We start from the raw sequence: 56,285 nt of genomic DNA, 5'->3' as shown, positions 1-56,285 counted from the left end.
AGCGATTCCCGCAGCGTCTTGACGATCGGGATGCCGCCCGCCACCGACGCCTCGAAGGCAAGCGCGGCGCCGCGCGCCTCCGCCAGCGCGGCCAGCGCCGCGCCGTGGCGCGCCAGCATGGCCTTGTTGGCCGTGACGACCGGCTTGCCAGCCTCCAGCGCGGCTTCCACCGCCGCCTTAGCGCGGCCTTCCGTCCCGCCGATCAGTTCGATGACGCAGTCCACCCGCCCCGAGCGCGCCAGCGCCACCGGATCGTCGTGCCACTCGGCGGCGGAGATGTCGACGCCGCGGTCGCGCGCGCGGTCGCGGGCGCTCACCGCCGTCAGGCGGATCTCGCGGCCGGCGCGCATCGCGATGGCGGCGGCGTGACGCTGCAGGAGGCCGACGACGGCCGCGCCGACCGTTCCCAGCCCGGCGATGCCGACGCGAAGCGGCTCAGCCATGGAATTCGCCTTTCATGATGACACGCCGGAGGGAGCCTCAGCCCCGCGCCACCAGCGGGACGACGTTGTGCAGCGTGCGGTCCGCCGTCTCGAAGAACTTGCGGATGTTGCGGGCCGCCTGGCGGATGCGCTGCTCGTTCTCGACGATGGCGATGCGCACGTAATCGTCGCCGTGCTCGCCGAAGCCGATGCCGGGAGCCACCGCCACCGACGCCTTCTCGACCAGCAGCTTCGAGAATTCCAGGCTGCCGAGCTGGCGATAGGGCTCGGGAATCTTGACCCACGCGAACATCGAGGCCGTCGGGGCCGGGAAGTCCCAGCCCGCCTTGCCGAAGCTCTCCACCAGCGCGTCGCGGCGCTTGCGGTAGATGTCGCGCATCTCGCGGATGCAGTCCTCCGGCCCGTTGAGGGCGGCAGCCGCCGCCACCTGGATGGGCGTGTACGCGCCGTAGTCGAGATAGGACTTCACGCGGGTCAGGGCGGCCAGCAGCCGCTCGTTGCCCACGGCGAATCCCATGCGCCAGCCGGCCATGGAGAACGTCTTGGACATCGAGGTGAACTCCACCGCGACGTCCATCGCGCCGGGAACCTGCAGCATGGAGGGCGGCGGGTTGGCGTCGTCGAAATAGACCTCGGCGTAGGCGAGGTCGGAGAGCAGGATCAGCTCGTGCTTCTTCGCGAAGGCGACCAGCTCGCGATAGAAGTCGAGCGACGCGACATAGGCCGTCGGGTTGGCCGGGTAGCAGGTGACGAGCGCGATCGGCTTCGGAATCGAGTGGATGACGGCGCGCTCCAGGGCGCGGAACATCTCGTCGTTCGGCTCGGCCGGCACGGAGCGGATGACGCCGCCGGCCATCAGGAAGCCGAAGGCGTGGATCGGGTAGCTGGGGTTCGGCACCAGCACGACGTCGCCGGGGGCGGTGATGGCCTGCGCCATGTTGGCGAAGCCTTCCTTCGAGCCCAGCGTGGCGACGACCTGCGTGTCCGGATTGAGCTTCACGCCGAAGCGGCGCTCGTAGTAGTTCGCCTGGGCGCGGCGCAGCCCGGCGATGCCCTTGGATGCCGAATAACGGTCGGTGCGCGGCTTGCCGGCCGTCTCGACCAGCTTCTCGATGACGTGCTTGGGCGCGGGCAGGTCCGGATTGCCCATGCCGAGGTCGATGATGTCGGCCCCGGCGTTGCGGGCGGCGGCCTTGGCGCGGTTCACTTGTTCGAAGACGTAGGGCGGCAGCCGCTTGATGCGATGGAAATCCGTCATGAACCGTACCTCGAGCGTCAACCCGCAGCCTCAGCGCCGCTTGGTCGCGGCCTCTTTATCATCATCGGCCGAGGATGGGCAAAGCCGGAATGGCTTATCCCTTGGCGGGAGGAAAGGCGGGATCAGCCGCCCCCGTCACTTTGCCTTGGCGTTGTTGCTGGCGCGGGTGGCGCTGAGCTCCTGTTCCAGCTTTTTCACCTGGTCGGGTGTCCTGGCCTTCACCGCGCGCGGCGGCGGGGTGACGCCGACGGCCATGTACTCGAGGTTTTCGGGCCGCGTCTTCTTTACGAAACCGGCGGGTTCGGGCGGGGTCGTCGCGAATCCCAGCGTTTCCGCCAGCGACTTGGCGGGCGGCGTCTTCGCGCTCTCCTGCGCCGAGGGCGCGGTGCTCGCGCAGGCGGCCAGGGTGAGCGCGGCGGCGGCGACACCGACGCGGCGGAGGGCGGGTCGGATCGTGGGCGAAAGGGACGGCGAACGCAAAAGCGGAGCTCCAGAACCGAGGTCGGGACGGACGGGCCCTGGATCGGGCATATTTGCCCAATGGTGGATTCCGCCGACCCGAACTTCTCTATAATGCATTTATAGAAGAGAGCGGGCGAAGGTCGATAGGGCCCCGCCCGGGGGAGATGACATGGCGAGCGGCAAGCAACAGTCCCCGAACCCCGCGCCTCCGGCGCCGGACCTGGAACGGCTCGCGTCGAACACCGCGAAGCTGGTCGAGGAAATGGGGAAGGCCACGGCCGCGGCGCTGAAGCCGGTTGAGGAAGGCCGCCCGCCCGCCTCGTCGGAGGAGCTGAGCGATCTGGTCAAGACGCTGGGCCAGGTGGTCGAGCGCTGGGCCATGGACCCACACCGCGTCGTGCTCGCGCAGGCCAGCCTGACCAAGGGCTTCATGGAGCTGTGGACGAACTCCATGAAGCGCATGCAGGGCGAGGAGGCCCAGGCCGTGGCGGAGCCGGACGCCGGCGACCGCCGGTTCCGCGACCCCGAATGGTCCGAGAACCCGATCTTCGACTTCATCAAGCAGGCCTATCTCATCACCTCGCGATGGGCCGAAGACGTGGTGAAGAGCGCCGATGGAGTCGATGCTCATACGAAGCACAAGGCGGAGTTCTACGTCCGCCAGATCCTGAGCGCGCTGGCGCCCACGAACTTCGTGGCGACCAATCCCGAGTTGCTGCGCGAGACGGTGAGCCAGAACGGCGAGAACCTCGTGCGCGGGATGAAGATGCTGGCCGAGGACATCGAGGCCGGCAAAGGCAAGCTGAAGCTGCGCCAGACGACATCCGGCAACTTCGCCGTCGGCGTCAACATGGCGACGACGCCCGGCAAGGTCGTGTTCCGCAACGACCTGATCGAGCTGATCCAGTACGCGCCGACGACCGACACCGTGTTCAAGCGGCCGCTGCTGATCGTGCCGCCGTGGATCAACAAGTTCTACATTCTCGACCTCAACCCCGAGAAATCCTTCATCCGCTGGGCCGTGGCCCAGGGCCTCACGGTGTTCACCATCTCATGGGTGAACCCGGACGAGCGGCAGGCGAAGAAGAGCTTCGAGGACTATATGCGCGAGGGCATCTTCGCGGCCCTCGACGCGGTGGAGAAGGCGACGGGCGAGAAGCACGTCACGGCCATCGGCTATTGCGTCGGCGGCACGCTGCTCTCGGTGGCGCTGGCCTACATGGCGGCGACCGGCGACGACCGCATCGACAGCGCCACGCTGTTCACCACGCAGGTCGACTTCACCCACGCCGGCGACCTCGCCGTCTTCGTCGACGAGGGGCAGATCAAGTCCCTCGAGGACCGCATGTACGCCCAGGGCTATCTGGAAGGCTCCAGCATGGCGTCCGCGTTCAACATGCTGCGGCCGAACGACCTGATCTGGCCCTACATGATCAACGTCTATCTGAAGGGGCAGGAGCCGTTCCCCTTCGACCTGCTCTACTGGAACTCCGATTCCACGCGGATGCCGGCCGCCAACCACTCCTTCTACCTGCGCAACTGCTATCTCGAGAACAACCTCGCCAAGGGCAAGATCGACATCGGCGGCGTGCGGCTCGACCTCGGCAAGGTGACGATCCCGATCTACAACCTCGCGGCGCGGGAGGACCACATCGCCCCCGCCCGCTCGGTGTTCAAGGGCTCCAAGGAGTTCGGCGGCGACGTCACCTTCGTGGTCGCCGGCTCCGGCCACATCGCCGGCGTGGTCAATCCCGCCGACAAGCCGAAGTACCAGTACTGGACCAACGGCAAGGTGGAAGGCACGCTGGAGCACTGGCTCGCCCACGCCACCGAGAACCCGGGAACGTGGTGGCCGCACTGGCTCAGCTGGATCGAGGCGCAGGCGCCGGAGCGCGTCAAGGCGCGCAAGCCGGGCGGCCGCCGGTTGAAGCCCCTCTGCGACGCGCCCGGCGAATACGTCAAGGTTCGCGCCTGAACGCGTGGCGCGGATGACACACCGCGCCGGGTGCAACCCATGCTCGCGTCTGCGTGCTTGCGGAGCCCGTCTTGCGAGGCCAGAGTCGCCGCCCAAGTTCGCGCTCGAAGACTCCATAGAAAAGGCAGGAAACACCCGATGAAACTGGTCCGTTTCGGAAAGGCCGGCTCCGAGAAGCCCGGCATCGTCGACGCTGACGGCGTGATCCGCGACGTCTCGTCGCTGGTGACGGACTTCGCTGGCGACGCGCTGAACCCGCGCAATCTCGCCAAGCTGAAGAAGGTCGACCTGAAGAGCCTGCCGGCCGTCCGCAAGGGCACGCGGCTCGGCTCGCCGGTCGCCCGCCCGGGCAATTTCATCGCGGTCGGCCTCAACTTCGCGGACCATGCGGCCGAAACCGGCGCGACGCCCCCGAAGGAGCCCATCCTGTTCAACAAGGCTCCGAACTGCGTCCAGGGGCCGAACGACGACATCGTCATCCCGAAGGGCTCGAAGAAGACCGACTGGGAAGTCGAGCTCGCCATCGTCATCGGCAAGAAGGCGCTGTATGTCGAGGAGAAGGACGCGCTGAGCTATGTCGCGGGCTTCTGCATCTGCAACGACATCTCCGAGCGCGAATTCCAGGCGGAGCGCGGCGGCCAGTGGATGAAGGGCAAGGGTTCGCCCACCTTCGGACCGCTCGGCCCCTGGCTGGTCACGCCGGACGAGATCAAGGACGTCCAGAACCTCAAGATGTGGCTCGAGCTGAACGGCAAGAAGGTGCAGAACGGCTCGTCGAACACGATGATCTTCGGCTGCGCCCACCTCGTGTCCTACATCTCGCAGTTCCTGCAGCTCGATCCGGGCGACGTCATCACCACCGGCACGCCTCCGGGGGTCGGCCTGGGCATGAAGCCGCCGAAGTTCCTCAAGGCCGGCGACACGATGCGCGTCGGCATCGACGGCCTCGGCGAGCAGAACCAGAAGGTCGTGGCCTGGAAGGCGTAATAACTCAGCTGATTCATAGCTTGTCCTCACGTTCTGCGTGAGGGTGCGCCCCCGCCGCTTCGCCGCGCGGGGGCGTTTCGCTATTTGCCTTGGCGCTTTATCCAAACCTCGGCGGCGAGCCCGCAATCGCCGCCGTACCAGGGGTAGTTCAGAGTGCCCTCGAGCGGATCCGGCCAGCGCGCCGGAAACCGCGCGGCGTAGAACGCCCGCCAGGCGAACACGCCTCCGGTCGGCGCCTCGACCGTCGGCACCCCCGCCTTGCGGGCGAAGCCGGCGGGATCGTGGACGCCGCCACGAACGGCGGCGGCCAGACGGTGAATGGCCCCGCCGTGGCGGGCATACCAGTCTTCACCGCGCAGCGCGGCGAGTTCCGCCATCAGCACCAGCGGCGCGAGCGCGTAGGCGTTGTAGTGCAACGCCCTGACCTTTCTCGCCATTTCTCCCGGCAGCGTCCCGTCCGCCGCGATGGCGGACAGGCCGTCGTTGAACGCCTCGCTTGCATAGCCGAGGTGGCGCGCCGACCCGGTCGCCGTTCCGACGGCGGCGGCGGCGAAGCCCGCCCAGTAATAGTGATTGTTGCGGCTCTTGGGTCGCCCGTAATCGGCCTCAACGGCATCGGCCAGCCGGTCGAGCCATTGCTCGATCACGGCGCGGTCCGCCGCCTCGACATGCTCGCGCGCCTTGAGATAGGCCACGGCGATCCCCGCTGTTCGCCATTTTCGCTCGTAGCCCGCCTGCCGGCTCGACATCGTCCCCAGCATGGCCCCGCCGCGAGCCCATGCGGCGAGCCAATGGCCCGCGCAGACGGCGTTGCTCGCGTCGCCCGCGAGCCCCTTGTCGGCCATGGAGATGATGCGGCGCAGTCCCGCGTCGAGCTCCGCGAGCGACTGCTTGTTGCGCGCGATGATCGCTTCGTCGGCAATGGAACTCGCCGCGTCGATGTAGAAGGTCTCGGCCGCGATGTCGCGCACGGGCGGCGGCGGCTCGGCGCAGCCGGCCGCCAGCGACGCGGAGGCGCTGGCAAGCAGGAAGAGGCTTGCGAGAAGCTTCCGCACGTTCACCAACCTACACGAGGCCGAGCATCAGCTTCAGGTTCTGCACTGCCGCGCCCGACGCGCCCTTGCCGAGATTGTCGAGCCGGGCGACCAGCAGGGCGTGATCGCGCTTGTCGTTGCCATAGACGCGCAGCTCCAGCCGATCGGTGTCGTTCAGGGCTTCGGGCTCCAGCCGGCCCGCCTTCACGGTGGCGTCGTCCGAAGGCACGACGGACACCAGCCCGTCACCGGCGTAGCGAGAGGCGAGCACGTCCTCGAGGTCCCTGGCGCGCGGCTTGCCCGGCAGCGTATCGAGGTGCAGCGGCACGCTGACCAGCATGCCCTGCCGGAAATTGCCGACCGAGGGCACGAAGATGGGCCGCCGCGTCAGCACTCCGTAACGCTGAAGCTCCGGGACGTGCTTGTGCTCCAGGGACAGGCCGTAGAGTTCGAAAACCGGAGCGACGCCGGCTTCGTAGGCCTCGATCATCGAGCGGCCGCCGCCCGAGTAGCCGCTGACCGCGTTGACCGTCACGGGGTAGTCGGTCGGCAGCAGGCCGGCATCGACCAGCGGCCGGATCAGCGCGATGGCCCCGGTCGGATAGCAGCCGGGATTGGCGACGCGCCGCGCCGCGCGGATGGCGTCGGCCTGGCCCGGCTCGAGCTCCGCGAACCCGTACACCCACCCCTCGGCGACACGATGCGCCGTCGAGGCGTCGAGCACCCGCGGGCCCTTGTCGCCGAGCGAATCCGCGATGGCGGCGGATTCCTTGGCGGCGTCGTCGGGCAGGCAGAGGATCACCGCGTCGACCTCGGCCATCAGCGCCTTGCGCGCCTCGGGGTCCTTGCGCCGGGCCGGGTCGATGCTGCGCAGTTCGACGCCGGGCACATGCGCCAACCGGTCGCGAATCCCGAGTCCCGTGGTTCCGGCCTCGCCGTCGATGAACACGCGGGCGGTCCGGGCGGCGGCCTTGGCGGGAGAAGATGCGGACATGGCTGACCTCGTCGGTGCGAAAGCGTCGGAGCGTTCGGATACGAAAAAGCCGCGCGGAGCGCGGCTTGGGACACGGCGTCAGGCGCGCGTCATCGCGACGCGCGGGACAACGCCGCTGCGCCGCGTCGCAGGCCGAAAGGGGCGAACGCGCTGGTCATACGCGTCACATGGCGCAGACCGCCGCGCGTGTCAAGAACGCGCCCGGCGAGCGGCAAGCATCTGCAAGTAGTGCTGCGCGACGGTGGCGGCGGCGATGGCGGTGATGTCGGCATGGTCATAGGCGGGCGCGACCTCGACCACGTCCATGCCGCGCCAGTCAAGCCCGGCCAGGGCATCAAGCGTCATCAGCGCCTGCGCCGAGCTCAGCCCGCCGGCGACCGGCGTCCCGGTGCCCGGCGCGAAGGCGGGGTCGAGGGCGTCGATGTCGAAGCTGAGATAGGCGGGCCCCTCCCCCACGCGCTCCCGCACCGCGCGCGCCGTCTCCGCCGGACCCATCGCGTGGACGCGATAGGCGTCCAGAATGGCGATACCGAAATCGTCCGGCGCGCAGCTCCGGATGCCGATCTGGATCGAGCGCGCCGGGTCGATCAGCCCCTCGCGCACCGCGCGGCCGACGAATGTGCCGTGCGAGACGCGCGAGCCGTCGTCCGGCCACGTGTCCTGGTGCGCATCGAACTGCACCAGCGCCAGCGGTCCGTGCCGCCGCGCATGCGCGCGCAGCAGCGGGAGCGTGACGAAGTGGTCGCCGCCCAGGGCCAGAAGGTGCGCGCCGGCGTCGACGATCGTCCGCGCGGCCGCCTCGATGGAGGCCGGCGCGAGGTCCGCGCGCCCATGGTCGATGAAGCAGTCGCCCCAGTCGACGACGGCGAGCGTCGCGAAGGGGTCGCGCCCCGACGGGTATTGCGGATCGCCCTCGAAGATGGCGGACGCGCGGCGGATCGCCTGCGGGCCGAAACGCGCCCCCGGCCGGTTGGAGGTCGCCACGTCGAACGGGATTCCCATGACGGCGACGTCGACGCCCGCAAGGTCCCGGCTGTACCGCCGCCGCATGAAGGACAAGGCGCCCGCGAAAGCGGGGTCGGCCGCTCCGCCCATCAGCGGACCGAAAACGGCGTTGTCGACGGGCGGACGGTCGGCGGGGTCGGGCATGGCGGCGGCTCGGGACGGGCGGACGGGCGATCAGGCGACCGCCAGCGTACAGGCAGCGCGATGGCTCGCGCAAAAAGCAAAACGGCTGGCGTCGCCGCCAGCCGTTCGAAGTCGCGACAGGTCGCGAAGCTTTAGCGCTTCGAGAACTGGAAGCTGCGGCGGGCCTTCTTGCGGCCGTACTTCTTGCGCTCGACCACGCGGGAGTCGCGGGTGAGGAAGCCGGCCTTCTTGAGCGGGCCGCGCAGCTCGGGCTCGTAGTAGGTGAGCGCCTTGGACAGGCCGTGGCGCACCGCGCCGGCCTGGCCGGACAGGCCGCCGCCGGACACGGTGACGACGATGTCGTACTGGTCCTTGCGGTTGGCGATCTGCAGCGGCTGCTGAAGGATCATGCGCAGCACCGGGCGCGCGAAGTACACGCCGAGCTCGCGCTCGTTCACCACGATCTTGCCGGAGCCGGGCTTGATCCAGACGCGGGCGACCGCGTCCTTGCGCTTGCCGGTGGCATAGGCGCGGCCCTGGGCGTCGAGCTTCTGCACGTGCTTGGGAGCCTCGGGAGCGACGGTCTCGACCGCGCCCTTGAGGTCCTGGAGGGACTGGAGCGTCTCGGCCATATCAGGCTCCCACGTTCTTGCGGTTCATGGCCGCGATATCGAGCGGCTGCGGCTGCTGGGCCTCATGCGGATGGTCCGCGCCCTTGTAGACACGCAGGTTGCTGAGCTGCTGGCGGCCGAGCGGGCCGCGCGGGAGCATGCGCTCGACGGCCTTCTCGACGATGCGCTCCGGGAAGCGCCCTTCGAGGATGGCCTTGGCGGACCGCTCCTTGATGCCGCCCGGGTAACCGGTGTGGTGGTAGTACACCTTCTGGTCGCGCTTGCGGCCGGTGAGCACCACCTTGTCGGCGTTGATGACGATGACGTTGTCGCCGCAATCGACATGAGGCGTGAAGGTCGGCTTGTGCTTGCCACGAAGGCGCATAGCCACCAGCGACGCGAGACGGCCGACGACCAGCCCCTTCGCGTCGATGATCACCCACTTCTTGTCGACCTCGGCAGGCTTGGCCGAATAGGTCTTCATGGATCGATTTCCAGATAAGGCCGGCGGGCGGAAGGCCGCGCCGGCGCGTGGAGGCGGGCGACGCTCACGCCTCCCCCGCTCGATGACGGCTGAATATACGAGCGACCGGCCGCCGTCAACAACCTCCAATCAGGCGTTAGGCGATAAAAACCATGTAATTTCAATGATATACTGGATGTGGTATTATGAAACCGCAACAAAGGTGCGATATTACCGCCTAACGGGGCGGGATCGAGTAGGTTGCGGTAACATGGGCGACGAGGTCGTCTTCTCCCTCGGAGCGCAGGTCGACCTCCCCCACCGCCAGCCGTTTGCCGAGCTTGAGCAGCCGGCAGTCGGCGATCAGCGCGCGCTTTTCGGGCTTGCGCAGGAAGTTGATGTTGAGGTTGGTCGTCACCGCCAGGCCCACCGGACCGATGGCCCCGAGCACCGCGACATAAAGGGCGAGGTCCGCCAGCGCCATCATGGCGGGCCCGGAAATGGTGCCGCCCGGCCGCAACTGGCTGGGGTGATACTGCATCCGCATGCGCGCCGAGAGCGGCCCGACCCGCTCGACCTCATAGATGCGCCCGTGCGTGCGGATCTCCGGGAACTCGCGGTCGAGGAACCCTTCGATCTCCTCCACCGTCATCACCGGCGCGCCGGTCGCGTCCATGCGTCGTCTCCTTCCCAGCTCCGCCGTCGGGCGGGTTTCACCACGTCGCGCGCCTCGCTTATCATGGCGGGCGAAACGTTCGCCACATCGCGATCTGGAGAACTCCGATGTCCGCCGAGGCCGCGCCCCCCCAGGATCGCCCCGTGCTGCTGCGCGAGGACCACGGCGGCATCGCCACGCTGACCCTGGACCGGCCGCAGGCCCGCAACGCGCTGTCGGAAGCGCTGATCGACGCGCTCGCCGCCGAATTGGCCTCCATCGCCGCGGACCGCGCGGTGCGCGCGGTGATCGTCGCCGCCGCGCCCGGCCCGGTGTTCTGCGCCGGTCACGACCTCAAGGAAATGACGGCGCGCCGCGCCGACCCCGACCGCGGCCGCGCCTATTACGCGGACGTGCTGGCGCGGTGCTCGGCCATGATGCAGGCCGTCGTGCGCCTGCCGCAGCCGGTGATCGCCGCCGTGGAAGGGCTCGCCAGCGCCGCCGGATGCCAGCTCGTGGCCGCCTGCGACCTCGCCGTCGCCGGCGACAAGGCGTCGTTCTGCACGCCGGGCGTTCATATCGGCCTGTTCTGCTCCACGCCCATGGTGGCGCTGTCGCGCAATGTCGCCCCGAAGCACGCCATGGAGATGCTGCTGACCGGCGAGACCGTGCCGGCCGAGCACGCGCTGCGCATGGGGCTGGTCAACCGCGTCGTCCCGCGCGGGCAGGCGATGCGCGAGGCGCGCCGCCTCGCCACCCTCGTCGCGTCCAAATCCGCCGCGACGCTGAAGATCGGCAAGGAGGCGTTCTACCGCCAGCGCGAGATGGGGCTCGCGGAGGCCTACGACTACGCGGCGTCGGTGATGGTGGAGAACATGCTGGCGCGCGACGCGGAAGAGGGCATCGGCGCCTTCATCGAGAAGCGCCCGCCGCGCTGGCGCGACTGACATTGCGCACGTTGCGGCGTCCGGCCGGCCGCCGCGCTCTTGACCCGGCCGCCGGCCCGGCCTCTATCGTGCCTCTGACACCGGCGGCATTGTCCCCGGTCCCACTGCAAAGGCGTGCGAGGCGGAGCTTCCGCCGCGCCCGGAAGACCGGAATGAACCACGAGTCCTATCCCGACGACCTGATCCGCTCGATCCTCAACGGCGTGAAGACCATCGCCTTGGTCGGCGCGTCCAACAACCCGGCGCGGCCGAGCTACATCGTGCTGAAATATCTGAGCGAGCGCGGCTTTACGCTCGTGCCCGTCAACCCAGGACTGGCCAGGCAAGAGATCCTGGGCATGAAGGTCTACGCCAGCCTGAAGGACATCCCGTTCCCGCTCGACATGGTGGAGATCTTCCGCAATTCGACCGCCGCCGGCCCGATCACCGACGAGGCGCTGGCCCTCGACCCGCTGCCGCGCGTCATCTGGATGCAGCTCTCGGTGCGCAACGACGAGGCCGCCGCGCGCGCCGAGGCGAAAGGTGTCACCGTCATCATGAACCGCTGCCCGAAGATCGAATATGGCCGCCTCTCCGGCGAGATCGGCTGGCAGGGCATCAACTCGCGCATCCTGTCGTCGAAAAAGCCGGTGATGGCCGAGAAGGGCGTCCAGAAGCGCAGCCTGAGCCTGACGCCCGGCGTCAATCCGTTCGGCGCGCGGAGGTAGCGGACCGCGCGTTGACCGCCTCGCTGACGTTCGATAAAAAGAACGCAGCATTCCATATCCAGAACAGCAGAGGATCGCCATGTCCGACACGAGAGCCCCCGGCTTCGCCACCCTGGCTATTCACGCCGGCGCCCAGCCGGACCCCGCGACCGGCGCGCGGGCGACGCCGATCTACCAGACGACCAGCTTCGTGTTCGACGATGTCGACCACGCCGCGTCGCTGTTCGGCCTCCAGGCCTTCGGCAACATCTATTCCCGCCTCGGCAATCCGACCAACGCGGTGCTTGAGGAGCGCGTCGCGGCGCTCGAGGGCGGCACGGCGGCTCTGGCAGTGGCCTCAGGTCACGCGGCCGAGTTCCTGTGCTTCCACACGCTGCTGCAGCCGGGCGACGAATTCATCGCCTCCAAGAAGCTCTACGGCGGCTCGATCAACCAGTTCAACCACAGCTACAAGAACTTCGACTGGCGGGTGAAGTGGGCCGACCCGGACGACCTCTCCACCTTCGAGGCGGCCGTCTCCGACAAGACCAAGGCGATCTTCATCGAGTCGATCGCCAATCCCGGCGGCGTCATCGTCGACATCCGCGCCATCGCCGACATCGCCCACAAGGCCGGCGTGCCGCTGATCGTCGACAACACCATGGCGACGCCCTACCTGATCAAGCCCTTCGAGCACGGCGCCGACATCATCGTCCACTCGGCCACCAAGTTCCTCGGCGGGCACGGCAACTCCATCGGCGGCCTGATCGTCGACGGCGGCAGCTTCGACTTCATGAAGTCCGGCCGCTACCCGATGCTGTCGCAGCCCCGCCCGGAGTATGGCGGCATGGTGCTGGGCGAGACGTTCGGCAATTTCGGCTTCGCCATCGCCTGCCGCGTGCTCGGCCTGCGCGACCTCGGCCCGGCCCTCTCGCCGTTCAACGCCTTCATGCTGCTGACCGGAATCGAGACGCTGCCGCTGCGCATGCAGCGCCATTCCGACTCCACGCTCGCGGTGGCGCGCCACCTCGCCAAGCACCCGAAGGTGGCGTGGGTCAGCTATCCCGGCCTGGAGGGCGATAAGTACTACGCGCTCGCCCAACGCTACACGCCCAAGGGCGCGGGCGCGGTGTTCACCTTCGGCCTCAAGGGCGGCTACGAGGCCGGCGTCAAGCTGGTGTCCAACCTCAAGCTGTTCTCGCACCTCGCCAATATCGGCGACACGCGCTCGCTGGTGATCCACCCCGCCTCGACCACGCACCGCCAGCTCACGCCCGAGCAGCAGGCGCAGGCCGGCGCGGGGCCGGAGGTGGTGCGCCTGTCGATCGGCCTGGAGGACGTCGCCGACATCATCGCCGACCTCGACGAGGCGCTCGCCGTCGGGTGAGTGAATTGAGGGGGGGGGGCCGGTCTCGCCGGCTCCCGCGCGTTTCAGTGTCCGGCGGCGCGCAAGCGCCAGTGCGCCGCCGCCATTCCCAGCACGACCATGGCGAAGGCCTGGTGCAGCAGGCCGAGCGCCAGCGGCGCCTGCGCCAGCAGCGTCCAGATGCCGATCGCGGCCTGCGCCGCAACCAGCCCCGCCAAGGCGGTCGCACGGCGCGCCGCGCTCGTCCCCGGCGCGCTGGCGCGCAGCGACCATGCCTGCCACAGCGCCACAGCCAGCACCGCGTAGGCCACCATGCGGTGCTGGAACTGCACCGTCAGGTGGTTATCGACGAAGTTCTCGTACCAGGGCGTTCCGAACATCAGGCCCGAGAGCGGCGGCACGAACGCGCCGTCGATCAGCGGCCACGTGTTGTAGACGAGCCCGGCATGCGAGCCGGCCACGAGCGCGCCAAGCGCGATCTGCGCCAGCACCAGGGCCATCAGCCAGAACGCCGACCGCGCGCCTTCCGGCGCGGCGTCGGGCTCGCGCGCCGCGCGGCCGAGCCCCGTGGCGACGGCGACCAGGCCCGCGAAGATCACGCTGGCGGTCGTCAGGTGCAGCATCAGCTTCACCGGCTCGACGGCCGTCATGCCCGGCTTCAGGCCGGACGCGACCATGATCCAGCCGATCGCGCCCTGCAGGCCGCCGAGCGTTCCCAGCAGCAGAACGCGCGCCATCAGCCGCCCCCGCAGCGCACCCGTTGCGGCGAAGACGAGGAAGCCGACGCCGAAGGCGAGCCCCACCAGCCGGCCGAGCTGCCGGTGCGACCATTCCCACCAGTAGATCGCCTTGAACTCGCCCAGCGTCATGCCGCTGTTCTGGATCTGGTATTGCGGGCTCTCGCGATATTTCGCGAACTCCGCCGCCCAGTCCGCCGCGTCGAGCGGCGGGATCGCGCCCATCACCGGCCGCCATTCGGTGATCGACAGGCCCGATCCGGTCATGCGCGTCGCGCCGCCGACCACGACCATGCAGAACACCAGCGCCGCCAGCGCCCACAGCCAGACGCGAACGCCCGCGATGCCGCGTGCGGAGGACGTCGCCGGCGCGCGCGACGTGGACGTGTTGAGAGCGAATGCCATGCCGGTCCCGAAGCCGCGCGAGGGCGGCGCTTGAACGAAAACCCCGGGCGACACATAGTCCCGCCGCGCCCGGGCGACAATGTCCCCGTGGCGAGATCCCGCAGACCGGAACCCGCCAGGACCGCATGCCCCTGCCCCGCCGCACCCGCAAGCTCATCGGCGCCGTCGCCATGATCGTCTTCGTCGTGGTCTACGCCCTCGCGCTCATGGCCTTGGCCCAGGGCACGGTGCAGGACGCCTCCAAGCTCGCCCAGGGCCTGTTCTATGTCGTCGGCGGGCTCGCCTGGATCCTGCCGCTGATGCCGCTCATCCGCTGGATGGAGCGCCCCGACCCGGAGGCGTGAGCACGTCCGCCAGGCGGCGAAAGAATCCGCCCGCGGCCGCGTCGAACCGGTTGCGAAGCCTCCCCCTCCCGCTTATAAGCCTCGCCAGTCGGAGTGTAGCGCAGCCCGGTTAGCGCACTAGTCTGGGGGACTAGGGGTCGTGGGTTCGAATCCCGCCACTCCGACCATTTTTTCCAAGGAAAATCAGCATCTTGCCTGCCGAGCGAAAGCGCGGCGGCGAGTGCTGTTTTCATCTGAGGGTTCGCCGCAACGCCAAGGGATCCCGCGCTCGCTCCTCATGCCTTGAAGTGCTCCTGGTCCATTCGCCATCCGATCCGCCGACGCAACCCGCGCGCGTGCGCCTGCGTTGACGCTGGAAATGGCGGAGTTGTCGCTGTGGATGTTGCCGGGCTGGACGTTGCTCTCACTCACGCCGTCAATAGTTTCGCGCGCGCCTCGAGCCGCTTCGACCGCTTCGTGGTCTTGCTGACCTCCAACCTGATCAAGCTGACGCCGATGGTCATGGCGCTCTGGGGCCTGTGGTTTCGCAAACCTCAGGGCGCTCCGGTTTCTGAGCGTCCCTTCGAACCTTGGCCGGCGGCCCGCGTGGCGGTGCTCGAAGCCTGGTCGGCCGCCTTCGTCGCGCTCGTTCTCTCCCGTATGGTCCAGAACTTCGGACCCGCGCGCCCGCGTCCGATGCATGATTCCTCGCTGGGGTTCGTCCTGCCGTACGGAGTGTCCGGCGAAGCCCTCCAGGACTGGAGTTCCTTTCCGAGCGACCATGCCGCGCTGGCTTTCGCGCTGGGGGTCGCGGTGCTCGCCCGCTTCCGTGGGACGGGTTGGATGCTGCTCGCCTGGGCGCTGATCGTGGTGTCCATACCGCGCGTCTATCTCGGCCTGCATTATCCCTTGGATACGGCGGCCGGCGCGCTCATCGGCGCGCTTGCGGCCGCGCTGGTGTTCGCGGCGCGGCGGCCGTTGAAGCCCGCCTGGCGTTTCGTGTTCTGGGTGGAGGCGCGCCATCCCAGCGCATTCTATGCGTTCGCCTTCCTGGTGAGTTTCGAGATGGCGACGATGTTCAACGCACTGCGCCGGCTGCCGTCCCTCTGGCCGTGGTGACGCGGCGTTCAGCAACGAAACGCGGAATCCGGGCCGCCGCCGGATGCGATCGCTAGATGACGATCTGAGTTCCGATCTCCACCACCCGGCCGGTGGGGATGCCGAACCAGGCGGAAGCGTCGTCGGCGCGCCGGCTGAGGGCGATAAAGAGCTTGTCCTGCCAGCGCGGCATGGGCGAGCGGGTGGAGGGCTTGAGCTTGCGCCGCGACAGGAAGAACGAGGTCTGCATCAGGTCGATGTCGAGGCCGAGGGGGCGGCATTCGGCGAGCGCCCGCACGACATCGGGGGCCTCCATGTAGCCGAACACGAGGCGCACGACGGTGAAGCTCTCCGAGATGGGCGTCACGGTCGCGCGGTCGGCGGGGTCGACGCGCGGGGCGTCGGCGGTCTCCACGGCCAGCACGACGTTGCGGGCGTGCAGGACGCGGTTGTGCTTGAGATTGTGCAGCAGCGCGGTCGGCGTGTTGTCCGGCTGCCCGGTGAGAAACACAGCCGTTCCGGGCACGCGCTCGGCCGAACCGCGTTCCGCCGCGGCGACGAAGCCGGCGAGCGGCACGTCCCCATGAATGGCGCGCTCCGCCAGCAGGTGGGTGCCGCGACGCCACGTCAGCATGACGACCAGCAGCACGCCGCCGACGACGAGCGGCAGCCAGCCGCCTTCCGCGATTTTCAGCGTGTTGGCGCCCAGAAACAGCGCATCGACCACGAGGAAAGGCAGGATCAGCGTCGCCGCCGCCCAGCGCGGCCAGCCCCACACCCGCCACACCACCACGAAGGCGAGCAGCGCCGTCACCACCATCGTGCCGGTGACCGCGATTCCGTAGGCGGCGGCGAGCCCGCTCGATGTCCGGAACGCCTGGACCAGGAAGAGCACGGCGAGCAAAAGGCCGATATTGACGCGCGGGATGTAGATCTGGCCCTTCTCGGTTTCGGAGGTCCGCCGCACCTCGAGGCGCGGCAGCAGGCCAAGCTGCATGGCCTGCTGCGTCATCGAGAACGCGCCGGTGATGACGGCCTGGCTGGCGATGATGGTCGCGACCGTCGCGATGGCGACCATCGGCAGCAGCGCCCACTCGGGGTAAAGCCGGAAGAACGGGTTTTCCAAAGCCTCCGGTCGGACGATCAGCAGCGCGCCCTGGCCGAGATAGTTGAGGACGAGCGCGGGAAAGACGACCGCCAGCCACGCGGCCCGAATCGGGCCACGCCCGAAATGGCCGAGATCGGCATAGAGCGCTTCCGCGCCCGTCACGGCCAGGAACACCGCGCCGAGCGCGACGAGGCCGGCAAGCCCATGCTCGCGCAGGAAGCGCGCGCCGTGGAGCGGATTGACGGCGGCGAGGATGCCGGGCTCGGCTGCGATCTGCGCCACGCCGCCGGCCGCCAGCGCCACGAACCAGACGAGCGTGATCGGCCCGAACCACACCGCGACGCTTGCAGTGCCCCGGCTTTGCACCGCGAAAAGCGCGATCAGGATCGCGATGCTCACCGGGACCACGAGCGTTCCGAAGGCCGGCGTGACGAGGTTCAGCCCTTCCACCGCCGAAAGCACCGAGATGGCCGGCGTGATCATCGCGTCGCCGTAGAACAGCGCCGCGCCGGCGATGCCGAGAACCGGGATGATGGCGACGCCGTGCCCCACAGCCTTTTGCGCGAGCGCCATCAGCGTGAGCGTGCCGCCTTCCCCATGATTGTCCGCCTGCAGCATCAGCACGACGTATTTCAGCGTCACGACGACGACCAGGGCCCACAGGATCAGCGACAGTACGCCGAGGACGATCTCGGGCGTCGGCGTCGCCCCGCCGGCCGCCGCCGTCACCGACTCCTTCACCGCGTAGAGCGGGCTGGTGCCGATATCGCCGTAGACGACGCCGATGCTGCCCAGCGCGAGCGTGAGGAAGCGCGAGCGTGGCAGGGTTCCCGCAGCCTGATGGGCGGGCGTGGCGGCGAGCGTGGGCGTATGCGCGGTCATGGTCGTGGTCCGGCCGCCCGTCTGGCGGGCCTGCTTGTTGTCGCGCCGCCGACATCAGGAAGCGATGCGGAAGGCGATCGCCGGTCATAAGGATTCCATAAGGATCGACCCCGAAGCGGGCCGGGAGCTTCGCGCGGGCCCCGAGGCGAGCTAGCGTGATGACATGGCCCAGTCCCCGCCGCGCGCCGAGACGCCGGCGCCCGCCCTTCGTGGCCGGCGCGCGCCGCCGGCCGTCACGGTGTTCGTCGTGGTCGCCGGGGCGGTGGGCCTGGGCGCCTTGCTGGCGGGGGCGCTGCCCATCTCGAGCATCCAGCTCGTCTTCCTGGTGGCGGTGCTTTTGGCTGCGGCCGCGCACGGCGTTGTGGCCGGCGTCGCCGCGGCGCTGCTCGCGTCGCTGGCATTCAATTTCTTCTTTATTCCCCCGCTCTACACCTTCCTGATCGCCGACCCCTCGGAGGTGTTCGCGCTCGGCGTGTTCCTCGTCGCGGCGGTGGTGACGGGGAGCGTCGCGGGGCGCATGCGCCAGCAGGCGGACGCGGCGCGCCGACGCGCCGCCCTCGTGCAGTCCCTCTCCGACTATTCGACCCGGCTTGCCGGCTGTCGCGGGGTCGAGGACGCGCTGGCCGCTTGCGTCGAGGAGATCGCCCGAGCGCTCGGAGCCGGCGCGGCGGCGTTGTCGCCCTCCGGCGAACGCGTGCTGCACGCATCGCCCGCCACGATGACGCTGCGCCATGGCGACTGGCTCGCCGCCGGCATCGCCGCACGCAGCGGCAATATCGCGCGCCGACCGGCCGAGCCGAGCGACGAGCAGCGCTGCGAATTCCACCCCGTGCGCGCCGCCGGCCGGCTCGTCGCCGTGGTCGGCGTCGAGCGGCCGCCGTCGGGCGGCGAGGAAACGGAGCCCGCGCTGATGGGCATCGTCCGCCAGACCGAAAGCGTTCTGTCGCGACTTGCCCACGAGGAGGCGGCGGCCCGCGCGCGCGGCGCGGCGGAGGAAGAGCGACTTCGCAACGCCGTGCTCTCCTCGGTGTCCCACGACCTGCGCACACCGCTGGCGGTCATCCTGGGCGCCGCCACGAGCCTGCGCGAACTTGGCCCCGCCATGCCGCCGGTGGCGCGCGACGACCTGCTCGCCTCGATCGAGGACGAGGCGGGGCGTCTGTCGCGCCTCGTCGCCTCGCTGCTCGACATGACGCGCGTCGAGGCCGGCGCGCTCGTGGTGCGGCCGGACTGGGTCGATCTCGACGACGTCCTGCGCGCGGCATGCGAGCGCGCGCGCCGCGCGCATCCGGGCTTGCGGGTCGAGACCGAGCGGCGTGACGCGCCGGCGCTGGTCCGGGTCGATGAAACGCTGCTCGGACAGACGCTGTTCAACCTGCTCGACAACGCCGCCATCCACGGCGGCGGAGGCGTCGTGCGCCTGCGGGCGTGGGTGGAGCAGGACGCCCTCCTGCTCGCCGTCTCCGACGATGGCCCGGGCGTGCCGTCGTCGGAACAGGCGGCGATCTTCGAGAAATTCCGGCGCGGAACGCGCGAAACGGGTCGCGGCGAAGGAACCGGTCTCGGGCTCGCGGTGGCGCGCGGAATGGTCGTGGCGACGGGCGGCGCGCTGACGCTGCGCAGCCCCGTGGCGGACGGGCGCGGCGCCTGTTTCGAAATCCGCCTGCCGGGCGCGGCAGTCGTCCCGGGAGGCCAGGAATGACAGTGCCCAGCGCGCCGCTCTTGCTCGTGGTGGACGACGAGCCGCAGATCCAGCGCTTCCTCAAGCCCGCGCTCACCGCCGCCGGCTATCGCGTGACGATGGCCGCGACGGGGGCGGAAGCGCTACGGCTTGCCACGCGGCTCGCGCCGGCCGCGATCATCCTCGATCTCGGGCTCCCCGACATGGACGGCAAGGACGTGATCGCGGCGTTGCGGCCCGCCAGCGACACGCCCATCGTCGTGCTCTCGGCGCGCGACCGGGAAGCCGAGAAGATCGCCGCGCTCGACCTCGGCGCGAACGACTTCGTCAACAAGCCCTTCGGCATCGGCGAGCTGCTGGCGCGGTTGCGCGTCGCGCTGCGGCAACGGCCCGGACCGCTCGCCGAGCCCGAGAAGCTGCGCGTGGGAGAGCTTTCGCTCGACGCGGCCACCCGCCGCGTCACACGCGGCGGCGAGCCCGTGCATCTGACCCCGACGGAGTTCGATCTTCTCGCCTTGCTGATGCGCCATGCCGGGCGCGTGATGACGCACAGGCAGATCCTGTCCGCGGTGTGGGGACCCGCCCACGTCAACGACACGCAGTATCTGCGCGTATTCGTGGGACAGTTGCGCCAGAAGATCGAGCGCGAGCCCTCCGCCCCCGCGCTGATCCTGACCGAGCCCGGCGTGGGCTACAGGTTCGCGGAGGATGCGAGCGAGTCCGAACGGGATTGACTCCCGCGCGGCGGTGAAGGGCCGCGCGACCGGTCGGAGATTACGATCACTGCGGCGATGAGCGTGCTGGTGGAGTCGTGCCTTGGAACGCTTCGGCCGAGCCCGGTTGACCGAAATCTGCTCCTGCGTATAATCCAAAACGTTTTGGAGACCGGTCCGTGTCGCTCAAGCTGCTCGCCGCGACCCTCAATCTTTCGATTACGACCGTCTCGCGGGCGCTGGACGGGTATGGCGACGTGGCCCCCGCGACGCGGGACCGGGTCATGGCGGCGGCCGAGGCGATGCAGTACCGCCCCAACGCGGCCGCGAGGCGCTTGCGGCGGGGCAGCACGGAAGTGGTGTCGCTGGTGCTTCCCACCGGTCCCGGACGCTTCGACGAGCCGCTCTACCTCGAACTGATGTCGGTGATGGGCGAGCGCTTCGCCGAGCGCGGCTACGACCTCACCCTTCTCGCCGCGCCTCCTGGTCCGGACGAAATGAAGACTTACCGGCGGCTGGTCGAAGGCCGCAGGGCGGATGGGCTCATCGTCGTCCGCACGCGCCGGCAGGACCCGCGCATCGCCTATCTGCTCGGCACGAAGATGCCCTTCGTCGTGATGGGACGCTCGGACACGCCCGGCCTCTACCCCTTCGTGGACGGCGACGGCGAGGCCGCGTTCGCGGCCGCGACCCGCGACCTCGCGGCGCTCGGCCATCGACACATCGCGCATCTGGCCGCGCCGGCCGCCCTGACCTACGCCACCCTGCGTCGCGCCGGCTACGAGCGCGCCATGGACGAGCTGGGACTGCCGCGACAGGTCGTCGAATGCGACGCGGACGAGCAGGCGGCGCGCGCGGCCTGCTCGGAGCTGTTGGCGGGGGCCGCGCCCCCGACCGCCATCCTCTGCGCCACGGACAGGATGGCGCTGGGCGTGCTGCGAGCCGCGCGTGAACGCGGGCTTTCGGTCCCGGCCGACCTTTCGGTGGTCGGGCACGACAATCTTCCCGCCGGGGCGTATTCCGATCCGCCGCTGTCGACCATGGAGCTTCCGCTGGCGGAGACGGGCGATCTCCTCGCCCGGATGCTGCTCGCCCGCATCGGCGGCGCGCCGCCAGACGACACCATGCAAGCCATTATTCCGATCCGCGCGGTTCCGCGCGGGTCCGTTGCGCCGCCGCGCTGAGCGGCGGACCCGGTGGCGCGGCCGGCGCGTCACGGGAGTCTCGAACAAGCCGGATATGGAGGGAATTCATGACGAAGCCTTTATTTGCTGGCGCGCTGGCGCTGGCCGCGGCAGGCCTCCTGACCGCCTCCGCTGCGCGGGCGCAGGATCTCGTGTTCCTGTCGACGCAGCTGCGCCCGATCGAAGAGGCGCAGAAGGTGCGCGAAGTCATCCTGAAGGGCGCGCCGAAGACGACCTACGTGGTCGATGAGCCCTCCCCCTTCACCGTCCGCATGCGCGCCGAGCAGGAAGCGGGCAAGAAGACCGTGAGCCTCGTCGGGGCGCTGCACGGAGAGCTGCAGCCTCTGTTGACCTTCAACGCCCTCGACCCGATCGACGACGTGGCCGCCAAGGTCGCCTCGCGCGGCATTCCCGCGGGATTGATGGAGCTCGGCAAGCTCGGCTCGGGCAAGCAGGTCTACATCCCGTGGATGCAGGCGACCTATGTCATGGTCGTCAACAAGAAGGCCCTGCCCTATCTGCCGGCGGGGGCCGACGTGAACGCGCTGACCTATGCGCAGCTCGCGGAGTGGGGCAAGGCGCTGGCCGAGAAGACCGGCAGCCGCAAGCTCGGCTTCCCCGCGGGTCCCAAGGGGCTCTTCGCCCGCTTCCTCCAGGGCAACCTCCTGCCCTCCTACACGAAGTCCATGGTCACCGAGTTCCGCTCGGCCGCGGCTGAGACGATGTGGGGCGACTTCAAGGCCGTGTGGGCCGGCGTGAATCCGAACGCTTCCAGCTACGACTTCATGCAGGAGCCGCTGATGGCGGGCGAAGTGTGGGTCGCGTGGGATCACGTCGCCCGCGTCAAGGACGCCCTCCAGCAGGCTCCGAACGACTACGTCGTCGTGGCGCCGCCGGCCGGGCCGAAGGGGCGCGCCTACATGCCGGTCGTCGCCGGCCTCGCCATCCCGAAGGGCGCCCCGGACCGGGCCGGCGCGGTGGCTCTCATCGAGCACCTCACCAAGCCCGAGACCCAGGTGATCACCGCGGCCGAAGTCGGCTTCTTCCCGGTGGTCGACGCGAAGCTGCCCGCCGACCTGTCGCCGGGCGTGAAGCTGCTCGCCGAAGGCGTCGCGCGCACGCAGACGGCGAAGGACGCGCTTGTCGCGCTGCTGCCGATCGGCCTCGGCGACAAGGGGGGCGAGTTCAACAAGGTCTATTTCGACACGTTCCAGCGCATCGTGCTGCGCAACGAGCCCATCCGTCCCGTGCTCGATGCCCAGGCCGAGGTGATGCGCGGCCTCATCGACGCCACCAAGGCGCCGTGCTGGGCGCCGGACGAGCCCAGCACCGGCCCCTGCCCGGTGAAGTGAGCGCATCGCGATGACCGCGCCGCGGTGGATCCCCTACGCCCTGATCGCACCCGCGGCGCTGTTCCTCGCCGCGCTGTTCATCGTGCCGCTGGTCCAGACGATTCTGCTCTCCTTCGACGGAGGCGGCACGCCGGACCACCTGGCCAACTACCGCAAGATGGCGGGCGACCTGAACTTCACGCTCGCCATCCGCAACACGTTCCTGCTCGTCGGCGTCGTCGTGCCCATCCAGCTCGCGCTGGCGATGGGCATGGCGGTGATGCTGCAGAAAATGAGCACCGGGCGCGACATCGTCCTGTGGATCTGGACGATCCCGCTCGGGGTGTCGGACCTCGCGGCGGGTCTCGTCTGGCTCGCCCTCCTGCAGAACTCCGGCTACCTCAACACCGTCCTGTTCCAGCTCGGCCTGCTCGACGGTCCCACGCCCTGGCTCAACGCGGAGACGCCGGTGACGCTGTTCGTCGGCATCGTCCTGGCGGAAATCTGGCGCGCGACGGCGGTCGTGCTCATCGTCCTGGTGGCCGGCTTCCAGCTGATCCCGAAGGAGTACTCGGAGGCGGCGGAAGTGTTCGGCGCGCGGTCCTGGACGGCGTTCCGGCTCATCACCCTGCCCTTGCTGAAGCCGAGCATCCAGTCGGCGCTGATCCTGCGGACGGTGCTCGCCTTCGAGGTCTTCGCCGTCGTTTACGCGCTCGGCGGGCGCAACATGCCGGTGCTCGTGGGGGAGGCCTATGCCTGGCAGTACGAGAACCAGAACTACGGCGTCGCCGCCGCCTACGCGGTGCTCGTCATGGTGATCTCGCTGGCGGCGACGGTGGTTTACCTCTACGCGCTGCGCACGCGACCGGAGACGCAGCCATGACCGGCGCGCGCAGGCTGATGTTCTGGTCGGGCGTCGCGGCGCTGTGCGCCTGGGTGCTCGTGCCGATCTACCTCATCGCGCTCGGCGCGTTCGGCGGGCGGGCCGCCGCCTTCCGCTGGCCGAAGGCGTTCACGCTGGTCAACGCCTCCCTCGAACAGCTCGCGACGTTCCTGCGCATCGAGGGCGTGTGGAACGCGGCGCTGAATTCCGTCATCGCCGCCTCGCTCACCATGGCGTTGTCGCTGTTGCTCGGCGCGCCGGCGGGCTACGCCCTCGCCCGCTATCGCTTTCGCGGCGCGGGCGCGTTCCGGCTGATGGTGCTGCTGACGCGCGCCTTCCCGCTCGCCATCCTGGCGCTTCCGCTGACGGTCGTGTTCATCCGGGCGGGCCTGTACGACACGCCGTTCGGGGTCGCGCTGGTGCACACCGCCCTGGCGCTTCCCTTCGCGGCCCTGGTCACCGCCGGGCTGTTCGCCGGAATCCCGCGCGAACTCGAGGAGGCGGCCTGGGTGTTCGGCTGCTCGCGCCTGCAGGCCTTCATGCGCGTGGTGCTGCCGCTCGCCCTGCCGGGCCTCGCGGCGGCGGCGATCTTCGCCTTCGTCATCTCTTGGAACGAGGTGTTCGCGGCCTCGGTGCTGACGGTGAGGAACCGGACGCTGACCGCCTATCTCCTCACCGTGCTGGCGGAGTCTCCCCTGCACTATCGCTTTGCCGGCGGCTTCGTCCTGATCGTCCCCTCGGTGGTCTTCATCTTCGCCGTGCGCCGCTACCTGTTCGCCCTCTGGGGCGTCTCCAACCGCTGAAGGAGTCACGATGGCCGGCATCCAGATCGAACGCGTGGGCAAGCGCTTCGGCGGGGCGCTCGCGCTCGACTCCGTGTCCCTCGACGTGGCGGACGGCGAGTTCGTCGCGCTGCTGGGCCCCTCGGGCTGCGGGAAGACGACGCTCCTGCGCATCGTGGCGGGGCTGGAGACGCGAAGCTCGGGCGCGGTGCGGATCGGAGGGCGGGACGTGTCGGACCTGCGCCCGGCGGACCGTGGCCTGGCGATGGTGTTCCAGAACTACGCCGTGTTCCCGCACATGACCGTGTTCGACAACGTCGCCTTCGGCCTGCGGATGCAGAAGAAGCCGCGCGAGGACATCGAGCGCAAGGTGCGCCGCGCCGCCGCCCTGCTGCAGATCGAGCCCTATCTCGACCGCTACCCCGCCAAGCTCTCGGGCGGCCAGCGCCAGCGCGTCGCGGTCGCGCGCGCGCTGGCCGTCGAGCCCGCCGTGCTGCTGATGGACGAGCCGCTGTCGAACCTCGACGCGCTGCTGCGGCTTGAGATGCGCGCCGAACTCAAGAGCGTGCTGCGCGAGGCGAAGACGACGACGCTCTACGTCACCCACGACCAGACGGAGGCCATGGGCCTCGCCGACCGGATCGCCGTCATGCAGCAGGGGCGGATCGTGCAGGCGGACGCGCCGACGACCGTCTATTCGCGCCCGGCCTCGACCTTCGTCGGCGGGTTCGTCGGCTCCCCGCCGATGAACTTCGTGAAGGTGACGGCCAGCGGTCGCTCCGCCCGTCTCGACGCGCTCGACCTGCGCCCGCCGGCGGATGGCGACCTGCTCCTCGGCTTCCGGGGCGAGGACGTCCAGCTCGTCCCGCCGGACGAGGGCATGACCTTCGTCGTGAAGGTCGCCGAGCCGATGGGCTCGCACCTTCTCCTCACGGGGTCCGCGGCCGGCTGTCCTGTCCGCGTCGTGGCTCCGCCGACCGCGTCGGTGCACGCCGGTGACCGCCTCGGCCTGCGCCCCGACCCCGACCGCATCGCCTGGATGTCGCAGGACAGCGGCCTCGCACTGGATGGACACGCATGACCCCCGAAACGCATCGCCGGCTCGACCAGGAAGCAAGGCGCATCCTCGCCGCCAACGACCGGGGCGGCTACACGGTGCCGAACGAACGCGTCTACCCCTTCCAGTGGAACTGGGATTCGGCGTTCGTCGCCATGGGCTTCGCCATGTTCGACGAAGATCGGGCCTGGCGGGAGCTGGAGACGCTGTTCCTGGGCCAGTGGGCCGACGGAATGGTGCCGAGCATCGTCTTCCACACGCCGGCGGACCACTATTACCCCGGGCCGACGGCGTGGGGCACGCGCCACCAGCCGCCGACGACCGGCATCTCCCAGCCCCCCGTCGCCGCCACCTCCGCGCGCTTCTTGTGGGAGCGCGCCGTCGACAGAAGCCTCGTCCGTGACCGGCTCGCGGCGCTGTTTCCCAAGCTGATGGCGTGGCATCGCTGGTGGCACGAAACCCGCGATCCCGACGGCAGCGGGCTCGTGACGGTGACCCATCCGTGGGAAAGCGGCCGCGACAATTCTCCGGACTGGGACGCCCCGCTCGCGGCGGTCGCGCCGACCGTGTCCGTGGGCGCTCTGCGCAAGGACAACAAGGCCGTCGACCCATCGGAGCGGCCCACCGACGATTTCTACGACCGCGTGATGACGCTGGTGGAGGAAGCCAAGGCGCTCGGCTGGGACGGAATCGCCGTCTCCCGGGGGCTTTCGATGCGCGTCTGCGACCTCGGCGTGCAGTGCATCCTGTCGCGCGCCGACAGGGACCTGCTCGCCCTCGCCGAGGAGCTGGGCCGGAGCGAGGACGCCGCGACGCTGGCCCGCTGGATCGCGCGTTCGGACGCCGCCGCCGCACGCCTCAGGGCGCCGGACGGCACGTACCGGTCGCTCGACTTGCGCACGGGCGAACTCGCACCCTGCCCCACATCCGCGAGCTTCCTGCCCCTGTACGCGCGCTTCGCCACGCCCGACGACGTGGAAGCCATGTCGAGCCTGGCCCGGAGCTGGTGGGACCGTCTGCCCTATGGCGTCGCGAGCTGCGATCCGGGCTTCCCGGGCTTCGACCCGCTGCGCTACTGGCGCGGGCCGGTCTGGCTGGTGGTGAACCGCATGATCGCGGACGGCTTCGCGGCCCACGGGCTGGACGACATCGCCGCGCGCATCGCCGACGATTCCGCCGCCATGCTGGCGACCAACGGCTTTCGTGAATATTTCGACCCGCGCACCGCCATGGGCCTCGGCGGCCACGGCTTCTCCTGGAGCGCCGCGATGTGGCTGTCCTGGTTGTCCCAGCCGGGATCCACGAGGCTGACGGGCGCCTGAGCGTCGCGGCGGGTTGTGGCGATTAGATCGGCTCGACGTCGATCACGCCCCCGCTCGCCGCGGCCTCCTTCACGGCGAGCGTCGCGACGAGCGTGCGCAGTCCCTCGCGTGCGTCGATCACGGGTGCGGCCTCGCGACGGACGACCTGGACGAAGTGCGCCATCTGCAGCGTGAGCGGATCGGCCTCAGGCGCGAAGACGCGTGCGCCGCGCATCGGCGACCACCAATCCTCGCCCTCGTGCGTCCACGTCTCGAGACGCGGGACGGAGATCGAGCCCCGCGAGCCGGCGACGAAATAGCAGGCCTGGTCCGTCTGCGGATACGCCTTGTTCTCGCCTGATGTCAGCTCCCAGCTCCACGGCGAAGCGGCCGAGTCGGAGATGAGCAGCGTGCCCAGCGCACCGCTCTTGAAGCGCAGGATGACCGCGGCGGTGTCCTCGACCGGGAACTGGCGCGCGGCGTTCGCCTCCGCCGCCTGCACCGAGGCGATCTCGCCGCACAGATTGCGCAAATCGTCCACGATGTGGATGAGGTTGATGAGGATGACGCCGCCGCCGGGCTCGCGCCGCCACGCCCCCGCCCCCTCGAAGTAGCCCCGGTCCGGCTTCTTGAACAGGCACATGGCGTGCACCGCCGTGATGCGGCCCAGCTCGCCCGACCGAACGATCTCCCTGGACCGGCGGATCAGGGGACTGTGCCGGTGGTGGTGGCCGACGAGGACGGGAACGTCGGCGCGCTCGGCGGCCTCCACGAGACGCCGGCCGCCGGCGATGTCGTCGGACAGCGGCTTTTCCATCAGCATGGGAATGCCGGCCTCGACCGCCGCCAGTCCATACGGCACGTGCAGCGCGTTCGGGGTGGCGACCACCAGCCCGTCTAACGGGCTGCCCACCAGGGCCGCTTCCAACGAATCGTGGACCGGGACTCCGAGCTCCGCCGCCAGCGCCCGCGCCGCCGGAGACGGATCGACGATCGACGCCAGCCTTGCGTCGCCGCTGGCGACGATGCGCTGGATGTGAGCCCGGCCGATCAGGCCGGCGCCGGCGACGGCGATCCGGACGGGAGCGCTCATGGCGCTCAGGCGAACAGGGGCGCGGGATCGGGCGTGTAGCGCGCGATCTTGTCGCGGTCGATGCGCACGCCGAGCCCTGGTTCGTCCGGAATTTCGAGGAAGCCCTCGGCGTCGAGCGCGAACGGCGTCTCCAGGATGCCGTCCACATAAGGGCTCCCGCCGATGAACTCGACGAGATCGCAATCCGGGAAGGCCGAGGCGAGCTGAAGGTCCGCCGCGACGCCCAGGGCGGTGTTCCAGCCGTGGCCGATATATTTCACGCCGAAATCATAGGCCAGCCACGCGATCTTCCGCTGCTCGGAAATGCCGCCGACCTTGGTGACGTCCGGCTGGACGATGTCGAACGCGCCCCCGACGATCCACGGGATGAACGACTGGCGTCTCGTCAGCACCTCGCCGCCGGCGATCGGCACGGGGCTGGCGCGGCGAAGCGTGCGGAAATCCTCCAGCGCGTCGGGCTTCACGGCCTCCTCGAACCAGCCGACCTCGTGCCTGGCCAGCATGTCGGCCGTCCGCAGCGCCCATTTCAGGCCGTGCGGCCAATAGGCGTCGCTCGCGCCGGCGTCGACGAAGAGCTGCGAGTCCTTGCCCGCCGCGTCGCGGGCGGCGGCGACGATGGCCTCGTCGAGCCCGTGGTCCTTGGCGCGGCCGAACGGGCCCCAGCCGATCTTGAAGGCGCGGAAGCCTTGCGCGCGATAGCCGGCGACGATCCCGTGCATCGCGTCGGGCTCTTCCATCAGCAGCGAGCAATAGGGCTGCACCTTGCGCCGGTGGCTGCCGCCGAGCAGGCGGCCCACCGACAATCCGGTCGCCTTGCCCAGGATGTCCCAGCAGGCGATGTCGATGCCGCTGATCGTGTGGGTCAGCGTGCCGCCGCGCCCCATCCAGAACGTGTTCTGGTGCAGCTTCTCGGACAGCCGCTCGGGCTCCAGCGCGTTCTCGCCGCGATAGAGCGGCTCGAGCACCTTCAGCCCCGCCTCGGCGAGACGCCCGTCGGTGAAGACGCTGCCATAGCCGGTGATCCCCGCGTCCGTGTGGACGGCGATGATGGCGTGGATCGAGTCCTCGGGCCGGATCTCGGCCGACCATCCGCCCTTGGGGCTCTCCCCGAACAGCGGGGCGGCCTCGATACGGGTGATGGTGACGGGCCCGAGGGCGCGCCGCGCGTCGGCCATAGGCTTCTCCCTTCGCTTGACTCGATCCGATATCGTATACGAACATACGATCCGAGATGATGCTTGTCGAGGTGGCCATGGCGAACGAAAAACCCGCAAGCCGCGTGCGCTGCGAGATCGACTTCGACAAGGCCGGCCGGCAGGCGGGCTATGCGCGCGCGCCGCTGTCGCGAAACACGTCCGGCTGGGGCGTGGTCGAAATCCCCGTCATCGTCGTCAAGAACGGCGCGGGCCCGACCGTGCTGCTCACCGGCGGCGTCCACGGCGACGAGTACGAGGGGCAGATCGCCGTCTCTCGGCTGGCGCGGGAGCTGCGGCCGGAACAGGTGCAGGGCCGCGTCATCATGATGCCGGCGGTGAACGTGCCGGCCGTGCTGAACGACACCCGCCTTTCGCCCGTCGACAACCGCGACATGAACCGCTGCTTCCCCGGCGATCCGCGCGGCACGTTCTCGGAGATGCTGGCCCACTTCATGGACGGCGTGATCCTGCCGATGGTCGATGTGTCGGTGGACCTGCACACGTGCGGGCACTCGGGCGACTCGGCCCCGTCGACCAACATGCATTATTTGCCCGACCCGGCGATCCGCGAGCGCACCATGGCGATGGCGGCGGCGTTCGGCGCGCCCTTCAACGTGGTGTTCAGCGGCGTCGACGAGGGCGCGACGCTCACCTCGGCGGTCGAGCGGCGCGGCATCGTCTCGCTCGGCACCGAGCTGGGCGGCTGGGGACGCGTCAGCGTCGAGGGCGTGCGCATCGGCGAGCGGGGCGTGCGCAACGTCCTCAAGCAACTCGGCGTGATCGAGGGCAAGCCCGAGACGGTGCAGCGTGACGGCAGCCCCGCCACGCGCCACATGATGGTGCGGGACGCCTCCTGCTACGCCTTCGCGCCGCGCGGCGGGCTGTTCGAGCCCCGGCAGGTCGTCGGCGAAAGGATCGAGGCCGGCCAGACGGCGGGCTTCCTGCACTTCGTCGACGACATCGACACCCCGCCCATCGAAGTCGTCCACCGCGCCTCCGGCCTCCTGTGGATGTCGTCGGGCCCCGGCCGCGTCCAGCGCGGAGACTGCGTGGCCGTCGTGATGCAGGATTACGACGAAGCCCGGTTCGCCCACATCTGAACCTCGACGCGCGAGCGCCGCCATCCCACCCATCCTGAGGAGAACGCCATGGCCGAACGCCCGCGGATCCTGGTTGTCGAATGCATGCAGGAGATCTCGTCCTTCAACCCGCTGCCGTCGGGCTACGAGAACTTCCACATCGAGCGCGGCGACGAGATGCTGGCGCAGGACGGGCTGAACACCGGGCTCGGCGGCGCCATGCCGGTGCTCCGCGCGGCGGGCTTCGACCTGGTGCTGACCATGGCGGCGCGCGCCGGCTCCGGCGGCCTGCTCTCCGCCGCCGGATGGGCGCGGCTCTCCGCCGAGATGGTGCAGGCCATCGAGGCGGGCGCGAAGGGCGGCGTCGACGGCGTCTACTTCTCCCTGCATGGCGCGATGGGGGCGGACGGCGAGCTCGATCCCGAGGGCTGGCTGCTGCGCGAGACGCGCCGCATCGTCGGCGAGGCCGTGCCCATCGTCATTTCGCTCGACCTGCACGGCATCCTGACCGACCGCATGCTCAAGCAGGTCAACGGGCTCGCCATCTACCACACCTATCCCCACGTCGATTTCGCCGACACCGGGCAGCGCGCCGCCAGGCTGCTCGTGCGCATCGTCAAGGAGAAGCTGAAGACCAGCATCGCCCGCGTCGTCATCCCGGCGCTGGCGCGCGGCGACGAATGCGTGACGAAGTCCGGCTGCTACGGCGACCTCATCCGCGAGGCGCAGCGCATCGAGCGCGACGGCACCGTGCTGGCGGCCGGCATCATGATCGGCAACCCGTTCACCGACGTGCCCGAGCTGTGCAGCCAGGTGCTCGTGTGCACGGCCGGCGACGAGGCGACGGCCAAGGCCGAGGCGACGCGCATCGCCGAGGAGTTCTGGCCGCTGCGCTTCCGCATGCAGAGCAAGTTCATCTCGCTGGAGCGCGCCATCGCGCAGGCGGAGACGATCAAGGGGCCGGTCGTGTTCACCGACGCGGCCGACGCGACCTCGTCGGGCGCGACGGGCGACAGCGCCATCATCATCGACGGGCTGCGGCGGGCGGACACGAAGAAGCGCGTGCTGGCGCAGGTCGTCGACCCGCGCGCCGCCGCGGCCGCGCACGAAGCCGGCGTCGGCGCGACCATCGACGTGACGTTGGGCGGCGCCATCGACCCGAAGCGCTTCAAGCCGATGCGGGTGAGCGCGCGCGTCAAGCTGCTCTCCGACGGGCGCGCGCGGCTGGAGACGATGAAGACCGGCCTCGACGCCGGGCCGACCGCCGTCCTCACCTTCGGCACCTTCACCGTCGTCGTGTTCTCGAAGACGCTGAGCCTGTTCGACCGCGCCATGTACTACGCCAACGGCCTCGACCCGCGGGACTTCGACGTGATCGTGGTGAAGTCCCCCCACACCGAGTTCCACATGTACGACCAGTGGGTGGAGAAGAACTTCAACATCGACATCCCGGGGGCGACGTCGAACAATCTGCCGACCCTGGGCCACACGATCTGCATGCGGCCCATGTACCCTCTCGACCCCGGCGTGGAATTCCACCCCCGCCCCGTCGTCTACGCCAGGCAGGGCTGACGCTCGCCGCCATCCCGCATACGCACGGAAAGGGGCGACACGCCGCCATGAAGATCGAGGCCGTCGATTTCTTCTACCTCTCGATGCCGCAGGTGACGACCGAGGCCGACGGCAGCCAGGATGCGCTCGTCGTCAGGGTCGCCGGCGGCGGGCATGTCGGCTGGGGCGAGTGCGAGGCGGCGCCGCTGCCCTCCATCGCCGCCTTCGTCTGCCCGATGTCGCACGGCGTCTGCCGCCCCGTCGCGGATTCGGTGCTGGGCCAGCGTCTCGAGGGGCCGGACGACATCGCGCGCATGGCGGCGCTGGTGGAATACGACAGCATGGACCTGCTGCAGGCGGCCCACACCTTCTCCGGCGTCGAGATGGCGATGTGGGACCTGCTCGGCCGCGCGCGCGGAGAGCCCGTGTGGAAGCTCCTCGGCTACGCCGCCTCGCACGCCAAGACGCCCTACGCCTCGCAGCTCTTCGGCGACACGCCGCAGGAGACGCTGGAGCTCGGCCGCAAGGCGCGGGCGAAGGGCTTCCGCGCGGTCAAGTACGGCTGGGGGCCGATCGGGCGCGGCGCGCCGGAGGCGGACGCCGACCACTTCGCCGCTGCCCGCGAGGGCATCGGCGAGGACGGCATCCTGCTGGTCGATGTCGGCCAGATCTTCGGCGAGGACGTCGAGCGGGCGGCGCTGCGCCTGCCGGCGCTCGAAAAGGCGCGCGCCACGTGGCTGGAGGAGCCCTTCCACGCCAGCGCGCTGGAGGCCTACGGCGCGCTCGCGGCGCGCAGCCGGACCGTGAAGATGGCCGGCGGCGAAGGGGCGCACAACACGTTCATGGCGCGCCACCTGATCGACTACGGCAAGGTAGGATACATCCAGATCGATTGCGGGCGCATCGGCGGCATCGGCCCGGCGAAGAAGGTGGCGGACTACGCCGCCCCGCGCGGCGTCACCTACGTCAACCACACCTTCACGTCGCACCTCGCTCTCTCGGCCTCGCTGCAGCCCTATGCCGGGCTGGAGGGCCACCGCATCTGCGAGTACCCGGTCGCCCCGAAGTCGCTGGCGGTCGACCTCACCGCGACGCATCTGACGCCGGACGCCAATGGCGAGGTGCGCGCGCCCGACGCTCCGGGCCTCGCCGTCGAGGTGAGCCCCGAGGCGCTGCGGCGCTACCGCGTCGACGTCGAGATCAGGGTCGGCGGCCGCACGCTCTACCGCACGCCCGAGGCCTGAGCCGGAACGCGGCCCCGGCGCGGCCGACAGGAGAAAGGCGATGCCGGAACAGTCCCAAGCGGCCGGGCGGCCGCAGCCCGACATCCTGTTCTTCTACTCCGATCAGCACGCCCGCCACGTCGTCGGGCACGCCGGCGACGCCGTCGCCGTGACGCCGAACCTGGACCGGCTCGCCCGGTCCGGCGTGTGGTTCGACAGCGCCTACTGCCCCTCCCCGATCTGCACGCCGAGCCGCATGTCGATGCTGACCGGGCAGTGGCCGCACGAGCAGGGCTGCTGGACGCTGGAGGACCAGTTGCGCTCCGACCGGCCGACTTATGCTCATGCGCTGGGCGCGGCCGGCTATCGCACCGTCCTGTGCGGGCGCATGCACTCGGTGGGCCCGGACCAGCTGCATGGCTATGCCGAGCGCGACGTCGGCGATTGCAGCCCGAACTGGCCGGGCGCGCCGCGCCAGGATCTCGGCGTGCTGGCAGGCGCGCAGGGGCCTGCGCGCGTCAGCCTGGAGCGCTCGGGGCGCGGGCAATCGGGCTACGAGGTCGTCGACCGCGCCGCCGTCGCCGCCGCGCTGGAGCGCATCGCCGAGATCGCGCGGGCCCGCAAGGCGGGCTCGACCCAGCCCGTGTTCCTCACCGTCAGCTTCGTCCTGCCGCACTGCCCGTTCGTCGCCCGCGCCGAGGATTTCGACCTGTTCGAGGGCCGCGTCGGGCCGCCGCGCCTCGGCCGGCCGGACCCCGATCGCGAGCACCCCGCCACCGCCGCGTGGCGGCGCGCCTGCGGGATCGAGGACTTCGATCCGCAAGCCGTGATCCGGGCGCGCACGGCCTATTACGGTCTGGTGCGCCGGCTCGACGCGATGATCGGCGAAGTGCTCGACGCGTGGCACGCGGCCGGGCTCGGCGGCGACTCGCTGGTCGCCTACACGTCCGACCACGGCGAAATGCTGGGCGAGCACGGGCTGTTCTGGAAGAACTGCTTCTACGAGCAGTCCGTCGGCGTTCCGCTGATCCTGTCCTGGCCGGGCCGCCTGCCGGAGGGCGCGCGCTGCCCGCGCGTCGTCAACCTCGTCGACCTCGGCGCGACCTTCATCGCCGCCGCGGGCGCGCCCGCCCTGCCCCGCTCGCGCGGGCGCAGCCTGCTCGGTATTGCGGCCGATCCGGATGCGCCGTGGCTAGACGAGACCTACAGCGAGTACGTCACCGACGAGACGCCGCAATGGACCGGGCCGACGACCGTGCAGCAGCGCATGGTGCGCGCGGGACGCTGGAAGCTCGTCGTCACGCGCGGGGAGCGGCCCCAGCTCTTCGATCTCGCGGCCGACCCCGACGAACTGCGCGACCTCGCGGAGGACCCGGCCCTGGCCGACCTGCGGCGCGACCTCGAAGCGCGCGTCCTGCGCGGCTGGGACGCCGACGCGATCGCCCGCGAGGTGGCGATGCGCCGCCGCGAGAAGAACCTGCTGGCCGAATGGGCCCGTCGCACCCATCCGCGCAGCACGCTGCAATTCCCGATCACCGCCGCCGACAGCTGGCTCGACGGCGGCTGAGCGCGACGGCCTTCAGCCTCCGCCCGCGAGAGCGGCCAGGCGCGGCGCGATCTCGGCCTTGACCCGGCGGCCGAGTTGCGCGCCCCAGTCGTCGCCCATGGCCTCGGCGTGGCGCACCATCCGGTCCGCCAGCCCGTCGATCTCGCGCGCGAAATCGGGAAAGTGGTCGAAGCGGCGGAACTCGCCGTCCGGGCGCGGCGTGAGGAACAGGTCGAGCTCCTCCTCCGGATCGTCGCGCAGATTGTAGAGCTCGTGCTGGCCGGTTCCGCTGGCGATGAGCTTCCAGTCGGCGGTGCGCACGCAGCGCTGCTCGATCTTGCTGATGTGGGTGATGTTCTCGACGTAATAGTCGTCCCGCCAGGCCGGCCTCTCGCCGCGCAGCAGCGGGACGAGGCTCGCGCCGTGCATCGGCGACAAAGCGCGGCCGCCGGCCAGCTCGATCAGCGTCGGCGCGAGGTCCTGCAAGCCCACCGGCAGATCGCAGACGCTGCCCGGGGGTACGCCGGGCCCCTCCGCGATGAAGGGGATGCGGATGGCGTCGTCGTGGCAGACGAACTTGTGCTCGCCCTCGCGCCGGTACCAGAACGTATCGCCGTGGTCGGAGTAGTAGATCACGAGGGTGGAGCGATCGAGCCCGGTGTCCCGCAGCGTGTCGCGAATGCGGCCGAGGCACGCGTCGAGCGCGGTCACGGCGGCGTAGTAGCCGGCGAACGGCACGCCGCGCCCCCGATACGGCTCGTAGTAGCGCGACGGCGCGGTATAGGGATCGTGCGGCGGGTAGTAGCTCTGCACCATGACGAAGGGCTGCTCGCTCGTCGCCTGCCGCCGCAGGAAGGCGACGCAGGCGTCCGTCTGGCGGTCCGGGCGGTAGACGCCGTCGCGCTTGCCGTCGATCCAGTGGCCGAAGCGGGAGTTGAAGCACTCCTCCCACACGTCGAAGAACCGGGGCTGCTCCTCGCCGAGATGCCACTTGCCGAAGTGCGCCGTCAGGTAGCCCGCCGCCTTCATCCTGTCGAACACGGTCTCGCGCAGAAGCGAAGCCGGGCTGTCGAACGCGTTGGCGACGCCGTAGACGTTGTCGATCAGGCCGTGGGCGTGAGGATAGGCCCCCGTCCACATCGTGCCGCGCGCGGGCGTGCACACCGGCCACGGCGTGAAAGCGTGGGTGAAACGCATGCCGCCTTCCGCCATGGCGTCGAGGTTCGGCGTCTCGACGAAGCGATTGCCGTAGGCGCCGATCGAGTCCATGCGCTGCTGGTCCGAGAAGACCAGCACGATATTGGGTCGCGTCATGCCTGGAGGCTCCCGGTTGAAGTCGTCGCGCTCGGCGTGAGCAGATGACAGGCCGCCGCGTGGCCCGGCGCCACCTCCACCAGCGGTGGGCGCTCGGCGCGGCACCGCTCGAAGACGTGGGGGCAGCGCGTGTTGAAGCGGCAGCCCGGCGGAGGATTGCTGGCGCTCGGCACGTCCCCCGTCACCGGCTGGAACCGCCGCTTGCCCTCCCCGACCTCCGGGATGGAGGCGAGCAGCGCCTGCGTGTAGGGGTGCCTCGGCGTCGCGAACAGCGCGCTTCGGGTCGCGATCTCGACGATCTCGCCGAGATACATCACCGCCACGCGGTCGCAGATGTGCCGGATGACGCCGAGGTCGTGCGAGATGAAGAGATAGGTCAGCGACAATTCACTCCGCAGGTCCTCGAGCAGGTTGAGGATCTGCGCCTGGATCGACACGTCGAGCGCCGACACAGCCTCGTCGAGCACGAGGAAGCGCGGCGACAGCGCGAGAGCGCGCGCGATGCCGATGCGCTGCCGCTGGCCGCCGGAGAACTCGTGCGGAAACCGCGCGGCGTGGTGCGGCAGCAGGCCGACGAGCCCGAGCAGCTGGCGCAGGCGCTTGTCGCGCGCGACCCGGTCCCCGACGCCATGCACGACGAGCGGCTCGGTGATCAGTTCGCCCGCGGTCATGCGCGGGTTGAGCGAGCTCATCGGGTCCTGGAACACGATCTGCAAGTCGCGGCGCAGCGCGCGCAGCGCCTTGCCGGCGAGCGCCGAGATTTCGACGCCGTCGAACAGGATCGACCCCGTGCTGGGTTCGAGGAGGCGCACGACCATGCGCCCTGTCGTCGTCTTGCCGCAGCCGGATTCGCCGACGAGCCCCAGCGTCTCGCCTTTGGCGATGTCGAAGCTCACGCCCTCCACCGCGCGGACCTCCACGGCGGGCGCGAGAAAGCCGCGCCCGCGCCGGCGGAACGTCTTCCCCAGCCCGCGCACAGAGAGAAGCGGCGCCTCGCTCACGCGGCCGCCTCCGCCAGCGGCGTGAGGCATGCCGCGCCGTGCGTTGGCCCGACCTGGAGGCGCGGCGGGTCGAGCTGCGCGCAAGCGGGCTGGGCCAGGGCGCAGCGCGTGCGGAACCGGCAGCCGCTCGGCAGGTCGAAGGGCGGCGGCACCGTTCCCGGAATCGCCTGGAGGCGCGGCGTGTCGTGGCTGGCCGACGGGCGGCTCGCCAGAAGCCCGCGCGTGTAGGGATGCGCCGGCCGCGCGAACAGCGACGCGGCGGGCGCGTCCTCGACGATCCGGCCCGCGTACATCACCGCGACACGATCCGCGAACGACGACACGACGCCGAGGTCGTGGCTGATGAGCACGATGCCCATCCGGTATTCCTGCTGCAGTTCTCGCAGCAGTTCGAGGATCTGCGCCTGGATGGTCACGTCGAGCGCGGTGGTCGGCTCGTCCGCGAACAGAAGCCGCGGATGGCAGGCGATGGCCATGGCGATCATGACGCGCTGGCGCATGCCGCCCGACAGCTGATGCGGATATTCGTCGAGCTTTTCGCGGGGGGACGGAATGCCGACGCGCGACAGCAGGTCGGCCGAACGGGCGCGCGCCTGTCCCGCCGTCACCGCGCCGTGGCGCAACAGCGTTTCGCCGATCTGCCGGCCGATAGTGAGCACGGGGTTCAGCGCCGTCATCGGCTCCTGGAAGATCATGCTCATCGCCGCGCCGCGCAGGCGCTGCAGCCGCTTCTCGCCCGCGCCCAGCAAAGGCTCTCCCATCAGGTTCAGGCGGTCCGCCGTCACCCGCGCGACGTCGGGCAGCAGCCCCATCGTCGCCTGCGCCGTCACGCTCTTTCCGGAGCCGGATTCCCCGACGATGCCGAGCACTTCGCCGTCGTCCAGCGTGAGCGTGACCCGGTCGACAACGGTCATGCCCGCGAAGGCGACCGACAGCCCGGCGATGTCGAGCAGCGGCGTCTTGTCGCCCGCGCTGGCTGCATCCATTCGCTGACAGTCCCCAGCCGTTGCCCCTCGTCAAATTTCGTATACGATTAGACGATAATGTCAACGCGCGGGCGTGCCATGACGCGACATCCCAACCTGGTGGTGGTCCTCGTCGACCAGCTTCGCCGGCACGCGCTGGGCTTCGCCGGCGACCCCAATGTCCGCACGCCCAACATAGACCGTCTGGCCGCCGAGGGCGCGTGGTTCGACGCGGCCTGCTCCAGCTATCCCGCCTGCGTGCCGTTCCGCTTCTCGCTGATGACGGGCGAGTACGCGCACAGCCGCAACGTGCTCGGCATCGGGCATCGGCTGTCGCCCGCCGAGCGCACGCTGGGCGAGGCCGTGCGGGAGCAGGGCTACGCCACCGCCTATGTCGGCAAGTGGCACCTCTATTCGTCCTACGGGCTCACGGGCGGGCTCACGCTGTCGCAGGCCTGCCGGACCCCGGTGCCGCGCTCGCACCGGCGCGGCTTCGATGCGTGGCGCGGCTTCGAGCTGCGCAACGATTTCCACGACACCTGGTACTTCAGGGACGACGAGGCGACGCCCCGCCGGCTGGAAGGCTACCAGACCCACGGCCTGTTCGATCTCGCCGAGACCTACATCGCCGACGAGCGGCCCCGCGACCGACCGTTCTTCCTGCTGCTCTCCGTGGAGGCGCCGCATCCGCCCTTCACCGCGCCGGCCGAGCGCGTCGAAGCCATCGCGCAGCGCGGTCCCCTGCGGACGCGGCCCAATGTCGACGTCGGCGCGATCCGCTTCGCGCCGCCCGAGTGGTATGGCCCCGGCAATCCGGGCGGCGCGGCGGACCGCTCCGACATCAAGACGGTGCACGCCGCCTTCGAGCCGAACATGCGCGGCTACTACGCCATGATCGAGGAGATCGACGACCGCATGGGGAGCCTCATGCGGACCTTGGAAACGCAGGGCCTGGCGGAGAACACGGTCGTGCTGTTCCTCTCCGACCACGGGGAGCTCGGCGGCAGCCACGGCCTGCTCGGCAAGGCCGAGCCGTGGGAGGAGTCGGTTGCCATCCCGCTGATCGCCTGGGGCGCGGGGATCGCCAAGGGCGCGCGCTGCGCGACGCCGCTGGCGACGGAGGACCTGTTCGCCACCCTTGTCGGCCTCGCCGGGGGTTCGCCTGAGCCCGGGCCGGGACGGCGCGACTTCGCGCCCTGGCTGCGCGGCGACGCGCCGCCGCCAGACCGCGAGGCGGTACTGCTGGAATTCGTCGCGGAGGCGCGGCCGGGGCGCGGCTATTTCGACCGCACATGGCGAGGCGTTCGCACCGCGCGGCACAAATACGTGACGCTGGGCGACCGCACGGGCGCGCGCCCGTGGCTGCTGTTCGACCTCGAGGCGGACCCGTACGAGCTGCGCAACCTCGTCGACGACGCCGGCTCGGCGGAGCTGGCGGCCCGCATGCACGGCCTGCTCGTCGCCGTGCTGGACGAGACCGAGGACGACTACGCCCTCGCCCCGGCCTTCGGGCACCCGGCCCGGCGCGCCGTCGCGGAAGCGTCCTAGTCCGGGTCCGCCGAGACGCGCATGCGCTCGATGAAGCCCTCGTGGTCGAGCGCCTTGGTGTAGTCGACGATGTGCTCGCGCATCAGCGAGGCGAGGCTTTTCGCATCCTTCGAGCGCAGCCCCTCGATGATGTCGGTGTGCTCGTCGGCGATCGGGCCGAGGTCCTTCTGCATCGCAGACAGGCCGAAGATGATGGTGAGCTGCAGCGACAGCGGCTCCCACGTGCGCAGCAGGACCTCGTTGCCGGTGAGGCCGCAGAGCTGGCGGTGGAACACCGTGTCGAGCCGAGCCAATTCGTACCGGTCGCCCTGGCGTGCGGCCTCCTCCATCAGGTCGCGCGTGCGGACCAGCGGATCGAGGATCGAGGGATCCTTGCGGGCCGCCTGCCTCGCCTCCTCGGCCGCCAGCTGCTCCAGCACCAGGCGCACCTTGAGCACCTTTTCGAGCCGCGCCACGCTGACGTCCATCAGCCGCATGCCGCGATAGGGCATGTTCTCGACGATGCCCTGGCTCTCCAGGAGCCGCAGCGCCTCCCTCACCGGCACGCGGCTCACCTGCAGGCGCCGCGCGACCTCCGCCTCCACGACCCGGTCGCCCGGCAGGAACGTGCCGCGCGCGGCGGCCTCGACGATGCGGTCGACGACCTGCTCGACCAGCGTCTTGCGGCCGTTGAGGGGCTCGAGTGTGTCGGCGTTGGAAGGGACTGCTTCAACCATTGCTTGCTCGATTGCATTGTGAATGGGTTATCGTATACGATTATACGAACGTCGCCACAACCCGCCCTCTCGTCGGCGCGACCAACAAGCTGAATGCGGGCAACGTCTCGGGTGCAAGGAGGATCGCCGTGAGGATCTGCCAACGTTCCGTGCTGTTCCGCCGTATCGCCCTCGCCGTCGCGCTCGGCGCGGCGACGGCGCTGGCCTCGCCCGCCTCGGCCCAGAAGGCCGGCGGCGACGTCGTGTTCGCGCAAAGCTCCAACCCGCCCAGCCTGGACGGGATGGTCACGTCGTCCCAGGCGTCGCGCAACATCACCATGAACATGTACGAGACCCTGTTCGGTTTCGACGAGAACATCCGCCCGATGCCGATCCTGGCCGAGTCCGTCGAGATTTCGCCGGATGGACTGACCTATCGCATCCCGCTGCGCAAGGGCGTCAAGTTCCACAACGGCAAGGAAATGACGGCCAAGGACGTCAAGGCCTCGCTGGAGCGCTACCGCAAGCACGGCGCGACCGCGGGCCTGCTCAATCCGGTGACGAGCATCGACATCACCGGCGACTATGAGGTGACGTTCCGCTTCGCCAAGCCGACGCCGACCTTCATCGAGGCGTTCGCCTCGCCGCGCGCGCCGGCCGTCATCATCCCCGAGGAGGAGACCGGCAAGGACCCGGGCAAGATCAACTTCATCGGCACCGGCCCCTACAAGTTCGTCGAGTACGTGCCCGACAGCCACGTCAAGCTCGCCAAATTCGCCGACTACGCGCAGGACAACCGCTACAAGGGCCCGGACGGTTTCGGCGGCAAGAAGACCGCCTATTTCGACACGATCACCTTCCGCGTCATGCCCGAGACCGGCGCCAGGACGGCCGCGCTCGAGGCGGGCGAGATCCAGATCAACGAGCAGATCCCGATCCCCACCGCGCGCCGCCTGAAGGGCGACCCGAAGTTCGCGATCTACGAGAACAAGACGTGGGGCTTCCTGACCTTCATCATCAACCTGAAGCAGGCGCCGGGCGACAACCCCAAGTTCCGCGAGGCCGTGCAGGTGGCGCTGAAGATGGAGCCCATCGTCGGCATCGCCACCGAGGGCCTGTTCTCGTTGAACCACGGCTGGCAGTACCCCGGCACCACCTATGACGCCGGCGACATCGGCAAGCAGTGGTACAACCTGGGCGACGCGGCCCGGGCCAAGGCCCTGCTCGCGGAGGCCGGCTACAAGGGCGAGCCCTTCTCGATCCTGACCGACTCCAACATCCCCGAGCACAACAAGTCCGCCGTCGTCATCGCCGAGCAGCTCAAGGCGGCCGGCATCAACGCCGTCATCAACCAGGTCGACTGGCCGACGGCGCTGAAGATCCGCCTGCAGGACACCGGCTGGAACGGCTGGACGCTGGTGATGGGCATCGAGCCCTATCTGGGTCCCGTCGGCGTGGTCGCGACGCTGGTCGGCAATACGGCGCACTTCCGCCAGCCCGACCCGCAGCTCGACGCGCTCTACGAGGAGCTGATCTCCGGCAAGACCGTCGAGGCCCGGCAGGAGACTTTCCGCAAGATCCAGGCGCGTCTCTACGAGCTGCGCGGCATCATCAAGATCGGCGATGTCGGCATCGCGCAGGCGGCGCGCTCCAACGTCAAGGGCTTCACGCCCTTCCGCTTCCCCCGCCTCTACAACGTATGGTTCGAATAGAGGCCGGCCGGGCAAGGCGACGGAACCGGAGACGCGCATGCTGCGGTTCGTGATCTACAGGGCGATCAGCGCCATCCCGGTGCTGATCGTCGTGTCCCTCGTCTGCTTCCTGCTGATGTGGATCGTGCCCGGCGACGTCGCCTCGGAGATCGCCGGGGCCGACGCGACGCCCCAGCAGATCGTCCAGATCCGCGCCAATCTGGGGCTCGACCGTCCGCTGTTCGAGCGGGCGGTCGACTGGTACTGGAACCTCCTGCACGGCGATCTCGGCCGCTCCTACCTGCTCAACCGCAACGTCACCGACGCGGTGATGGAGCGGCTGCCGGTGACGCTCTCCCTCGCCGGCCTCGCGCTGGCGCTCGCCATCGCGCTCGGCATCCTGCTCGGCGTGTTGGCCGCCGTGAACCACAACCGCTTCCTCGACCAGGCGGCGATGACGCTCGCCTTGCTCGGCCTCTCGATGCCGGACTTCTGGTTCGGGCTCATGCTCATCGTGCTGTTCGCGGTGCAACTCGGCTGGCTGCCGACCGGCGGGTTCGTCTCCCCGTCCGAGGACCTGATCGGCTGGGCCAGGTCGATGACGCTGCCCGCCCTGACCCTCGCCTTCACGCAGATGGGCGTGATCGCGCGCATGACGCGCTCGAGCATGCTCGACGCGCTGGGGCAGGACTATGTGCGCACGGCCAAGGCGAAGGGGCTGAGCGCCGGCCAGATCGTCTTCGTCCACGCGCTGCGCAACGCGCTCATCCCCATCGTCACGGTCACCGGCGTCATGACCGGCGTGCTGATCGGCGGCGCGGTGGTGGTCGAGACCGTCTATTCGCTCCCCGGCAGCGGCCGGCTGATCGTCGGCGCCATCCAGCGGCGCGACTATCCGATCATCCAGGGCGGCCTGCTGCTCACCGCCACGATCTTCGTGTTCGTCAACATCGTGGTCGACGTTCTCTACGGCCTGCTCGACCCGAGGGTCCGCCATGGACGCTGACGCCCTGCCCTCCGCGACTTCGGTTCGCCTGCGCCAGGCCGGCCGCTTCATGCTGCGGCTGCTGGAGCACCGCTCGTTCCTGATCGGCTCGGTGCTGTTCTTCGCCATCGTCGCCTGCGCCGGTCTCGCCGACGTGCTGGCGTCCGACGACCCGAACCGGAACGACTACGCCGCCATCCTCGCCGGCCCCAGCGCGGAGCACCGCTTCGGGGCCGACGCCTTCGGCCGGGACATCCTGTCGCGCGTGCTCTACGGGGCGCGCGCCTCGCTGCGCATCGGCGTTTTCGTCGTCCTGGGAACGGGCGTCGCCGGCGTTTTCATCGGCACGGTCGCGGCCTACGTGCCCGCGCTCGACGGGCTGTTCATGCGCACCATGGACGGGCTGATGGCCTTCCCGGGGGTGCTGCTCGCCATCGCGCTGTCCTCGGCGCTGGGCCCCTCGGAGTTCAACGTCATCCTGGCGCTGACCGTCGCGTTCATGCCGCGCACCGCGCGCATCGTGCGCGCCAGCGTGCTGGTGGTGAAGGAACTCCCCTTCGTGGAATCGGCCGTCGCCATCGGCGCCGGCCATGCGCGCATCATCCTGCGCTACATCCTCGCCAACTCGCTGTCGCCGCTGATCGTGCAGCTCACCTTCGTGTTCGCGGTGACGGTGCTGGCCGAGGCGATCCTCAGCTATATCGGCGTCGGTCCGCCTCCTCCCGCGCCGTCGCTGGGCAACATCATCGCGGAAGGCCGCAACTATATCCGCGAGGCTCCGTGGATCGCCTTCTTCCCCGGCGTCGTCATCGCCGCCACCGTCCTCGGCCTCAACCTGATGGGCGACGGGCTGCGCGACGTCATCGACCCGCGCCTGCGCAAGCTGCGCGAGGCGGGCTGAGGCCATGCCCGGTCCCGCGACGGTCCCGCTTCCCCGGCCCGAAAACGCCGCGCCGCGCGTCGGCGAAGTTCCGGCTCCAACCCCGCCCGCTCGCTCGCCGTGCTGCGCGCCGGCGCGCGGCGATGCGCCATCCCCCGTTCTCGCGCCCGCCCCGCCTTGGGCCCCCGGCGGTGGCGACGTGTCGCTGCGCGTCCCCGTCCCCGGCGGGCGGGCGCTGGTCGGCACGGACCGGCCGTTCCTGCCCGTCGACGGCGAGGGCCCGCAGCGCAGCGTGCGGCTGGCCGGCTTCCAGATGGACGCCCACGCCGTCACCAACGCCCGCTTCGGCCGCTACGTCGAGGCGACCGGCTACGTCACCGAGGCGGAGCGCTTCGGATGGTCGTTCGTCTTTCACGCCTTCCTGCGCGACCGGAGCCTCGGGCCGGTGGGCGCCGCCGCCGCGCCATGGTGGCGGCGCGTCGAGGGCGCGTGCTGGCGACATCCCGAGGGACCGGACTCGACGCTGGACGGCCGCGCCGAACACCCGGTCGTCCACGTCTCCTGGCGCGACGCCGCCGCCTTCGCGTCCTGGGCGGGCGGCCGCCTGCCCGGCGAGGCCGAATGGGAGCACGCCGCGCGGGGCGGCCTCGGCGACGTCGCCTTCCCCTGGGGCGACCGCGCGCCCGACGACGAGACGTTCCAGCCCTGCAACATCTGGCAGGGCGCGTTCCCTCATACCGATCTGGGCCGCGACGGCTGGCGCGGCACGTGCCCCGTCGACGCCTTCGAGTCCAACGGCTACGGCCTGTTCAACATGGCCGGCAATGTCTGGGAATGGTGCGCCGATCCGTTCCGCGTGCGCTCGCTGAAGCGCGACGCCGCCGCGCGCAACGCGACGGCCGACGCGCAAGGCTGGCGGCTGATGAAGGGCGGCTCATATCTGTGCCACGCCAGCTACTGCTTCCGCTACCGCATCGCGGCGCGGCTCGGCGTGCCGCCCGACAGCACGACCGGCCATGTCGGCTTCCGGCTGGCCTATGACGCGTAGCGGCCGCGCCCGCCTCAGGCCGCCTTGCGGCGCAGCGGCAGGCCAAGCTCCTCGCAGATCCCCCTGATGTGGGCAGCGCTCTGCTGGATGTAGCGCACCGTCTCCTCGTAGTGGAAATGCTCCACCGCCCACGCGGCGTAGGAGCGGCGGTCCGGAACTTCGCCGCCGGCGATGCGCTGGCCGTAGGCGCGCACCATCGCGAGATAGGCCGCGTATTCCTCGACGCCGAGGTCGGGATGCCCCGCCAGCCATTGCGGATCGGCGATCTCGACGATCATGCGCGGCGGAGTGCGCGGGCGGTCGCTAAACGATTCATAGTTCTCGATCGACAGGTTGAGGTCGGGATTGGCCTCGGCCAGGATCGGCAGGATGCTCCTGAAATCGACCACGCCGGAGCCGCAGGGGCGCATCTGGAAATCCAGCACGTCGCCGTCATAGGCGATCAGGGCGTCCTTGATGTGGGTCTGGCGCACATAGGGCGCCAGTCGCCGCGCCGCCCACACCGGGTGCTCGCCGCGCTGGAGCACGTTGGCGGTGTCGAACACCACGCCGGTCGTGTCGGGGCCGACGTCCTCGACCAGCCGGACGAGTTCGAACGAGGTGATCTCCTCGTGCGTCTCCAGGTTGAGGTGAATGCCGAGGTCGCGCGCGATCGGCTTGAGGATCTTGAGGAAGCGCGCCGTCGCCGCAAGCTGCTCCTCCCAGGTCACGTCGGTGCGGAAGCGGTCATAGGCGAAGCGGCCGACATAGGCGGGCTTGTAGTTCGCCGTCGCCACCCACAGCTCGCGGCAATCGATGGCGGCGCACGCCTCCATCATGCGGCGGAAGCCGAGCACGATGTCGCCGTCACCCATCATCCGCAGCTCGGGGGCCTCGGGCGTGGCGTAGGGATTGACCTTGCCCAGGCCGGTTTCGAGATACATGCCGAGTTCGTCGGCGCGCTGGCGGACGGCGCGCAACAGGCCGGGGTCGAGCGTCGGGCTCATGTCGAGCACGGTGCGGAAGAACAGGCCCTCCATGCCGAGGTCTCGCGCGTGGTCGAAGCTGTCGACCGGCCCACGCTTGGCGGCTTCCGGAATCTTGCGGCCGTCGACACCGATGCGCATCGGCTCGTCTCCTCGATTTGTCAGGACTGGTGCTGGAGCTGGCGGCGGCGGGCGCGGCCCACCGCCGGATCCGGGACGGGAACGGCGTCGAGCAAGGCCCGCGTATAGGCCTCCCGCGGCGAGCCGAAGATCTCCGCCCGCGTGCCCTGCTCGACGACGCGCCCCTTGTGCAGGACGACGATGCGCTCGCAGAGATGGCGGACGACGGCGAGGTCGTGCGCGATGAACAGGATGGCGAGCCCGAACTGGCGCTGCATGTCCTGCAGCAGGTTGATGACCTGCGCCTGCACGGACACGTCGAGCGCCGCCACCGGCTCGTCGCAGACGAGGATGCGCGGCTGCACCGCCAGCGCGCGCGCGATGGCGATGCGCTGGCGCTGCCCGCCGGAGAACGAGCGCGGATAGCGCCCCCTGTCGTCCGGGTTGAGCCCCACCGTGCGCAGGATCTCGGCGACGCGGTCCCGCCGCGCGGCTGGCGTGGGCTCGAGCCGATGCACCAGAAGCCCCTCGCCGACCAGCTCCTCCACCGTCATGCGCGGGTTGAGGCTGCCATAGGGGTCCTGGAACACCATCTGAACGTCGCGGCGGAATCGCAGCAGGTCCGCGCCCCGGGCGCGCACCACGTCGGTTCCGTCGTAAGTGATGGAGCCTTGCTCCGGCCGCGTGAGCGCCATCAGGCATTTGGCGATGGTCGACTTGCCCGAGCCGGATTCGCCGACGAGCCCGAGCGCCTGTCCCGCGTCGAGCCCGAACGACACGTCGTGGAGCACCTGCACGGGCGGATTGGGGAACGACGCGTAGGTCTTGCAAAGGCCGTCGACGCTGAGAAGCATGGCTTAGGCTCCCTGCGAGGCATGGAGGTGGCAGGCGGCCCGTCCGCCCTCGACCGGCAGCACGGCGGGAACGTCCCGCAGGCACGGCGCGAAGGCCGCGTCGCAACGGGGATGGAACGCGCAGCCCGTCGGGCGGGCGAAGGGCGGCGGCGGCGCGCCGGGGATGGCGTAGAGCCGGTCGAGATCCTGGTCGATGCGCGGCACGGCCTTGATCAGCCCGCGCGTGTAGGGATGCCGAGGCCGGGCGAAGACCGAGTCGACCGAGCCGTCCTCCACGATGCGCCCGGAATACATCACCATCACGCGTTCGGCGAAGCCCGCGACAACGCCAAGGTCGTGCGTGATGAACAGCACCGCCAGGCCGCGGCGGGCCGACACGTCGTCGAGCAGGTCGAGCACCTGGTCCTGCACCCGCACGTCGAGCGCGGTGGTCGGCTCGTCGGCGATCAGCAGCCTCGGCTCGCCCACCAGCGCCATGGCCAGCACGACGCGCTGGCGCATGCCGCCCGAGAACTCGTGCGGATAGGCGTCCAGCCGCTCGGCCGCGCGGTCGACGCGCAGTTCGTCGAGCACCGCCAGCGCCCGCCGGCGCGCGTCCGCCTTTCCGACGCCTCGGATGCGCAGGGTCTCGGCGACCTGGTCGCCGATGGTCATCAGCGGGTCGAGGAAGCTCATCGGGTCCTGGAACACCATGGCGATGTCGCCGCCGCGCACCTGCGTCATCTCCCGCTCGGACAGAGCGAGAAGGTCGCGCCCGGCGAACTCGACGCGGCCCGACACGCGCGCCGCCCGGTCGAGCCGCATCAGAGCGCGCGCGGTCACCGACTTGCCCGAGCCGGATTCGCCCACGAGCGCGACCCGCTCGCCGACGCCGATGGCGAAGTCGACGCCGTCGACGATGCGCACGCTCGACGCGCCGAGCTGGACGGGCATGTCGACCGTGAGGCCCACGGCCCGCGCCAGCGTCGTCGCGTTCGGACCCGGCGTGGGCGATCCCTGGAAGGTCCGGTCCATGTGCATCTAGTTCCCTCGCAAGGACGGGTCGCGGCGGACCTGGATGATTTCGCCGAGAAGGCCGAAGGCGATGGACGTGATGGCGACCGCAGCGCCGGGCATGACGACCGTCCACCACGCCGTCGAGACGTAGCCGCGCGCGCCGGCGATGGTGGCGCCCCACTCCGCGCTGGGCGGCTGCGCGCCGACGCCGATGAAGGAGAGGCTCGCCAGCACGAGCACCGTGGTGCCCACGTCGCCGGCCCACTTGACGATCAGCACGTCGAGCGAGTTCGGCAGCACGTGGCACGTCATCAGCCGCCAGCGCGAGACGCCGAGCGCCCGCGCGCCGGCGACGAACGGCGCCTCCATCGTCTGGCGCATGATGCCGCGCAGCAGCCGCGCCGTGATCGGCCAGCCGGTGATCGCCATCGCGATGATGGCGGAGCGCAGGCTGGGCCCCATCGCGGCGGCGAAGCCGAGCGCGACGACCATGCCGGGCAAGGCGAGCCCGATATCGGTGATGCGCATCAGCGTCTCGTCCAGCCAGCGCGGCCCCGCCGCGCCGATGGTGGCGACGGCGACGCCGATGAGCGAGTAGAGAGTCACCACGAGGAAGGCGGAGAGCAGCGTCGTGCGCGCGCCCACCACGAGCCGCCAGAACACGTCGCGGCCCTGGTCGTCGGTGCCGAACCAGTGGCCGGCGCCCGGCGGCAGCAGCGCGTTGGCGATGTCGGAGCGGTAGACGCTCTCCGGCGCGACGAGCGGGCCGACGACCGCCACGGCAAGCAGCAGGACGACGAGGCCGATCACCGACGCCTCGAAGGCCGAGAGCCCGAGCCCGGCGCGCGGCGCGCGAACGGAAACGGCGGGGGCGGACATCAGTGCTGGCTCCCGAACTGGGCCGACCGGATGCGCGGATCGAGCACGAGCTGCATCACGTCGACGGCGAGGTTGACGAGGCACACCACCGTTCCGATGAACATCACCGATCCGAGCACGGCGAAGGTGTCCTTCTGCGCCACGGCGTTGAACATGTAGGCGCCGATGCCCTTGCGGGCGAAGACGGTCTCCACCAGCACGGCCGAGCCGATCATCGCGCCGGCCTGCGTGCCCGCCAGCGTCAGCACGGGGTTGAGGCTGTTGGGCAGAGCGTGGTCCGTGAGCATGCGCCGCGCCGACGCGCCCTTCGCGCGCACCGCCATCACGAAGTCGCTGCGCAGGACGCCGAGCAGCGAGGCGCGCAGCGTGCGGAACACCTGAGTCGAGAACAAGGCCGCCAGCACCGCCGCCGGCAGCGCGAGGTGCCACAGCGCGTTGAGGAAGCCCGCGCCGTTGAAGGCGAGCAGCGCGTCCAGCGACGGCGCGCCGGTGACCACCGGCGAGCCCATGCCGAACGAGACCTGGCCGGAGATCGGCACGACGCGCCAGACGCGCCCGAGCAGGAATTGCAGCACCAGCGCGAGCCAGAAGGCCGGCATGCCGCCCAGCGTGACGGCCGCCGCCCGGCACAGCGAGTCGAACGCCCCGCCCTGCCTGTAGGCGGCGACGATGCCCGCGGGGATCGCCACCGACAGGTTGATCAGCATCGCCACGACGACCAGCTCGAGCGTGCTCGGCAGCACCTTGCCGAGATCGCTCATCACCGGCTGCAGCGTCACGATGGATGTGCCGAAGTCGCCCTGCGCCACGCGCAGCAGGAAGCGCAGGTACTGCGCGACCAGCGGCGCATCGAGCCCCAGCCTGATCCGCATCGCCTCGACCTGCGCCGCCGAGGCGTCCGCCCCCGCCGCCATCTGCGCCTCGTCGCCCGGCATCAGCTTGATCATCAGGAAGACGAGCGTCGCCAGCCCCCACAGGGTCAGCACCGTCAGCCCCAAACGTTTCAGCAGGAACCAGGCGTAGACCTTGAGCGCGGGCATGCCAGCCTCTCCTACGGCTTGGCGAGGCGGAAGTCGGCGGGCTCGGCCGGCGGCACGAGCATGCTCGCCTTGAGGTCGGCCAGCGTGCCGACGCGGTACACCGCCGGCTTGTAGACGCCGTACATGTCGATCATCACGGAGTCGCGGTCGAGGATCGTCTGCACCTGCTTGTAGATGTCGCAGCGCCTGGCGTTGTCGGCCGTCGCGACGGCCTGGTCGAGCAGGCGGTCGACCTCCGGATTGCTGTAGCCCGCGCGGTTGGTGCCGATGGCGTCCGACTTGTAGCCCTTCACCAGCACGATGCCGGGGTCCGGGAACTGCGCGAAGTCCTCCAGCAGCATCATCTGCGGGATGGACGCGGGGTCCTTCAGCGAGGCGAGGTAGTTGGGGAAGGCGATCGGCTCGAGGTCGAGATCGACGCCGATCTCGCGCAGGTTCGACTGGAACAAGGTCGCTTCCTGCTTCTGCAGCTCGAACACCGGCTGGAAGTTCATCTTCAGCTTGATCTTGTCGGCCCCGGCCTCCTGCAGCAGCTTCTTGGCGCCTTCGAGGTCGCGCTTGACGACCGGCAGTTCGGGCCGGCAGTTCAGGCGGGCGGGAAGCGGCCCGTTGGCCAGCGCGCCGTTGCCGCCGCGGATGCCGCGCAGGCCGCCCTGGTAGTCGTAGACCATGCGCAGCGCCTTGCGGACCTTCGGGTCCGCCGTCGGGCCGGTGCGCGTGTTGAAGACGATCTCCGCCTGGTAGGAGGTGTTGATCGGCACCACCTTGACCGAGGGGTCGCCCGCCATGCCGGCGGCGTCGCGGTCGGCGATGGCGAAGCCGACGTCAATGTTGCCGGAGAGCAGTTCGTCGCGGCGCGTGGAGCTCTCGTCGATGCGGCGGAAGACGATGGACTCCGGCCGCCCCTTCTCCGGCGCCCAGTAGTCCTTGAACAGGTCGATGACCACCGCCTGCGACTGGTCGCCGAGCTTGTAGGGGCCGCTGCCGGCGTCGTGCGCCTGCAGCCAGCCCTGCCCGTCGTCGGACCCGGCGTGCGACGCCACCAGCGCCGAGTTCAGGATGTAGATCTTGCTGAGCGAGGGCAGGAACAGCGTGTTCGGCTTGGTGAGCGCGATGGTCAGGTGCGTGTCGTCGGTCACCGTCGTCTTGTCGTAGCCGTCAATCAGCGAGGCGACGCCCGCGCCGAGCCGCTTCAGGCGGTCCAGCGTGTAGGCGACGTCCTTGGCCGAGAGCGTCGACCCGTCATGGAACTTCACGTTGGGGCGAAGGGTGATCGCGATCGACTTCGCGTCGTCCGAGTAGGCGTAGGCGGTGGCGAGGCTGCCGGCGAGCGTCGTGTCCTCGTAGGTCACGAGCGTGTCGTAGACGGCGCTGATGATCGTGTTGGTCTGGTTGTAGTCGGCGCGAAGCGGGTCGAGCGTGTTGATCTGCCCGCCGAGCCCCACGATGATCGTGTGCGCCCTGTCCGCCGCGCCCGAGGGCGTCGCGGCGCAGCCGAGGGCCAGCGCCAGCGCCATGGCGCCGGCGGTGCGAAGCAGGCGGCCCCGCGTGCGCTCCGACGAGTCAATCGCGTTCATCTTCGTCGCTCCCTTTGGTGATTTCCGCGCCGCCCGCTACGGGATGGCTTTCGGTTTTTGTATCCGATTTCCGCAATCATGGATACACGAATCTGCAACAGGCGCAACCTCTGGCTGTAGTGGCAAGGAAGAACGGTGCGGTTCCGCCCTCGGGTAGCCCTCCTGCGCACACGCGTCCCCGGCGCTCCGGCGCGACGCTCGGCCGCTGTGGGACACGCAATTTTGGATACATATTGACAACCGATCTGATACAGCGCTAATCAGGACGACGCGTCGACAGGCCGCGGCCCGGCATCGCCGGCCCATCCGCCCGTCCGTCGACCGGCCACAACCCGCCGAGGCCTTCCATGGCGCAGCTGCTCGTCATCAATCCGAACACCTCGGGCGAGGTCTCCTCGGTCATCGAGGCCCTGGCGCGCGACGAGGCGGGCGCGGAGCACGAGGTGCGGGTCGTCACGGCGCGTTTCGGCTTTCCCTACATCGCCTCGCGCGCGGCCTTCGCCATCGCCGGCCACGCCGTGCTCGACGCGGCGGCCGAGGCGCTCGACGCCGGCGCAAGGCCCGACGCCATCGTGCTGGGCTGCTTCGGCGATCCCGGCCTCGACGCGCTGGAGGAACTGGCCGGTCTTCCGGTCGCCGGCTTCGCCGAAGCGGGACTGTGGGAGGCGGCCGCCGAGCCGGGCGCGTTCGTGGTGGCCACGCGCGGCGCGATCTGGCGCGACATGCTGCACGAGATCGTCGGGCGGCTCGGGCTGGCGGACCGCGTGGCCGCCATCGCCTGCCTAGACGAGGACGAGCCCGCCGCCATCGCGCGCGCCCTCTCCTCTTTGGCCGCCGCCACCGGCGCGAGCCGCGTCGTGCTGGGCGGCGCGGGCCTGATCCCCATCATGGACGAGGTCACCAGGCACGCCGAGATTCCGATCCTGGACCCGCACCGCGCCGCCATCCGCAAGGCGCTGCGCCTCGCCGCCCGCAAGCAGCGGCCCGCCCTCGCGGAGCCGCATCGGGGCGCGACGGAAGGGCTTTCGCCGGCGCTGCGCCGCGTCCTGTCCGGCGCATTCGGCGGCCAGCGCTAGACTGCAAGCGGTCCCGCCCGCCCCTCCTTGCTCTGATACATTCCGACGCCGACGTGCGGAAATCGCGCCGTGCCGATATCCGTCAATCCACGGACGAATCGTATTTTTCTTGAGTTTCCGCCGCCGACACGGCAAGGCTGTGCGATATCCTTGGGCGTCTTGCCCATGAATCATGCACGAACGGATCGGCGATGGCCAAGGCCGCAAAACCCGCGCTGGACGAAAAAAGCGGCTCGCGCATCGACGCGATCTACCAGGCGCTGTTCAAGGCCATCCTGGCGCAGGAGCTCCTGCCCGGCACGAAGCTCAGCGAAGTCGCCATCGGCGAGCTGTTCTCGGTCAGCCGCACCATCGTGCGCGCGGCGCTGAACCGGCTGCATACCGAGTCGCTGGTCGAGTTCCGGCAGAATCGCGGCGCCTTCGTCGCCTCGACGACGCCTGACGAAGCGCGCCAGGTCTTCGAGGCGCGCAACGCCATCGAACGCGAGATCTTCCGCAAGCTGGCGACCGTCATCACCGACAAGCAGATCGCCCAGCTCGAGCAGCACCTGGAGGAGGAGCACAACGTCGACAGCCACGACCACGCGCGCGCCATCTTCCTCTCCGGCGAGTTTCACCTGCTCGCCGCGCACATGTCGGGCAACGAAGTGCTCGCGGGCTTCCTGAAGTCGCTGATCTCGCGGACTTCGCTGATCCTGGCGCAGCACAGCACCCACGTGGAGTCGGACTGCAGCGTGGACGAGCACGCCGACGTGCTGCGCGCGCTGCGGGCGCGCGACCCCGACGCGGCCGGCCAGGCCATCGTCGACCATCTGCGGCAGGTGTTCGAGCGCGCCAACATCGCCTCCCCCCGCCGGGTGGAGCGCGATATCGGCGCGATCCTGGCGCGCTACGCCTGACCTTCGGCCTGCACGAACGCCGCCTCCACGTTGATCAGCGCGATGCGCTCGGCCTCGCGGGCCGCGACCTCGATTTCGGCTTGCGCGTCGTTCTCCATCCGCGCATCGAGCGTCGACAGCAGCGACGCGGCGGAGTGGCCGCGCACCGCCACGACCGCGTCGAAACCGAAGCGCTCGCGATAGGCGTCGAGGCGCGCCAGCAAGCCTGAGCGCTGGCCTTCCGTCATGGCGTCGAGGCCGTCGCCCTGCGCCTCGTCCGCGACGATGCGCGCGGCCTCGATGCGCCGGTTCAGCGGCGTGTAGCCGCGCAGCACGTTCAGCCGTTCCTCGGGCGAGCCGGCGCGGAACTGCGTGCGCAACGCGAAGAACAGGCCGTAGGGGCTGTCGTTGGCCGGCCCCAGCTCCGCGTCCCAGGCGCGCTCGGCGATCCACTCGCCGTTGCGGAACGCCGAGCCGAAGCGGGCCATGAACCCGGCGCGGTCCAGCCGCGAGGGCGTCAGCGCCGCCGGCCGGTGCGGATGGGTGCGCGCCCAGTGCCGGGCGATGTCGATGCGGCGGGCGAACCAGACCTTGTCGTGCGACCCGACATACTCGAGGAAGCGCCGCAGCGCCGCCGCCCGGCCCGGCCGGCCCACCAGCCGGCAGTGCAGCCCGACGGAGAACATCTTCGGCCGCCCGGCCGCGCCCTCCGCGTAGAGCACGTCGAACGTGTCCTTCAGATACGCGAAGAACTGGTCGCCCGAATTGAAGCCGTTGGGCGTGCCGAACCGCATGTCGTTGGTTTCGAGTGTGTAGGGGATGATCAGCTGCGCCCGGCCGGCGTGCTCGCGCCAGTACGGAAGGTCGTCGTCATAGGTGTCGGAGACGTATTCGAACCCGCCCTCCTGCGACACCAAATCGACGGTGTTGACCGAGCAGCGCCCGGTGTACCACCCGCGCGGCCGTTCGCCGGTGGCCAGCGTGTGGAGCCGGATCGCCTCGGCGATCTGCTCGCGCTCCACCTCCGGCGGCATGTCCTTGTGCTCGACCCATTTGAGGCCGTGGCTGGCGATCTCCCAGTCAGCCTCCTGCATCGCGCGCAGCTGCTCGGGCGAGCGCATCAGCGCGGTGGCGACGCCGTACACGGTGACGGGCGTGCCCAGTTCCGTGAACATCCTGTGCAGCCGCCAGAAGCCGGCGCGCGCGCCGTACTCGTAGACGGATTCCATGTTCCAGTGCCGCTGGCCCGGCCACGGCACGGCGCCGGGGATCTCCGACAGGAAGGCCTCGGAGGCTGAGTCGCCGTGCAGAATGCAGTTCTCGCCGCCCTCCTCGTAGTTGAGGACGATCTGCACGGCGACGTTCGCGCCGCCCGGCCAGGCCGGATTCGGAGGCGAGGCCCCGTAGCCCCGCATGTCGCGGCTGTAGCGCATCGACGCTCCCTTTTCGATGGATGGCGATGAACCGGTCTTCGCATGGAAGCGGGCCGGGTTCAACGGGGTCTCGTGTACGATGTGACGCGTGATTGTATCCGATAAGATCGGACGCGGATCATGCGCCGACGCGCGGGCCGCCTCACTTCGCCCAGGGCGGGGCCGGCGGCACGATGGGCTTGTCGAAGGTGCGGTAGAGCTGGCCCCAACCCGGCCCGTGCATGTGGTCGGCGAGGCCCGCGCGCTCGACCAGCGCCCGCGCCTCGCGCTCGCCGTGGTCCAGAGCGTCGCGCATGTCGACGGTGAGGATTTTGCGGTCGCGCATCACCACCTTGCCGTCGACGATCACGGTGTGGACGTCGCCGCCCACCGCCTGGTGCATCATGCGATGCACGACCATCCAGTTCGGCGTCAGATGGGGCTGGCGCATCTCGAGGATCGCCACGTCCGCCTTCTTGCCGGCTTCGAGCGAGCCGATCTCGTGGTCGAGACCCAGCGCCTTCGCGGCGTCGATGGTGATCATCTCGAACAGCTTGCCCGGCGGCAGCAGGTACTGGTCGGCGTGCAGCATGTGCTGAGCGAATTGCGCCATCCGCGCCATCTGGAACAGGTCGAACGGCCGTCGCGGCGAGGTGCCGTCCGTGGTGATCGCGACGTTCACGCCTTTCGAGATCATGTCGAGGATCGGCGCCCGCCCGCCCGGCGAATGTGTCATGTGGGTGCCGGTCTCGGCGAGGATGTCGACCTCCTCGTGCGACAGGCCGATGCAGTGCTGCAGGTGGATGTCCGGGCCGAGCAGCGCGTTCTCCTTGTCCTGGAAGGCCATGCGCACCTGCCCGGCGAAGGCGTCCGAGTGGATGCGCAGCTTCCACTTGCGGGCCGTCTCGCGCACGCGGCGCGCCTGCATCCGGTCCTCGGCGGTGAGGTTCACCGCCTTGTCGGGCGTCGTCGGGTTGGACGGGTCCACCGAGGGCACGATGGTGAACGGCGTCAGGTACACCCTGATGCGCCCCTCGGCGCTGCCGTGGGCCGCCTCGACCACCGCCTCCGCGCCCTCGATCATCTCCTCGAACGCGACGTCCCGGCGCTCGGGCCGGCCGCTCTCCCAGCGGGTCACCGGATGCGGCCAGGGCAGGCCGGCGGGCCCCACGCACAGGATCTCCTTGATCCCGACCTCGGAATAGGCCCGCGCGTGGTTGAGCGCGAACGCCGGATCGTCGCTGCGCGGCATCGAGGCGATGATGCTCGCGCCGGTGGTGATGCCGGCGCGCAGGCGCTCCATGGCCGAGACGAGGCCGTCCGCGTACCAGAACTCGCGGGTGACGTAGTGGTAGTAGGTGGGCGTGACGATCCGCATCCACAGCGAGGGGCTGTCGGCGGCGATGCTCTTGATGAGCGAATGCCCGGCATGGCCGTGCGCGTCGACAAGGCCGGGGATGATGAGCTTGCCCCGGCAATCAATCGTCTCGCTGGCCGGGTAACGCGCCGCCAGCTCCGCGCTGTCGCCGACTTCGACGATGCGTCCGCCGGCGATGGCGACCGCGCCGTCCTCGATGATGCGGCGCTCGCTGTCGACGGTGACGACGGTTCCGTGGGTGAGAAGAAGATCTGTCATGTGAGGAGCTTTCCGAGCGCGTGGGGCAAACGATCCGTCGGGCGGGTCTGGTCCCATGGCGCGTCGCGCGGGCCGAAGGCCTGCGCCATGGCGAGGACCGAGGCGAATTCCGGGAGAGCAATGTCGGGCTGGGCCGCGAGCCAGGCGCGGTCGAACACCGGCATGGCGAACTGGCCGCTGTGCATCTCGATCCAGCGCGGCGCGTCCGGGGCCAGGGCGAAAATGTCGTCCCATGGCAGCACGCCCTCGCCGAGCGGCGCGAGGTAGCGGCGCACGCCGGCGTCCTCGTAGCGCAGCACGGCGTCGTCGATGTGGACCTGGGCGATGAAGGGCGCCACGCGCCGCGCGGCCTCCAGCGGATCCTCCATCCGGCAGACCACGTTCACCGGGTCGAACGCAACACCGAGGAGCTGCGGGCCGACCGTCTCGACGAGGCGGACGACCTCCCCGGTCGTGATCTCCTCGTGCGTCTTGATGAGCAGGCGCGAGCGCGTGTCGCGCAGCAGCGGCGCGCAGCGCAGAAGCAGCGCCGCGACCGCGTCG

The 56,285-nt window shown here is 69.9% G+C and carries 52 protein-coding genes and 1 tRNA gene (2 of these 53 only partly in view); 27 read left to right on the top strand and 26 right to left on the bottom strand.

Translation table 11 applies throughout. The features are described 5' to 3' along the window. The 3 genes from NK718_RS11480 to NK718_RS11470 form a co-directional block, all read right to left on the bottom strand. On the bottom strand, window positions 1–443 hold the beginning of the coding sequence (locus NK718_RS11480) for a homoserine dehydrogenase (RefSeq protein ID WP_254742043.1). The gene continues 880 nt to the left of window position 1, outside the view; only the first 443 of its 1,323 coding nucleotides appear in the window; the start codon lies at window positions 441–443; the stop codon falls past the left edge of the window. Between the two features lie 37 nt (window positions 444–480). Continuing rightward, window positions 481–1,701 (bottom strand): LL-diaminopimelate aminotransferase, encoded by a 1,221-nt coding sequence (locus tag NK718_RS11475; protein WP_254742040.1) that lies wholly within the window; start codon window positions 1,699–1,701, stop codon window positions 481–483. Window positions 1,702–1,836: 135 nt separating this feature from the next. Beyond that, a complete protein-coding gene (locus NK718_RS11470; RefSeq protein ID WP_254742037.1) occupies window positions 1,837–2,181 on the bottom strand; it encodes a hypothetical protein in 345 nt (114 codons plus the stop codon). A 151-nt stretch (window positions 2,182–2,332) separates the two neighbouring features. Between NK718_RS11470 and NK718_RS11465 the strand changes: the two genes are divergently transcribed. Then, complete coding sequence (locus NK718_RS11465; protein WP_254742034.1) at window positions 2,333–4,138, top strand: PHA/PHB synthase family protein; 1,806 nt, start codon at window positions 2,333–2,335, stop codon at window positions 4,136–4,138. Window positions 4,139–4,276: 138 nt separating this feature from the next. After that, window positions 4,277–5,125: a fumarylacetoacetate hydrolase family protein gene (locus NK718_RS11460; RefSeq protein WP_254742031.1), complete on the top strand. Its 849-nt coding sequence runs from the start codon at window positions 4,277–4,279 to the stop codon at window positions 5,123–5,125. Window positions 5,126–5,205: 80 nt separating this feature from the next. On the opposite strand, the gene NK718_RS11455 is transcribed toward NK718_RS11460, so the two are convergent. The 6 genes from NK718_RS11455 to NK718_RS11430 form a co-directional block, all read right to left on the bottom strand. After that, window positions 5,206–6,180: an alginate lyase family protein gene (locus NK718_RS11455; RefSeq protein ID WP_254742027.1), complete on the bottom strand. Its 975-nt coding sequence runs from the start codon at window positions 6,178–6,180 to the stop codon at window positions 5,206–5,208. A gap of 10 nt (window positions 6,181–6,190) precedes the next feature. Continuing rightward, window positions 6,191–7,153: an N-acetyl-gamma-glutamyl-phosphate reductase gene (gene argC / locus NK718_RS11450; RefSeq protein WP_254742023.1), complete on the bottom strand. Its 963-nt coding sequence runs from the start codon at window positions 7,151–7,153 to the stop codon at window positions 6,191–6,193. A gap of 189 nt (window positions 7,154–7,342) precedes the next feature. Next, window positions 7,343–8,302, bottom strand: a complete 960-nt coding sequence (gene speB / locus NK718_RS11445) for an agmatinase (protein WP_254742020.1) — start codon at window positions 8,300–8,302, stop codon at window positions 7,343–7,345. Window positions 8,303–8,433: 131 nt separating this feature from the next. Beyond that, window positions 8,434–8,913, bottom strand: coding sequence for a 30S ribosomal protein S9 (gene rpsI, locus NK718_RS11440; protein ID WP_254742017.1), 480 nt, complete (start codon window positions 8,911–8,913; stop codon window positions 8,434–8,436). 1 nt (window position 8,914) lies between these two features. After that, window positions 8,915–9,376 carry a 50S ribosomal protein L13 gene (gene rplM, locus NK718_RS11435; RefSeq protein ID WP_254742014.1) on the bottom strand — a complete coding sequence of 154 codons (462 nt, stop codon included), beginning with the start codon at window positions 9,374–9,376 and terminating at the stop codon, window positions 8,915–8,917. 217 nt (window positions 9,377–9,593) lie between these two features. Beyond that, window positions 9,594–10,031 carry a PaaI family thioesterase gene (locus tag NK718_RS11430; RefSeq protein WP_254742011.1) on the bottom strand — a complete coding sequence of 146 codons (438 nt, stop codon included), beginning with the start codon at window positions 10,029–10,031 and terminating at the stop codon, window positions 9,594–9,596. Window positions 10,032–10,138: 107 nt separating this feature from the next. On the opposite strand from NK718_RS11430, the gene NK718_RS11425 reads away from it, so the two are divergent. The 3 genes from NK718_RS11425 to NK718_RS11415 all read left to right on the top strand — a co-directional run bounded on the left by NK718_RS11425 (window position 10,139) and on the right by NK718_RS11415 (window position 13,030). Beyond that, entirely contained in the window at window positions 10,139–10,957 is an 819-nt protein-coding gene (locus NK718_RS11425; protein ID WP_254742008.1) for an enoyl-CoA hydratase, read from the top strand. Between the two features lie 152 nt (window positions 10,958–11,109). Further along, window positions 11,110–11,664, top strand: coding sequence for a CoA-binding protein (locus NK718_RS11420; protein ID WP_254742005.1), 555 nt, complete (start codon window positions 11,110–11,112; stop codon window positions 11,662–11,664). Between the two features lie 79 nt (window positions 11,665–11,743). After that, entirely contained in the window at window positions 11,744–13,030 is a 1,287-nt protein-coding gene (locus NK718_RS11415; protein ID WP_254742002.1) for an O-acetylhomoserine aminocarboxypropyltransferase, read from the top strand. 44 nt (window positions 13,031–13,074) lie between these two features. On the opposite strand, the gene NK718_RS11410 is transcribed toward NK718_RS11415, so the two are convergent. Next, window positions 13,075–14,151: a COX15/CtaA family protein gene (locus tag NK718_RS11410; RefSeq protein ID WP_254741999.1), complete on the bottom strand. Its 1,077-nt coding sequence runs from the start codon at window positions 14,149–14,151 to the stop codon at window positions 13,075–13,077. Window positions 14,152–14,276: 125 nt separating this feature from the next. Between NK718_RS11410 and NK718_RS11405 the strand changes: the two genes are divergently transcribed. The 3 genes from NK718_RS11405 (at window position 14,277) to NK718_RS21955 (ending at window position 15,593) form a co-directional block, all read left to right on the top strand. Further along, complete coding sequence (locus tag NK718_RS11405; protein ID WP_371877269.1) at window positions 14,277–14,495, top strand: DUF2842 domain-containing protein; 219 nt, start codon at window positions 14,277–14,279, stop codon at window positions 14,493–14,495. A gap of 89 nt (window positions 14,496–14,584) precedes the next feature. Next, window positions 14,585–14,662 (top strand) — tRNA-Pro (locus tag NK718_RS11400). A gap of 208 nt (window positions 14,663–14,870) precedes the next feature. Then, window positions 14,871–15,593, top strand: a complete 723-nt coding sequence (locus NK718_RS21955; RefSeq protein WP_254741996.1) for a phosphatase PAP2 family protein — start codon at window positions 14,871–14,873, stop codon at window positions 15,591–15,593. 52 nt (window positions 15,594–15,645) lie between these two features. Here the strand turns inward: NK718_RS21955 and NK718_RS11390 are convergent, their stop codons facing one another. After that, window positions 15,646–17,562, bottom strand: coding sequence for a potassium transporter Kup (locus NK718_RS11390; protein WP_254741993.1), 1,917 nt, complete (start codon window positions 17,560–17,562; stop codon window positions 15,646–15,648). Between the two features lie 163 nt (window positions 17,563–17,725). On the opposite strand from NK718_RS11390, the gene NK718_RS11385 reads away from it, so the two are divergent. The 8 genes from NK718_RS11385 to NK718_RS11350 all read left to right on the top strand — a co-directional run bounded on the left by NK718_RS11385 (window position 17,726) and on the right by NK718_RS11350 (window position 26,515). Beyond that, a complete protein-coding gene (locus tag NK718_RS11385; protein ID WP_254741990.1) occupies window positions 17,726–19,264 on the top strand; it encodes a sensor histidine kinase in 1,539 nt (512 codons plus the stop codon). After that, the gene (locus tag NK718_RS11380) at window positions 19,261–19,977 is read left to right on the top strand and encodes a response regulator (protein ID WP_254741987.1); all 717 of its coding nucleotides are present in this window, start codon (window positions 19,261–19,263) and stop codon (window positions 19,975–19,977) included. The genes NK718_RS11385 and NK718_RS11380 overlap by 4 nt, the downstream gene beginning before the upstream one ends. A gap of 158 nt (window positions 19,978–20,135) precedes the next feature. Next, complete coding sequence (locus tag NK718_RS11375) at window positions 20,136–21,140, top strand: LacI family DNA-binding transcriptional regulator (protein WP_254741984.1); 1,005 nt, start codon at window positions 20,136–20,138, stop codon at window positions 21,138–21,140. A 68-nt stretch (window positions 21,141–21,208) separates the two neighbouring features. After that, a complete protein-coding gene (locus NK718_RS11370; protein WP_254741981.1) occupies window positions 21,209–22,492 on the top strand; it encodes an ABC transporter substrate-binding protein in 1,284 nt (427 codons plus the stop codon). Between the two features lie 10 nt (window positions 22,493–22,502). Continuing rightward, window positions 22,503–23,354 carry a carbohydrate ABC transporter permease gene (locus NK718_RS11365; RefSeq protein ID WP_254741978.1) on the top strand — a complete coding sequence of 284 codons (852 nt, stop codon included), beginning with the start codon at window positions 22,503–22,505 and terminating at the stop codon, window positions 23,352–23,354. Further along, window positions 23,351–24,157, top strand: coding sequence for a carbohydrate ABC transporter permease (locus NK718_RS11360; RefSeq protein WP_254741975.1), 807 nt, complete (start codon window positions 23,351–23,353; stop codon window positions 24,155–24,157). The genes NK718_RS11365 and NK718_RS11360 overlap by 4 nt, the downstream gene beginning before the upstream one ends. A 10-nt stretch (window positions 24,158–24,167) precedes the next feature. Next, window positions 24,168–25,217, top strand: coding sequence for an ABC transporter ATP-binding protein (locus NK718_RS11355; protein ID WP_254741972.1), 1,050 nt, complete (start codon window positions 24,168–24,170; stop codon window positions 25,215–25,217). Beyond that, window positions 25,214–26,515, top strand: a complete 1,302-nt coding sequence (locus NK718_RS11350; protein WP_254741969.1) for an amylo-alpha-1,6-glucosidase — start codon at window positions 25,214–25,216, stop codon at window positions 26,513–26,515. The genes NK718_RS11355 and NK718_RS11350 overlap by 4 nt, the downstream gene beginning before the upstream one ends. 22 nt (window positions 26,516–26,537) lie before the next feature. Here the strand turns inward: NK718_RS11350 and NK718_RS11345 are convergent, their stop codons facing one another. Further along, complete coding sequence (locus NK718_RS11345; protein WP_254741966.1) at window positions 26,538–27,587, bottom strand: Gfo/Idh/MocA family protein; 1,050 nt, start codon at window positions 27,585–27,587, stop codon at window positions 26,538–26,540. Between the two features lie 5 nt (window positions 27,588–27,592). Continuing rightward, window positions 27,593–28,762, bottom strand: a complete 1,170-nt coding sequence (locus tag NK718_RS11340; protein ID WP_254741963.1) for a mandelate racemase/muconate lactonizing enzyme family protein — start codon at window positions 28,760–28,762, stop codon at window positions 27,593–27,595. A gap of 77 nt (window positions 28,763–28,839) precedes the next feature. Here NK718_RS11340 and NK718_RS11335 point away from each other — a divergent pair, with 77 nt between their 5' ends. The 4 genes from NK718_RS11335 to NK718_RS11320 are packed head-to-tail and all read left to right on the top strand — an operon-like array spanning window position 28,840 to window position 34,203. After that, window positions 28,840–29,883, top strand: a complete 1,044-nt coding sequence (locus NK718_RS11335) for a succinylglutamate desuccinylase/aspartoacylase family protein (protein ID WP_254741960.1) — start codon at window positions 28,840–28,842, stop codon at window positions 29,881–29,883. A gap of 48 nt (window positions 29,884–29,931) precedes the next feature. Continuing rightward, window positions 29,932–31,434, top strand: a complete 1,503-nt coding sequence (locus NK718_RS11330) for a M81 family metallopeptidase (RefSeq protein WP_254741957.1) — start codon at window positions 29,932–29,934, stop codon at window positions 31,432–31,434. Window positions 31,435–31,481: 47 nt separating this feature from the next. Next, a complete protein-coding gene (locus NK718_RS11325; protein ID WP_254741954.1) occupies window positions 31,482–32,657 on the top strand; it encodes a mandelate racemase/muconate lactonizing enzyme family protein in 1,176 nt (391 codons plus the stop codon). Window positions 32,658–32,697: 40 nt separating this feature from the next. Next, the gene (locus NK718_RS11320; RefSeq protein ID WP_254741950.1) at window positions 32,698–34,203 is read left to right on the top strand and encodes a sulfatase family protein; all 1,506 of its coding nucleotides are present in this window, start codon (window positions 32,698–32,700) and stop codon (window positions 34,201–34,203) included. 12 nt (window positions 34,204–34,215) lie between these two features. On the opposite strand, the gene NK718_RS11315 is transcribed toward NK718_RS11320, so the two are convergent. From NK718_RS11315 to NK718_RS11305, 3 genes are read right to left on the bottom strand one after another with little or no spacing between them, the layout of a single operon-like run. Further along, the gene (locus NK718_RS11315; protein ID WP_254741947.1) at window positions 34,216–35,496 is read right to left on the bottom strand and encodes a sulfatase family protein; all 1,281 of its coding nucleotides are present in this window, start codon (window positions 35,494–35,496) and stop codon (window positions 34,216–34,218) included. Next, window positions 35,493–36,497 (bottom strand): ABC transporter ATP-binding protein, encoded by a 1,005-nt coding sequence (locus NK718_RS11310; RefSeq protein ID WP_254741944.1) that lies wholly within the window; start codon window positions 36,495–36,497, stop codon window positions 35,493–35,495. Before NK718_RS11310 ends, NK718_RS11315 begins: the two co-directional genes overlap by 4 nt. Further along, a complete protein-coding gene (locus NK718_RS11305; RefSeq protein ID WP_254741941.1) occupies window positions 36,494–37,483 on the bottom strand; it encodes an ABC transporter ATP-binding protein in 990 nt (329 codons plus the stop codon). Before NK718_RS11305 ends, NK718_RS11310 begins: the two co-directional genes overlap by 4 nt. 78 nt (window positions 37,484–37,561) lie before the next feature. Between NK718_RS11305 and NK718_RS11300 the strand changes: the two genes are divergently transcribed. Then, window positions 37,562–39,010: a sulfatase family protein gene (locus tag NK718_RS11300; RefSeq protein WP_254741938.1), complete on the top strand. Its 1,449-nt coding sequence runs from the start codon at window positions 37,562–37,564 to the stop codon at window positions 39,008–39,010. Here the strand turns inward: NK718_RS11300 and NK718_RS11295 are convergent. Further along, window positions 39,007–39,726: a GntR family transcriptional regulator gene (locus tag NK718_RS11295; protein ID WP_254741936.1), complete on the bottom strand. Its 720-nt coding sequence runs from the start codon at window positions 39,724–39,726 to the stop codon at window positions 39,007–39,009. The genes NK718_RS11300 and NK718_RS11295 overlap by 4 nt on opposite strands. A 128-nt stretch (window positions 39,727–39,854) precedes the next feature. On the opposite strand from NK718_RS11295, the gene NK718_RS11290 reads away from it, so the two are divergent. From NK718_RS11290 to NK718_RS11275, 4 genes are all read left to right on the top strand, one after another. Next, a complete protein-coding gene (locus tag NK718_RS11290) occupies window positions 39,855–41,417 on the top strand; it encodes an ABC transporter substrate-binding protein (protein WP_254741934.1) in 1,563 nt (520 codons plus the stop codon). A gap of 37 nt (window positions 41,418–41,454) precedes the next feature. Continuing rightward, window positions 41,455–42,402 carry an ABC transporter permease gene (locus tag NK718_RS11285; RefSeq protein ID WP_254741932.1) on the top strand — a complete coding sequence of 316 codons (948 nt, stop codon included), beginning with the start codon at window positions 41,455–41,457 and terminating at the stop codon, window positions 42,400–42,402. Next, a complete protein-coding gene (locus tag NK718_RS11280; RefSeq protein WP_254741930.1) occupies window positions 42,392–43,282 on the top strand; it encodes an ABC transporter permease in 891 nt (296 codons plus the stop codon). The genes NK718_RS11285 and NK718_RS11280 overlap by 11 nt, the downstream gene beginning before the upstream one ends. A gap of 178 nt (window positions 43,283–43,460) precedes the next feature. Further along, on the top strand, window positions 43,461–44,309 hold the full coding sequence (locus NK718_RS11275) for a formylglycine-generating enzyme family protein (RefSeq protein ID WP_254741928.1): 849 nt from the start codon (window positions 43,461–43,463) through the stop codon (window positions 44,307–44,309). 14 nt (window positions 44,310–44,323) lie between these two features. On the opposite strand, the gene NK718_RS11270 is transcribed toward NK718_RS11275, so the two are convergent. Genes NK718_RS11270 through NK718_RS11245 form a run of 6 tightly spaced genes read right to left on the bottom strand, consistent with a single transcriptional unit; the run spans window position 44,324 to window position 50,740 of the window. Next, window positions 44,324–45,415, bottom strand: coding sequence for a sugar phosphate isomerase/epimerase family protein (locus tag NK718_RS11270; RefSeq protein WP_254741925.1), 1,092 nt, complete (start codon window positions 45,413–45,415; stop codon window positions 44,324–44,326). 20 nt (window positions 45,416–45,435) lie between these two features. Then, window positions 45,436–46,248 carry an ATP-binding cassette domain-containing protein gene (locus NK718_RS11265; RefSeq protein WP_254741922.1) on the bottom strand — a complete coding sequence of 271 codons (813 nt, stop codon included), beginning with the start codon at window positions 46,246–46,248 and terminating at the stop codon, window positions 45,436–45,438. Between the two features lie 3 nt (window positions 46,249–46,251). Beyond that, complete coding sequence (locus NK718_RS11260) at window positions 46,252–47,262, bottom strand: ABC transporter ATP-binding protein (RefSeq protein ID WP_254741920.1); 1,011 nt, start codon at window positions 47,260–47,262, stop codon at window positions 46,252–46,254. Window positions 47,263–47,268: 6 nt separating this feature from the next. After that, window positions 47,269–48,123: an ABC transporter permease gene (locus NK718_RS11255; RefSeq protein ID WP_254741915.1), complete on the bottom strand. Its 855-nt coding sequence runs from the start codon at window positions 48,121–48,123 to the stop codon at window positions 47,269–47,271. Beyond that, window positions 48,123–49,163 carry an ABC transporter permease gene (locus NK718_RS11250; protein ID WP_254741908.1) on the bottom strand — a complete coding sequence of 347 codons (1,041 nt, stop codon included), beginning with the start codon at window positions 49,161–49,163 and terminating at the stop codon, window positions 48,123–48,125. Before NK718_RS11250 ends, NK718_RS11255 begins: the two co-directional genes overlap by 1 nt. Before the next feature lie 11 nt (window positions 49,164–49,174). Beyond that, window positions 49,175–50,740 (bottom strand): ABC transporter substrate-binding protein, encoded by a 1,566-nt coding sequence (locus NK718_RS11245; RefSeq protein ID WP_254741905.1) that lies wholly within the window; start codon window positions 50,738–50,740, stop codon window positions 49,175–49,177. A 347-nt stretch (window positions 50,741–51,087) separates the two neighbouring features. Between NK718_RS11245 and NK718_RS11240 the strand changes: the two genes are divergently transcribed. Next, the gene (locus tag NK718_RS11240; protein ID WP_254741902.1) at window positions 51,088–51,816 is read left to right on the top strand and encodes an aspartate/glutamate racemase family protein; all 729 of its coding nucleotides are present in this window, start codon (window positions 51,088–51,090) and stop codon (window positions 51,814–51,816) included. A gap of 191 nt (window positions 51,817–52,007) precedes the next feature. Next, window positions 52,008–52,715, top strand: a complete 708-nt coding sequence (locus NK718_RS11235) for a GntR family transcriptional regulator (RefSeq protein ID WP_254741899.1) — start codon at window positions 52,008–52,010, stop codon at window positions 52,713–52,715. Here the strand turns inward: NK718_RS11235 and puuE are convergent. The 3 genes from puuE to NK718_RS11220 form a co-directional block, all read right to left on the bottom strand. Then, window positions 52,706–54,127 carry an allantoinase PuuE gene (gene puuE / locus NK718_RS11230; RefSeq protein WP_254741896.1) on the bottom strand — a complete coding sequence of 474 codons (1,422 nt, stop codon included), beginning with the start codon at window positions 54,125–54,127 and terminating at the stop codon, window positions 52,706–52,708. The genes NK718_RS11235 and puuE overlap by 10 nt on opposite strands. Before the next feature lie 142 nt (window positions 54,128–54,269). Beyond that, window positions 54,270–55,742 (bottom strand): amidohydrolase family protein, encoded by a 1,473-nt coding sequence (locus tag NK718_RS11225; protein WP_254741892.1) that lies wholly within the window; start codon window positions 55,740–55,742, stop codon window positions 54,270–54,272. Continuing rightward, window positions 55,739–56,285, bottom strand: partial view of a sugar phosphate isomerase/epimerase family protein gene (locus NK718_RS11220; RefSeq protein WP_254741889.1) — the 3' portion only. Its footprint extends 386 nt past the window's final position; 547 of the gene's 933 nt are visible here — the last part of the coding sequence; its start codon lies beyond the right edge, outside the window — the gene reads right to left on this strand; its stop codon occupies window positions 55,739–55,741. The genes NK718_RS11225 and NK718_RS11220 overlap by 4 nt, the downstream gene beginning before the upstream one ends.

It is taken from the genome of Alsobacter ponti, from assembly GCF_024294805.1.
Classification (GTDB): Bacteria; Pseudomonadota; Alphaproteobacteria; order Rhizobiales; family Beijerinckiaceae; genus Alsobacter; species Alsobacter ponti.
Note: the sequence above shows the minus strand (reverse complement) of the source record. Positions and strands in the feature narration are given on the sequence as shown.

Bases quoted from the DNA above. Each gene is read 5' to 3' on its own strand.
- NK718_RS11475 (WP_254742040.1), bottom strand. From the start codon at position 1,701: ATGACGGATTTCCATCGCATCAAGCGGCTGCCGCCCTACGTCTTCGAA.
- NK718_RS11465 (WP_254742034.1), top strand. From the start codon at position 2,333: ATGGCGAGCGGCAAGCAACAGTCCCCGAACCCCGCGCCTCCGGCGCCG.
- NK718_RS11460 (WP_254742031.1), top strand. From the start codon at position 4,277: ATGAAACTGGTCCGTTTCGGAAAGGCCGGCTCCGAGAAGCCCGGCATC.
- argC (WP_254742023.1), bottom strand. From the start codon at position 7,153: ATGTCCGCATCTTCTCCCGCCAAGGCCGCCGCCCGGACCGCCCGCGTG.
- speB (WP_254742020.1), bottom strand. From the start codon at position 8,302: ATGCCCGACCCCGCCGACCGTCCGCCCGTCGACAACGCCGTTTTCGGT.
- rpsI (WP_254742017.1), bottom strand. From the start codon at position 8,913: ATGGCCGAGACGCTCCAGTCCCTCCAGGACCTCAAGGGCGCGGTCGAG.
- rplM (WP_254742014.1), bottom strand. From the start codon at position 9,376: ATGAAGACCTATTCGGCCAAGCCTGCCGAGGTCGACAAGAAGTGGGTG.
- NK718_RS11430 (WP_254742011.1), bottom strand. From the start codon at position 10,031: ATGGACGCGACCGGCGCGCCGGTGATGACGGTGGAGGAGATCGAAGGG.
- NK718_RS11425 (WP_254742008.1), top strand. From the start codon at position 10,139: ATGTCCGCCGAGGCCGCGCCCCCCCAGGATCGCCCCGTGCTGCTGCGC.
- NK718_RS11420 (WP_254742005.1), top strand. From the start codon at position 11,110: ATGAACCACGAGTCCTATCCCGACGACCTGATCCGCTCGATCCTCAAC.
- NK718_RS11415 (WP_254742002.1), top strand. From the start codon at position 11,744: ATGTCCGACACGAGAGCCCCCGGCTTCGCCACCCTGGCTATTCACGCC.
- NK718_RS11410 (WP_254741999.1), bottom strand. From the start codon at position 14,151: ATGGCATTCGCTCTCAACACGTCCACGTCGCGCGCGCCGGCGACGTCC.
- NK718_RS11405 (WP_371877269.1), top strand. From the start codon at position 14,277: ATGCCCCTGCCCCGCCGCACCCGCAAGCTCATCGGCGCCGTCGCCATG.
- NK718_RS11390 (WP_254741993.1), bottom strand. From the start codon at position 17,562: ATGACCGCGCATACGCCCACGCTCGCCGCCACGCCCGCCCATCAGGCT.
- NK718_RS11385 (WP_254741990.1), top strand. From the start codon at position 17,726: ATGGCCCAGTCCCCGCCGCGCGCCGAGACGCCGGCGCCCGCCCTTCGT.
- NK718_RS11380 (WP_254741987.1), top strand. From the start codon at position 19,261: ATGACAGTGCCCAGCGCGCCGCTCTTGCTCGTGGTGGACGACGAGCCG.
- NK718_RS11370 (WP_254741981.1), top strand. From the start codon at position 21,209: ATGACGAAGCCTTTATTTGCTGGCGCGCTGGCGCTGGCCGCGGCAGGC.
- NK718_RS11365 (WP_254741978.1), top strand. From the start codon at position 22,503: ATGACCGCGCCGCGGTGGATCCCCTACGCCCTGATCGCACCCGCGGCG.
- NK718_RS11360 (WP_254741975.1), top strand. From the start codon at position 23,351: ATGACCGGCGCGCGCAGGCTGATGTTCTGGTCGGGCGTCGCGGCGCTG.
- NK718_RS11355 (WP_254741972.1), top strand. From the start codon at position 24,168: ATGGCCGGCATCCAGATCGAACGCGTGGGCAAGCGCTTCGGCGGGGCG.
- NK718_RS11350 (WP_254741969.1), top strand. From the start codon at position 25,214: ATGACCCCCGAAACGCATCGCCGGCTCGACCAGGAAGCAAGGCGCATC.
- NK718_RS11345 (WP_254741966.1), bottom strand. From the start codon at position 27,587: ATGAGCGCTCCCGTCCGGATCGCCGTCGCCGGCGCCGGCCTGATCGGC.
- NK718_RS11340 (WP_254741963.1), bottom strand. From the start codon at position 28,762: ATGGCCGACGCGCGGCGCGCCCTCGGGCCCGTCACCATCACCCGTATC.
- NK718_RS11335 (WP_254741960.1), top strand. From the start codon at position 28,840: ATGGCGAACGAAAAACCCGCAAGCCGCGTGCGCTGCGAGATCGACTTC.
- NK718_RS11330 (WP_254741957.1), top strand. From the start codon at position 29,932: ATGGCCGAACGCCCGCGGATCCTGGTTGTCGAATGCATGCAGGAGATC.
- NK718_RS11325 (WP_254741954.1), top strand. From the start codon at position 31,482: ATGAAGATCGAGGCCGTCGATTTCTTCTACCTCTCGATGCCGCAGGTG.
- NK718_RS11320 (WP_254741950.1), top strand. From the start codon at position 32,698: ATGCCGGAACAGTCCCAAGCGGCCGGGCGGCCGCAGCCCGACATCCTG.
- NK718_RS11315 (WP_254741947.1), bottom strand. From the start codon at position 35,496: ATGACGCGACCCAATATCGTGCTGGTCTTCTCGGACCAGCAGCGCATG.
- NK718_RS11305 (WP_254741941.1), bottom strand. From the start codon at position 37,483: ATGGATGCAGCCAGCGCGGGCGACAAGACGCCGCTGCTCGACATCGCC.
- NK718_RS11300 (WP_254741938.1), top strand. From the start codon at position 37,562: ATGACGCGACATCCCAACCTGGTGGTGGTCCTCGTCGACCAGCTTCGC.
- NK718_RS11295 (WP_254741936.1), bottom strand. From the start codon at position 39,726: ATGGTTGAAGCAGTCCCTTCCAACGCCGACACACTCGAGCCCCTCAAC.
- NK718_RS11285 (WP_254741932.1), top strand. From the start codon at position 41,455: ATGCTGCGGTTCGTGATCTACAGGGCGATCAGCGCCATCCCGGTGCTG.
- NK718_RS11280 (WP_254741930.1), top strand. From the start codon at position 42,392: ATGGACGCTGACGCCCTGCCCTCCGCGACTTCGGTTCGCCTGCGCCAG.
- NK718_RS11270 (WP_254741925.1), bottom strand. From the start codon at position 45,415: ATGCGCATCGGTGTCGACGGCCGCAAGATTCCGGAAGCCGCCAAGCGT.
- NK718_RS11265 (WP_254741922.1), bottom strand. From the start codon at position 46,248: ATGCTTCTCAGCGTCGACGGCCTTTGCAAGACCTACGCGTCGTTCCCC.
- NK718_RS11260 (WP_254741920.1), bottom strand. From the start codon at position 47,262: ATGGACCGGACCTTCCAGGGATCGCCCACGCCGGGTCCGAACGCGACG.
- NK718_RS11255 (WP_254741915.1), bottom strand. From the start codon at position 48,123: ATGTCCGCCCCCGCCGTTTCCGTTCGCGCGCCGCGCGCCGGGCTCGGG.
- NK718_RS11250 (WP_254741908.1), bottom strand. From the start codon at position 49,163: ATGCCCGCGCTCAAGGTCTACGCCTGGTTCCTGCTGAAACGTTTGGGG.
- NK718_RS11245 (WP_254741905.1), bottom strand. From the start codon at position 50,740: ATGAACGCGATTGACTCGTCGGAGCGCACGCGGGGCCGCCTGCTTCGC.
- NK718_RS11240 (WP_254741902.1), top strand. From the start codon at position 51,088: ATGGCGCAGCTGCTCGTCATCAATCCGAACACCTCGGGCGAGGTCTCC.
- NK718_RS11235 (WP_254741899.1), top strand. From the start codon at position 52,008: ATGGCCAAGGCCGCAAAACCCGCGCTGGACGAAAAAAGCGGCTCGCGC.
- puuE (WP_254741896.1), bottom strand. From the start codon at position 54,127: ATGCGCTACAGCCGCGACATGCGGGGCTACGGGGCCTCGCCTCCGAAT.
- NK718_RS11225 (WP_254741892.1), bottom strand. From the start codon at position 55,742: ATGACAGATCTTCTTCTCACCCACGGAACCGTCGTCACCGTCGACAGC.